This window comes from Devosia sp. (assembly GCF_017307495.1).
Taxonomy (GTDB): domain Bacteria; phylum Pseudomonadota; class Alphaproteobacteria; order Rhizobiales; family Devosiaceae; genus Devosia_A.
This window is the reverse complement of sequence record NZ_JAFKHE010000026.1, coordinates 55062-112494: the sequence shown is the minus strand read 5'-3', so window position 1 is coordinate 112494 and position 57433 is coordinate 55062. Positions and strand designations below refer to the sequence as shown.

51 protein-coding genes (2 of these 51 only partly in view) are annotated in these 57433 nt (G+C 67.5%); 16 read left to right on the top strand and 35 right to left on the bottom strand.

Features of this window, described 5'->3' with window-relative positions:
- From J0I99_RS16940 to J0I99_RS16920, 5 genes are all read right to left on the bottom strand, one after another.
- Positions 1–280, bottom strand: the 5' portion of a protein-coding gene (locus J0I99_RS16940) for a F0F1 ATP synthase subunit A (protein ID WP_291390536.1). Its footprint begins 476 nt before the window's first position; only the first 280 of its 756 coding nucleotides appear in the window; its start codon is at positions 278–280; its stop codon lies beyond the left edge, outside the window.
- 25 nt (positions 281–305) lie between these two features.
- Positions 306–695 carry an AtpZ/AtpI family protein gene (locus J0I99_RS16935; RefSeq protein ID WP_291398719.1) on the bottom strand — a complete coding sequence of 130 codons (390 nt, stop codon included), beginning with the start codon at positions 693–695 and terminating at the stop codon, positions 306–308.
- Between the two features lie 334 nt (positions 696–1029).
- Entirely contained in the window at positions 1030–4488 is a 3459-nt protein-coding gene (locus tag J0I99_RS16930) for an AAA family ATPase (RefSeq protein WP_291398718.1), read from the bottom strand.
- A 24-nt stretch (positions 4489–4512) separates the two neighbouring features.
- Positions 4513–5172: a thioredoxin domain-containing protein gene (locus J0I99_RS16925; protein ID WP_291390532.1), complete on the bottom strand. Its 660-nt coding sequence runs from the start codon at positions 5170–5172 to the stop codon at positions 4513–4515.
- Between the two features lie 167 nt (positions 5173–5339).
- Entirely contained in the window at positions 5340–5873 is a 534-nt protein-coding gene (locus J0I99_RS16920) for a DUF721 domain-containing protein (protein WP_291398717.1), read from the bottom strand.
- Positions 5874–5967: 94 nt separating this feature from the next.
- Between J0I99_RS16920 and J0I99_RS16915 the strand changes: the two genes are divergently transcribed.
- On the top strand, positions 5968–7005 hold the full coding sequence (locus J0I99_RS16915) for an A/G-specific adenine glycosylase (protein WP_291398716.1): 1038 nt from the start codon (positions 5968–5970) through the stop codon (positions 7003–7005).
- 68 nt (positions 7006–7073) lie between these two features.
- Here the strand turns inward: J0I99_RS16915 and J0I99_RS16910 are convergent, their stop codons facing one another.
- The 3 genes from J0I99_RS16910 to J0I99_RS16900 all read right to left on the bottom strand — a co-directional run bounded on the left by J0I99_RS16910 (position 7074) and on the right by J0I99_RS16900 (position 10434).
- A complete protein-coding gene (locus J0I99_RS16910; protein ID WP_291398715.1) occupies positions 7074–8204 on the bottom strand; it encodes a site-specific DNA-methyltransferase in 1131 nt (376 codons plus the stop codon).
- Between the two features lie 253 nt (positions 8205–8457).
- A complete protein-coding gene (locus J0I99_RS16905; protein ID WP_291394229.1) occupies positions 8458–9147 on the bottom strand; it encodes a ribonuclease HII in 690 nt (229 codons plus the stop codon).
- A 141-nt stretch (positions 9148–9288) separates the two neighbouring features.
- On the bottom strand, positions 9289–10434 hold the full coding sequence (locus tag J0I99_RS16900; protein WP_291398714.1) for a PA0069 family radical SAM protein: 1146 nt from the start codon (positions 10432–10434) through the stop codon (positions 9289–9291).
- A 256-nt stretch (positions 10435–10690) separates the two neighbouring features.
- Here J0I99_RS16900 and J0I99_RS16895 point away from each other — a divergent pair, with 256 nt between their 5' ends.
- Positions 10691–11389 carry a VIT family protein gene (locus J0I99_RS16895; protein WP_291394227.1) on the top strand — a complete coding sequence of 233 codons (699 nt, stop codon included), beginning with the start codon at positions 10691–10693 and terminating at the stop codon, positions 11387–11389.
- Here J0I99_RS16895 and glyS read toward each other — a convergent pair.
- From glyS to J0I99_RS16860, 7 genes are all read right to left on the bottom strand, one after another.
- Positions 11386–13410 (bottom strand): glycine--tRNA ligase subunit beta, encoded by a 2025-nt coding sequence (gene glyS / locus J0I99_RS16890; RefSeq protein WP_291398713.1) that lies wholly within the window; start codon positions 13408–13410, stop codon positions 11386–11388. The genes J0I99_RS16895 and glyS overlap by 4 nt on opposite strands.
- A 711-nt stretch (positions 13411–14121) precedes the next feature.
- Positions 14122–16032: a DUF2207 domain-containing protein gene (locus tag J0I99_RS16885; protein WP_291398712.1), complete on the bottom strand. Its 1911-nt coding sequence runs from the start codon at positions 16030–16032 to the stop codon at positions 14122–14124.
- A 153-nt stretch (positions 16033–16185) separates the two neighbouring features.
- Positions 16186–16743: a LemA family protein gene (locus J0I99_RS16880; RefSeq protein ID WP_291398711.1), complete on the bottom strand. Its 558-nt coding sequence runs from the start codon at positions 16741–16743 to the stop codon at positions 16186–16188.
- A gap of 176 nt (positions 16744–16919) precedes the next feature.
- A complete protein-coding gene (locus tag J0I99_RS16875) occupies positions 16920–17114 on the bottom strand; it encodes a hypothetical protein (RefSeq protein ID WP_291398710.1) in 195 nt (64 codons plus the stop codon).
- 7 nt (positions 17115–17121) lie between these two features.
- Positions 17122–17658, bottom strand: coding sequence for a molybdenum cofactor biosynthesis protein B (gene moaB, locus J0I99_RS16870; RefSeq protein WP_291393951.1), 537 nt, complete (start codon positions 17656–17658; stop codon positions 17122–17124).
- Positions 17659–17662: 4 nt separating this feature from the next.
- Entirely contained in the window at positions 17663–19057 is a 1395-nt protein-coding gene (locus J0I99_RS16865; RefSeq protein ID WP_291398709.1) for an MFS transporter, read from the bottom strand.
- 233 nt (positions 19058–19290) lie between these two features.
- Complete coding sequence (locus J0I99_RS16860; protein WP_291398708.1) at positions 19291–20097, bottom strand: uracil-DNA glycosylase; 807 nt, start codon at positions 20095–20097, stop codon at positions 19291–19293.
- A gap of 10 nt (positions 20098–20107) precedes the next feature.
- Between J0I99_RS16860 and J0I99_RS16855 the strand changes: the two genes are divergently transcribed.
- The 3 genes from J0I99_RS16855 to J0I99_RS16845 all read left to right on the top strand — a co-directional run bounded on the left by J0I99_RS16855 (position 20108) and on the right by J0I99_RS16845 (position 24536).
- Complete coding sequence (locus J0I99_RS16855; RefSeq protein WP_291398707.1) at positions 20108–21805, top strand: electron transfer flavoprotein-ubiquinone oxidoreductase; 1698 nt, start codon at positions 20108–20110, stop codon at positions 21803–21805.
- A gap of 104 nt (positions 21806–21909) precedes the next feature.
- Positions 21910–23652 carry a tetratricopeptide repeat protein gene (locus J0I99_RS16850; protein ID WP_291398706.1) on the top strand — a complete coding sequence of 581 codons (1743 nt, stop codon included), beginning with the start codon at positions 21910–21912 and terminating at the stop codon, positions 23650–23652.
- Positions 23652–24536, top strand: coding sequence for a 4-(cytidine 5'-diphospho)-2-C-methyl-D-erythritol kinase (locus J0I99_RS16845; protein WP_291398705.1), 885 nt, complete (start codon positions 23652–23654; stop codon positions 24534–24536). The genes J0I99_RS16850 and J0I99_RS16845 overlap by 1 nt, the downstream gene beginning before the upstream one ends.
- Before the next feature lie 16 nt (positions 24537–24552).
- Here J0I99_RS16845 and J0I99_RS16840 read toward each other — a convergent pair whose 3' ends face one another.
- Positions 24553–25572, bottom strand: coding sequence for a polyprenyl synthetase family protein (locus tag J0I99_RS16840; protein WP_291398704.1), 1020 nt, complete (start codon positions 25570–25572; stop codon positions 24553–24555).
- A 69-nt stretch (positions 25573–25641) separates the two neighbouring features.
- On the opposite strand from J0I99_RS16840, the gene J0I99_RS16835 reads away from it, so the two are divergent.
- From J0I99_RS16835 to J0I99_RS16805, 7 genes are all read left to right on the top strand, one after another.
- Complete coding sequence (locus J0I99_RS16835; protein WP_291398703.1) at positions 25642–26424, top strand: methyltransferase; 783 nt, start codon at positions 25642–25644, stop codon at positions 26422–26424.
- A gap of 54 nt (positions 26425–26478) precedes the next feature.
- Entirely contained in the window at positions 26479–27303 is an 825-nt protein-coding gene (locus J0I99_RS16830) for a S49 family peptidase (protein ID WP_291398702.1), read from the top strand.
- 3 nt (positions 27304–27306) lie between these two features.
- The gene (locus J0I99_RS16825; RefSeq protein ID WP_291393450.1) at positions 27307–27516 is read left to right on the top strand and encodes a hypothetical protein; all 210 of its coding nucleotides are present in this window, start codon (positions 27307–27309) and stop codon (positions 27514–27516) included.
- Between the two features lie 136 nt (positions 27517–27652).
- Positions 27653–27889, top strand: coding sequence for a hypothetical protein (locus J0I99_RS16820; RefSeq protein WP_291393448.1), 237 nt, complete (start codon positions 27653–27655; stop codon positions 27887–27889).
- An 88-nt stretch (positions 27890–27977) separates the two neighbouring features.
- Entirely contained in the window at positions 27978–28970 is a 993-nt protein-coding gene (locus J0I99_RS16815) for a LuxR family transcriptional regulator (protein WP_291398701.1), read from the top strand.
- 78 nt (positions 28971–29048) lie between these two features.
- Complete coding sequence (locus J0I99_RS16810) at positions 29049–29975, top strand: glycine--tRNA ligase subunit alpha (protein ID WP_291398700.1); 927 nt, start codon at positions 29049–29051, stop codon at positions 29973–29975.
- A gap of 2 nt (positions 29976–29977) precedes the next feature.
- On the top strand, positions 29978–31978 hold the full coding sequence (locus J0I99_RS16805; RefSeq protein WP_291398699.1) for a tetratricopeptide repeat protein: 2001 nt from the start codon (positions 29978–29980) through the stop codon (positions 31976–31978).
- 253 nt (positions 31979–32231) lie between these two features.
- Here J0I99_RS16805 and J0I99_RS16800 read toward each other — a convergent pair whose 3' ends face one another.
- From J0I99_RS16800 to ispH, 5 genes are all read right to left on the bottom strand, one after another.
- Entirely contained in the window at positions 32232–33008 is a 777-nt protein-coding gene (locus J0I99_RS16800; RefSeq protein ID WP_291398698.1) for a hypothetical protein, read from the bottom strand.
- 132 nt (positions 33009–33140) lie between these two features.
- Positions 33141–33467, bottom strand: a complete 327-nt coding sequence (locus J0I99_RS16795; protein ID WP_291398697.1) for a hypothetical protein — start codon at positions 33465–33467, stop codon at positions 33141–33143.
- A 60-nt stretch (positions 33468–33527) separates the two neighbouring features.
- Positions 33528–33998, bottom strand: coding sequence for a ribonuclease HI (gene rnhA, locus J0I99_RS16790; protein WP_291398696.1), 471 nt, complete (start codon positions 33996–33998; stop codon positions 33528–33530).
- On the bottom strand, positions 33995–34522 hold the full coding sequence (locus J0I99_RS16785) for a GNAT family N-acetyltransferase (RefSeq protein ID WP_291398695.1): 528 nt from the start codon (positions 34520–34522) through the stop codon (positions 33995–33997). Before J0I99_RS16785 ends, rnhA begins: the two co-directional genes overlap by 4 nt.
- Positions 34519–35493, bottom strand: coding sequence for a 4-hydroxy-3-methylbut-2-enyl diphosphate reductase (gene ispH, locus J0I99_RS16780; protein ID WP_291398694.1), 975 nt, complete (start codon positions 35491–35493; stop codon positions 34519–34521). Before ispH ends, J0I99_RS16785 begins: the two co-directional genes overlap by 4 nt.
- Positions 35494–35649: 156 nt before the next feature.
- Here ispH and J0I99_RS16775 point away from each other — a divergent pair, with 156 nt between their 5' ends.
- Positions 35650–37890, top strand: a complete 2241-nt coding sequence (locus J0I99_RS16775; RefSeq protein ID WP_291398693.1) for a putative PEP-binding protein — start codon at positions 35650–35652, stop codon at positions 37888–37890.
- A 355-nt stretch (positions 37891–38245) separates the two neighbouring features.
- Positions 38246–39274, top strand: a complete 1029-nt coding sequence (locus tag J0I99_RS16770) for a cell wall hydrolase (RefSeq protein ID WP_291398692.1) — start codon at positions 38246–38248, stop codon at positions 39272–39274.
- 263 nt (positions 39275–39537) lie between these two features.
- Here J0I99_RS16770 and J0I99_RS16765 read toward each other — a convergent pair whose 3' ends face one another.
- The 6 genes from J0I99_RS16765 to J0I99_RS16740 form a co-directional block, all read right to left on the bottom strand.
- On the bottom strand, positions 39538–40140 hold the full coding sequence (locus tag J0I99_RS16765) for an NAD(P)H-dependent oxidoreductase (protein WP_291393429.1): 603 nt from the start codon (positions 40138–40140) through the stop codon (positions 39538–39540).
- Positions 40137–41546, bottom strand: coding sequence for an FAD-binding oxidoreductase (locus tag J0I99_RS16760; protein WP_291398691.1), 1410 nt, complete (start codon positions 41544–41546; stop codon positions 40137–40139). The genes J0I99_RS16765 and J0I99_RS16760 overlap by 4 nt, the downstream gene beginning before the upstream one ends.
- 3 nt (positions 41547–41549) lie before the next feature.
- Positions 41550–42866: a cytosine deaminase gene (locus J0I99_RS16755; RefSeq protein ID WP_291398690.1), complete on the bottom strand. Its 1317-nt coding sequence runs from the start codon at positions 42864–42866 to the stop codon at positions 41550–41552.
- A 179-nt stretch (positions 42867–43045) separates the two neighbouring features.
- Positions 43046–43918 carry an ABC transporter permease gene (locus tag J0I99_RS16750; RefSeq protein WP_291398689.1) on the bottom strand — a complete coding sequence of 291 codons (873 nt, stop codon included), beginning with the start codon at positions 43916–43918 and terminating at the stop codon, positions 43046–43048.
- A complete protein-coding gene (locus tag J0I99_RS16745; RefSeq protein WP_291393458.1) occupies positions 43918–44682 on the bottom strand; it encodes an ABC transporter ATP-binding protein in 765 nt (254 codons plus the stop codon). Before J0I99_RS16745 ends, J0I99_RS16750 begins: the two co-directional genes overlap by 1 nt.
- Positions 44683–44812: 130 nt before the next feature.
- The gene (locus tag J0I99_RS16740) at positions 44813–45817 is read right to left on the bottom strand and encodes an ABC transporter substrate-binding protein (RefSeq protein WP_291398688.1); all 1005 of its coding nucleotides are present in this window, start codon (positions 45815–45817) and stop codon (positions 44813–44815) included.
- A gap of 229 nt (positions 45818–46046) precedes the next feature.
- Here J0I99_RS16740 and J0I99_RS16735 point away from each other — a divergent pair, with 229 nt between their 5' ends.
- Positions 46047–46436 (top strand): Rid family hydrolase, encoded by a 390-nt coding sequence (locus tag J0I99_RS16735; protein WP_291398687.1) that lies wholly within the window; start codon positions 46047–46049, stop codon positions 46434–46436.
- 17 nt (positions 46437–46453) lie between these two features.
- On the top strand, positions 46454–47248 hold the full coding sequence (locus J0I99_RS16730) for a creatininase family protein (protein WP_291393925.1): 795 nt from the start codon (positions 46454–46456) through the stop codon (positions 47246–47248).
- Positions 47249–47452: 204 nt separating this feature from the next.
- Here the strand turns inward: J0I99_RS16730 and J0I99_RS16725 are convergent, their stop codons facing one another.
- The 8 genes from J0I99_RS16725 to J0I99_RS16690 form a co-directional block, all read right to left on the bottom strand.
- Entirely contained in the window at positions 47453–49120 is a 1668-nt protein-coding gene (locus tag J0I99_RS16725) for a urocanate hydratase (RefSeq protein ID WP_291398686.1), read from the bottom strand.
- 221 nt (positions 49121–49341) lie between these two features.
- Positions 49342–50469, bottom strand: coding sequence for a DUF917 family protein (locus tag J0I99_RS16720; RefSeq protein ID WP_291398685.1), 1128 nt, complete (start codon positions 50467–50469; stop codon positions 49342–49344).
- 163 nt (positions 50470–50632) lie between these two features.
- Positions 50633–51871 (bottom strand): Zn-dependent hydrolase, encoded by a 1239-nt coding sequence (locus J0I99_RS16715; RefSeq protein WP_291398684.1) that lies wholly within the window; start codon positions 51869–51871, stop codon positions 50633–50635.
- A gap of 172 nt (positions 51872–52043) precedes the next feature.
- A complete protein-coding gene (locus tag J0I99_RS16710) occupies positions 52044–53387 on the bottom strand; it encodes a dihydroorotase family protein (protein WP_291398683.1) in 1344 nt (447 codons plus the stop codon).
- A 59-nt stretch (positions 53388–53446) separates the two neighbouring features.
- Positions 53447–54193: an ABC transporter permease gene (locus J0I99_RS16705; protein WP_291398682.1), complete on the bottom strand. Its 747-nt coding sequence runs from the start codon at positions 54191–54193 to the stop codon at positions 53447–53449.
- Positions 54190–55128: an ABC transporter ATP-binding protein gene (locus tag J0I99_RS16700; RefSeq protein ID WP_291398681.1), complete on the bottom strand. Its 939-nt coding sequence runs from the start codon at positions 55126–55128 to the stop codon at positions 54190–54192. Before J0I99_RS16700 ends, J0I99_RS16705 begins: the two co-directional genes overlap by 4 nt.
- Positions 55121–56308, bottom strand: coding sequence for an ABC transporter permease (locus J0I99_RS16695; protein ID WP_291398680.1), 1188 nt, complete (start codon positions 56306–56308; stop codon positions 55121–55123). The genes J0I99_RS16700 and J0I99_RS16695 overlap by 8 nt, the downstream gene beginning before the upstream one ends.
- 233 nt (positions 56309–56541) lie before the next feature.
- Positions 56542–57433, bottom strand: partial view of an ABC transporter substrate-binding protein gene (locus J0I99_RS16690; protein WP_291398679.1) — the 3' portion only. It continues 17 nt past the right edge of the window; only the last 892 of its 909 coding nucleotides appear in the window; its start codon lies off the right edge, out of view; the stop codon is at positions 56542–56544.

The window sequence follows — 57433 nt, the reverse complement described above, 5'->3', positions numbered from 1 at the left end:
ACAGCGAGAACACGAACGGGAAGAACTTCATGCCGGCCTTGCCGGCCGAGTCCGACACCATCTTGGCGACGAACTCGTAGAGCATCTCGGACACGAGCTGCACGCGGTTGGGAACCAGCGCGCGCTTCTGCGTCGAGAGGATGAGGTAGGCGGCGATGAGGCCGACCGTCAGCACCATGAACAGTGCCGAGTTGGTGAAGGAGATGCCGCCGTCACCGAAGGAAACGATATCGGTGATCTGGAACTGGTGGATCGGGTCGACTTTATTCGGATCGGCCAACTGCTGTTCCTTCAGGCTAGCGCCTTCACTCGTCTTCTGCGTCGTCCGGAACGCGCATGGCGTCCGTGGGCGGCGGCGCCGCCCGGTTCATTTCAGCAGTGGAGCGCACCACATTGAGCACGCCCGCCGCAAAGCCGACCAGCAGCATCACCAGCAACAGCCAGGGACTGGTCTTCAGCCACAGGTCGAGCAGGTAACCAAGACCTGCGCCAACCAGGATGGCCGCAATGAATTCCGAGCCAAGCCGCAGGCCGCGGCTCAATCCGGACATGTCCCGGTTGGTCGCAGCAATATCCGCGTCACCCGGCACATCCGCCTCGACCTGCGCCCGCTTGATGCGCGCCGCCAGGTCGGACGTAAGGGGTCCCGGTTTTCCATCACTCGAAGGACGCTTGGTACCGCGTGACTCTGTCATCCCGCTCTCCCTTGCGCCTCCGGACCGTAGCTGAAACTGGAGCCCCTGAAGTCGCGGGCAACATAGTGGCGCCCCCGAATGGTGTCAAGGCTGTGATAAGCGCCATAAGTCGTTGAAATAACATACAGTTTCCGGGCGGCGAACAGGTGTGACATTGAGTCATTCGACTCTGGCCGTGGCGATTGGGGCGAGTGTGGGGCAGTGACCGGGGCGCGGCGCGATCCCAAGGCAAGCCCCTCCCTCCCCCTTGAGGGGAGGGAATGAGGGAGGGGGTGGTTCGGCGGATCACTGATGGACCCCCACCCCCCACCCCTCCCCTCAAGGGGGAGGGGAGCTAGCTCGCCTGCCGCACGGCTTCCTCTGCGCCCTTCAGGTCGACCGATACCAGCTGGCTGACGCCCCGCTCGGCCATGGTGACGCCGAACAGCCGGTCGACGCGGGCCATGGTGATGGGATTGTGGGTGATGACGAGGAAGCGCGTCTCGGTGCGCTGGCGCATGGTGTCGAGCAGGTTGCAGAAGCGCTCGACATTGGCGTCGTCGAGCGGGGCGTCGACCTCGTCGAGCACGCAGATCGGCGCCGGGTTGGTGAGGAACACCGCGAAGATGAGGCTCATCGCGGTGAGGGCCTGCTCGCCGCCGGACAGCAGCGTCATGGTCGAGGGCTTCTTGCCGGGCGGGCGCGCGATGATCTCGAGACCCGCCTCGAGCGGATCCTCGCTTTCGACGAATTGCAGTTCCGCCGTGCCGCCGCCGAACAGCGAGGTGAACAGCTCCTGGAAGTAGGCGTTGACCTTCTCGAACGCCTCGTTGAGCCGCTGCCGGCCCTCGCGGTTGAGGCTCTGGATGCCGGCACGGAGCTTGGCGATGGCCGCGATCAGGTCGTCGCGATCCTTGACCATGAGGTCGAGCTTCTCCCGAACCTCCTCGGCTTCCTTCTCGGCCCCGAGGTTGACGCCACCCAGCCGCTCGCGCTCGGCCTTCAGCCGCTCGACCTGGGCTTCGACCTGGCTTTCCTGCGGCAGGGCGTGTTCCGGTCGGATGCCGGCCAGTTCGGCGGTGCGCGACGCCTCGATGTTGAGCGTTTCATGCACCTGCCGCTCGATCTGATGGCGCTGTGCGATGAGGCCCTTGATGCGCTCCTCGACACGCGCCAGCTCGGCACGGAAGCCGGACAGGGCGTCGTGGGCGAGGCGCTGGGCGCGGTCGGCCTCGCGATGACGATTCTCGCCGACGCTGAGCGCATCGGTGGTCGCCTTGTGCGCCTCGCGCGCGGCGTCGATCTGCCGGTCGAGCGCGAAGCGGCGCTCGGCAAAATCCTCGGGCGAAGCCTGGAGCGCCGCGATCTGGTCGCGGACTTCGCCGGAGCGGGTGTCGAGGGTGGCGAGCTGGGCCGCGGCGCTGTCGCGGCGACGGGTCCAGGCAGCGACGTCGGCGGCGAGCTGGCCGAGGCGCGACGCGCGCATGCGGGCGGCAGTCTCGAAGCCGCCGAGCTTGAGCCTGGCATCGTCGGCCTTGCCGCGCAGTTCGGCGAGCTGCGCCTGGCGGGTGGAATAGAGGCCTGCCGCCTCCGATTCGTCGGCAGATTCGGCGACCAACCGCCCGGCCTCGGTGACCGCGGCGACGGCTTCGGCGCGGCCGGCCTCGAGGCGGGTGCGGGTCTCTTCGAGCGCGGCCTGGCGCGTCGTCAGGTCGCCGATGGCGCGCTGCGCCTTGTCGAGCTCGGCCTGCGTGGTGGCGATGTCGCGCTGCGCCGCGCGCCAGGCCTCGCGCTTGCTTCGCTCGTCATTGCGCGCGGCGGTGAGTGCTTCGGTAAGGGCGGTGGCGTCGGCTCGGCGGCTGTTGCGGCGATTGCGGGCCTCGGCGATCTCCGTCTCGAGCTCGGCGAGACGGTTGCGCTGCGCCAGCTTCTCGGCGGCGGCGGTGGGAGCATCCGCCGCGGCGACGAAACCGTCCCAGCGCCAGAGCGCGCCCTGTTTGCTGACCAGCCGCTGGCCCGGCTTCAGCTCGCCCATCAGGCGGGCGCCATCGGCAGCATCGACGATGCCAACCTGGGCGAGGCGCCGGGCGAGCAGCGGGCTGCCCGCGACGAACTCGGACAACGGCGTCGCGCCAGCGGGCAGGGCGGGGTCGTCGCCGGCGGCGGCGCCGGCCCAGTGGAGCGGCGCACCGGCGTCCGACGAGGCATCGAGATCGTCACCGAGCGCGGCGCCGAGGGCGGTTTCGTAGCCCGGTGACACTTTCAGCTGGTCGACGATCGCCGGCCACTTGCTGGCGCCGCCATGGTTGAGGATGCGCGTCAGCGTCTGCGCTTCGGCCTCGAGCCGGTTGAGCGCCGCTTCGATCTGCTGCACCTCGGGCCGGATGGCATCGGCTGCGGCCTGTGCGGCGCTGGCGGCGGCCTCGGCCGCCACGGCATCCGCCTCGGCCGAACCGGCACGCGCCTGCGCCTGTTCGAGCGCCGCGCGCCTGGCGGCAAGCGTGGCATCGGAGGCGAGCGTACGAGACAGCTGTTCGGCCTCGCGCACGACATCGGCGACCTGCGCCTCAAGCCGCTGCGCGCGGGTGCGGGCCTCGCTCACGCCGCGTTCGGCGGCCGCGCGGCGAGCGCGGAGCTGGGCCAGGGCCTCGGCGGCGGCGCGGGCCGCGAGGTCGGCCGTCGCGACTTCGGCCTGCATGGCCTCGGCGGCGACGCGGGCGGCCTCGAGCGCCTGCTGTTCACCGGCGGCTTCGGCCTCGAGCTGGGTGCGCTCGGCAGCGGCGGACTTCAGCGCTTCGTCACTCTCGCCGACGAGGGCGCGTTCGCGCACGGCATCCTGCTCGATCTGCTTCAGCCGCTCGTTGAGTTCGGTCAGGCGGGAGGCGGCGCGCCGAGCCTCGTTATCGAGCTGCTCGGCCAGGATGGTGAGCCGCTGCAACGCTGCCCCGGCCGCCGCTTCGGATTCGCGCAGCGGTGCCAGCGCCTTGTCGGCGAGGAATACGAGCTTCTGCGCCTCGAGCTCGGTGTGCTGTGCCTCGGCCAACTCGCGCACCAGCTTGGCCTGTGCCGCCTCTGCGTCCTTCTCGTTGAAGCGCGCGGCGATCCAGCGGATGTGGAACAGCGTCGCCTCGGCCTTTCGGATGTCGCCCGACAGCGCCCGGTAGCGCACGGCGAGCCGGGCCTGCCGCTTCAGCGTTTCGAGCTGCTGCTCGACCTGCGCGATGATGTCGTCGACGCGCTCGAGGTTCTGCTCGGCGGCGCGCAGGCGCAACTCGGCCTCGTGACGGCGGGAGTGGAGGCCGGAAATGCCGGCAGCCTCTTCGAGTAGGGCGCGGCGCTGCTGCGGCTTGGCCGCGATCAGCTCGCCGATCTGGCCCTGGCGGACGAGGGCGGGCGAATGCGCGCCGGTCGAGGCATCGGCGAACAGCAGCTGCACGTCACGGGCGCGGACTTCCTTGCCGTTGACGCGATAGACCGAGCCTTCCTCGCGCTCGATGCGGCGGGTGACCTCGAGCACGTCGGCATGATTGAGCGGGGCCGGCGCGGTGCGATCGGAATTGTCGAGGACGAGGGTGACTTCGGCGGTGTTGCGGCCCGGCCGGCTGCCCGAGCCGGAAAAGATCACGTCGTCCATGCCCGAGGCGCGCATTGCCTTGTACGAGCTTTCGCCCATCACCCAGCGCAGCGCTTCGACAAGGTTGGACTTGCCGCAGCCATTGGGCCCGACAACGCCAGAAAGACCGGGCTCCAGGTGGAGCTCGGTCGCATCGCAGAAGGACTTGAAGCCGGTGAGCTTGAGGCGCGTGAACTTCATCGCGCGCCCCACGGGGCGCGACGCTTAGGCGAGTAGCGGATCGATTTCGGCCTTGAGAGCCTCAAGCGAAGTCTCCCCCGACAGCATCTTGCCGTTGATGTAGAAGGTCGGCGTACCCTGCAGCTTGAACTCGTCGAGAGCCTGCTTCTGCACCGCTTCCAGACCGGCGTAGAGGTCCTGATTCGTCAAGGCAGCGTCGTAGCTTTCCTTGGTGAAACCGAGCTGCTGGGCGATTGCGAAGATCGCGTCGTTCGGCGTGTTCGACGCCGCCCAGGTGTCCTGGGTCTTGAAGAAGGTTTCGACCACATCGTGGTACTTCGCCTCGCCGGCCGCCTCGGCCAGCATGAACACCACCGCATCGAGCACGTTGCGGATGAACGGGCGCGGGATGTACTGGATCTTGTTGGTGTCGATGTATTCCGCCTTGAGCTGCGGATAGACGTCGAGCGCGAAAGCCTTGCAGTGCGGGCAGGTCGGCGACAGGTACTCGATCAGCGTCACCTTGGACTGGGGATTGCCCAGCGCGTGGTCCTTGTAGTTGCCCGCCGGCGCCATCAGCTTGGCAGCGTCGAACTGCTGCGCCAGCGCGCCGGTGGCGCCAAACAGCAGCGACAGGCTCGTGCCCGACGCGGCGGCGAGCACGGCGGCGCCCGAGCCGATGAGAATGTTGCGACGGTTGGCCACGAGTTATCTCCATTTTTCGTTGCAGCCCGTATATCGCGCCGAACTTACGGGGGGCAAGTTCAACGGGCGATGAACAGTTCGAGAGGTGGCGGATTGGACGATGGGTCCCCTCAACCCCTCGCTGCGCGAGGTATCTGTCGCTCAAGGGGAGCGGAGCAGTGCGACGCCTACCGCATCTTCTTCCGCGCCATCGCCTGTCCCAGCTCGCGCAGCGCCTCGCGCACCCCGGGATCCTCCACGCGTTCGACCACGCGGCCGATACGGGCGCGCGTGACATCGGGAAGGGCCGGGACGGTTTCCGGCGCGGCCGCCTCGATGGCAAAGGGTGTGGCGCTGAGGCGCACCTGGCCGACGAGGAGATAACCGAAATAGCGGTTGATGGCGGACGCGACCCGCTGCCCTTCGTGCTGCAACGCGAGAGCGTGGCCGGGGTGGCAGCTCAGATGCAGTATGGCACCCTCGGCGCCCTTCTCGCCGCGCGGCCAGCTCAGCTTGTCCGGGCGGGTGACCTTGTCGTAGGGCGCTGGCGCCATGGCGGCCCAGTTGGCGACGATGTCGCGACTGGCAAAGCCGCGCTTCTTGAGGGCGGGATCCAGCGCGCGGCCAAGCGCCTCTGCGACGCCGACGGTGCGGTTGAGCCGCTTTGGCGGAGCGTCGTCCTTGCTCTTGTCCTTGGCTGGGGCTTTGGCTTTGTCGGCCACTGGTAACAACTTCCCGCTGCGGCTTGCGCGGCCGGAAACGGCGCGCCATCTGTTGCCCCCTATCATGCCAAATCCTGCTTTCTCGCAAAACCCCGTGCCTCTGGATGCCGCCGCCGTGCTCACCTGGTACGATCGCCATGCGCGCTCGCTGCCGTGGCGGACCAGCCCGGCCGACCGGGCGCGCGGCGTTAGCCCCGATCCCTATCGGGTGTGGCTCAGCGAGATCATGCTGCAGCAGACCACCGTTGCGGCGGTAGGGCGGTATTACGCCCGCTTCCTGCATCTCTGGCCGACCGTCGGTCACCTGGCCGCGGCGCCGCTCGAAGCAGTGCTCGTCGAATGGGCAGGCCTTGGCTACTACGCTAGGGCGCGGAACCTCCATGCCTGTGCGGTTGCCGTGGTCGAGCGGTTCGGTGGTCGCTTCCCGACCTCGTCGGAGGAGTTGCTGACGCTGCCGGGCGTGGGGCGATACACGGCTGCGGCGATTTCATCGATCACCGCCGACGAACGCATCGCGGTCGTGGACGGCAATGTCGATCGCGTGGTGGCGCGCTATTTGGCGCTCGACGTGCCTGTGCGCGAGGCCAAGGACCTGGTGCGCGAGTCGGTGCAACAAGCGGTGCCGGCGCGGGCGGGGGATTTTGCCCAGGCGCTGATGGACCTTGGCGCGACCATCTGCGCGCCGCGCAACGCTGCCTGCATCCTCTGCCCGCTCGAGCCCGGCTGCCGTGGCGCGAAGCTCGAACCGCTGGCCTATCCGGTCAAGGCCGAGAAGGCGGAGCGCCCCACCCGCTACGGCCACGCCTTCGTCATGCGCGATGCCGATGGCGACGTGTACCTGAGGACGCGGGCCGACAAGGGCCTGCTGGCCAAGATGACCGAGACGCCGGTGTCGGAGTGGACTTCGGACCGGCGCCCGGTTGTCCCGCCGCTGTCGTCCGACTGGCAGCATCGCGGCCAGGTGGTGCACGTGTTCACCCATTTCCGGCTGGAGCTCGAGGTGTGGACGGCAGTAGTCGCCGAGACCGGGACGCTGGCGGACGGCTGGTGGGCCGACCCGCGCGAACTCGACGCCGAGGCGCTGCCCAGCGTGTTCCGCAAGGTGCTGGTGGCGGCTGGGGTGGACGAATGAGCAAAAACAGGCCGCCGGCACGTTTCGGTGCCGGCGGCGATGCTAGCCTGGTTGATTGGAGGTCAGGATCAGGCTGAAAGGCGGCCCATCTCGGCGCGCACCTGGGCGCGGAAATCGTCGATGGGCGCGAGGCGGCTACCCTGGCGGGCGTGCCAGAAAGTCCAGCCGTTGCAGGCTTCGGCGCCCTGGACGAGCGCGCCGACGCGGTGGATGGAGCCCATGTGCTGGCCGGAGACAAGCGACCCGTCGGCCCGCACCAGAGCGCTGAAGCGCTGGCGCTCGTCGTAGAGTTCGGTGCCCGGCGCGATCAGCCCCATCTCGACCAGCGAGCCGAAGGCGACGCGCGGCGCCTGCCGCTTGGGCACGGCGGTCTCGATGGCGCCGGCGCTGAGCGGCCGGATCGCCGCGATGCGCTTCAGCGCGCCGGCGATGTAGGTATCCTCGCGCTCGATGCCGATGAAGTGCCGGCCGAGCTTCTTGGCCACGGCGCCGGTGGTGCCGGTGCCGAAGAAGGGGTCGAGCACCACGTCGCCCGGCTTGGTCGTTGCGGAAATGACGCGGTAGAGCAGGGCTTCCGGCTTCTGCGTGGGGTGGAGCTTTTCGTCGTCCTCGCCCTTGAGGCGCTCGGCGCCGGTGCAGATCGGGAACAGCCAGTCCGAGCGCATCTGCACGTCGTCGTTGGCGAGCTTGAGCTGCTCGTAGTTGAAGGTGACGCGGGACTCCTTGTCCCTGGCGGCCCAGATCAGCGTCTCGTGCGCATTGGTGAACCGGGTGCCGCGGAAGTTCGGCATCGGGTTGGCCTTGCGCCAGATGATGTCGTTGAGCATCCAGAAATCGAGATCCTGGAGCGCCGCGCCGACGCGGAAGATGTTGTGGTACGAGCCAATGACCCAGATCGCGCCATCGGGCTTCAGGATGCGCCGCGCCGCCTTGAGCCAGGCGCGGGTGAAGATGTCATAATGGGCGAAGCTGTCGAACTTGTCCCAGGCGTCGTCGACGCCATCGACCCGCGACTGGTCGGGACGCGTCAGCCCCTGCTCCAACTGGAGGTTGTAGGGGGGATCGGCAAAAATCAGGTCAACCGAGCCGGCCGGCAAGGCATTCATGTGTTTGATGCAATCGCCCACAAGGATGGTGTCGATGGGGAGCAAGCTCCCCTCCGCATCGGCGGTGGCCGCCGTACGCGCGGTACGCAACATTACTCGAACCCTGACGCAGTACTAACGGGATCGGTTGTAAGGCGTTAGGGTTAAAAGGGATTTAAGCGTCGAGGTTAGCAAGACGTTAAACCCTCGGATAGGGGCAGGGGCAGCGATCCCACCCCGCCTACCAGTTGTGACCCCTGCGAAAGCAGGGACCCGACGCTCCACCGGAGTCGGTTGAAGTCTGGGTCCCGGCTTTCGCCGGGATGACGTCGAGTGGGAGGTGGGCCTGGGAAGACTTGCTGCCGAGCTAGGCAGCAGCGACCTCAATGGGGACGACGATGCCGGCATCCTTGAGGCGCTGCGCCTCGATGCACGGGGCGAAATCCATCCGGTGGTGGCGGCCCGGTCCGTGCTCGGTCAAGGCGGCAAGGTGCATCGGAGCGGCGTAGCCCTTGTGGCTGTCGAAACCAAAATGCGGCTCCTCGCAATGCATGATCTGGCACATGCGATCGCGAGTCACCTTGGCGACGATCGAGGCCGCCGCGATGGAGACGGACTTGCCGTCGCCACCGATAATCGCCTGTCCGGCGCAGGGCAGGTTCTTGGGCACCATGTGGCCATCGACGAGCACGTGGTCGGCTTTGACCGTCAGCCCACGCACCGCCTGGCCCATGCCCCAGAGCGACGCCTGCAGGATGTTCATGCGCGCGATCACCGAGGGCGGCATCACGGTGATGGAGACGATGGCCTTGGCCATGATCTCCTCATAGAGCTCCTCGCGCTCGGCGGCGGTGAGTTGCTTGGAATCGTTAAGGCCCGACGGCACGCGCCGATGGTTCAGCACCACGGCCGAAACGACCACGGGTCCGGCCAGCGGGCCGCGACCGGCCTCATCCACGCCGCAGACAATGGTTGCGCCGCGCTTGATCGCAGCCCGCTCGAACTTGAGCGTCGGCAGGGCGGGGACGATGGGCGGCGTCTGCGATTCGGTAGGCATGGCCCCTAGCATCGACACCAACGCTGGCGAGGCAAGGGCGAAGTGTGGGCCCTGGAACAACTCGGCGTGCAGTCCAATTGTCACCCCCAACTCGCCGGGGGGACACAGGAAGGGGACGAAATCGCGCCGCCTCCAAGCAGATCAGAACAGGCTCATCTGCCCGTCGTCCACGCTCGGGTGCTGGAACAGGTCGGTCCGGAGCGCCGGGATGGTCTTGTTCAGTCCGTACCGCTCCTTCGCGCGCTCCAGCCGCTGGCGCAGCAGCGTGGCATAGGGCCCGTCGCCGACGAAGCGGGTGTGGAAGTTGGGGTCGTTGTCCTTGCCGCCGCGCGCGTCGCGGATGAGGCCCATGACATGGCTGACCCGATCGGGGAAATGCCGCAGCAGCCACTCGCGGAAGATGTCGCGCACCTCGAGCGGCAGGCGCACCAGGATGGCGCTCGCGTCGCGGGCGCCCTGCGCGGCGGCGGCATCTAGGATGCGCTCGAGTTCCATGTCGTTGATCGCCGGGATCATCGGCGCGGCCATCACGGTGGTCGGCACACCGGCCTCCGACAGCAGGCGCACCGCCTCGAGCCGCTTCTCTGGCGTCGAGGCGCGTGGCTCCATCTTGCGCGACAGCTTGTGGTCCATGCTGGTGATCGACAGCGCCACGCGCACGAGGTTGAGCTCGGCCAGCGGCTTGAGGATATCGAGGTCGCGCACCACGAGGGCCGACTTGGTGGTGATGGTCACCGGATGCCTGGTCTCGAGCAGCAGCTCGAGGATGCCGCGCGTCAACCGGTGCTTGCGCTCTGCCGGCTGGTACGGATCGGTATTGGTGCCCATGGCGATCGGCCTGGGCTTGTAGCGCTTGTCGCTGAGCTCGCGCCGCAACTGCTCCACCGCGTTGGTCTTGACGTAGATGTCGCGCTCGAACTCCAGCCCCGGCGAGTGCCCGAGATAGGCGTGCGTCGGCCGCGCGAAGCAGTACGAGCAGCCGTGCTCACAGCCGCGATAGGCGTTGATCGAGCGGTCGAAACCGATGTCGGGGCTCTCGTTGCGCGTGATGATGGTGCGGGCGCGCTCGACATGCTCGATGGTTTCGAACGGCTTCAGGTCTTCCACCATGCCCCAGCCGTCGTCGACGGCCTCGCGGCTCTCCCGGTCGAATCGGCTGCCCTTGTTGGTTTGTGCGCCGCGGCCGCGATTGAGCGCCGGATCGACGAAGCGCCGCGCGATCAGGTCGGCATCGCGCGTGCCGCTGAGCCTTTCCAGCTGTTCGAAGTTCGGCGCAGTAACCCGCATGGTCATCTCCAGCGATCCGGTCGACGACTCGCCCACCGGCCAACGTTCCATCATGACTACCAGCTGCACGTGAACAGAACAAGAACAAACGAGCGGGGATAAGTCCGGGTCCAGGAGTCGAGGCGGCTGCTCGCGCGGTGCTCGCGAGCCGTTCACCCCACTTGATTCAGCGCTGCCCGGCGGCGAGAGTGTCACCCGTGAGTTGCCGGGCCGCCCTCGCGGCCGGAAGGCGAGTCTCGCAGGAGTGGACGGGTTCATGAGCAGGTTGCCGCATACCGAACGACACGCGATGGACCGTATCGGCTGGCTGCGCGCCGCGGTGCTGGGGGCCAATGACGGTATCGTCTCGACCTCGAGCCTGATCGTCGGCATTGCCGCGACGAGCGCGGGGCACGGCGCCGTGCTGACCGCGGGCGTTGCCGGACTGGTTGCCGGGGCGTTGTCCATGGCGGCGGGCGAGTATGTCTCGGTGAGTTCGCAGGCGGACACCGAGCGCGCCGACCTGGCGCGCGAGCGCCGCGAACTGGCCGAGCAGCCCGACAGCGAACTCGAGGAACTCACGAAGATCTACGAAGATCGCGGGCTCAGTCCGGCGCTGGCGCGCCAGGTCGCGCTGGAGCTGACCGCAGGCGATGCGCTCGCCGCCCATGCGCGCGACGAACTTGGGATCGTCGAGCACCTCGCGGCCAATCCGTTGCAGGCGGCCGTCACCTCGGCGATCACCTTCTCGGTGGGCGCGGCGGTGCCGCTGCTGGCAGTGCTGCTGACGCCGCCCGGCGCAGTGCTGGTCACAACCATCGTCGTGACCCTGCTGGCGCTTGCCGCGGTCGGCGCGTTGAGCGGGCTGACCGGAGGCGCCGGCACTGTCAGGCCGGCGCTGCGAGTCCTGGTCTGGGGCGCCATCGCCATGGCCGTGACCTTCGGCGTCGGCACCCTGTTCGGGGCCGTCGTCTAGCCCGCGACCTTCGAGAAATCCGCCACGAGCCGCATCGTGTCGCGCAGCTTGGCAAGCAGGTTGAGCCGGTTGGCGCGCACCGCCGGGTCGGCGTCGTTGACGAGGACGGCGTCGAAGAAGGCGTCGACCGGCTGGCGCAGCGTCGCCAGCGCCGCGATGGCGCCCTGGTAGTCGTTGCCGGCGACCTTGGCGGCCACGGCGGCATCGGCCTGCATGATGGCGTCGGCTAGGGCGATCTCGGCGTCGAGCTTGAGCTGCTCCTCGACCACCGGAGCGTCGTACTTCCGGCCGTCCTTCTTTTCCTCGGCGGCGAGGATGTTGGCGGCGCGGCGATAGCCGGCGAGGAGGTTCACGCCATCCTCCGAGCCGAGAAGCTTGCCCAGCGCATCGACGCGGCGGGTAATCTCGAGGATGTCGTTGCTGTCCTTGGAAATGACGGCGTCGACGAGGTCGTGGCGCGCCCCGGCATCGCGCAGCGAAACCTTCAGGCGATCGTGGAAGAAGCTGAGGAGGTCCGGCTCGACCTCGAGCGGGAAGGTCAGCTGGTTGTCCACGATGATGCGGATCACGCCGAGCGCGGCGCGGCGCAGGGCGAAGGGGTCGCGCGAGCCGGTGGGCTTCTCGTCGATGGCCCAGAAGCCGGTGAGGGTGTCGAGCTTGTCGGCCAGCGCCACGGCAATGGCGACCGGCTCGGCCGGGACGAGGTCGGTCGGGCCGAGCGGCTTGTAGTGGTCCGCGACGGCGTTGGCGATGGCGTTGGGCTCGCCTTGGGCCAGCGCGTAGTAGCGGCCCATGATGCCCTGCAGCTCGGGGAACTCGCCGACCATCCCGGTCGTGAGGTCGGCCTTGGCGAGCATGGCGGCGCGCTTGGCCTGATCGACGCTGGCGCCGACCCTGGGGGCGATCTCGCCGGCGAGATTCACCAGGCGCTCGACGCGCTGGAACTGCGTGCCCAGCCTGGCGTGGAAAACGCTCTCCTCGAGCTTGGGCAGGCCATGCTCGAGCGGCAGCGCCAGGTCCGTCTTGTAGAAGAAGCGGGCATCGGAGAGGCGGGCGCGGATCACGCGCTCGTTGCCGGCGATGATCTGCTTGCCGCCATCCTCGGCGATCTGGTTCGATGTGATGATGAAATTGGGCGCGAGCTTGCCCGCACCGTCGCGCAGGCAAAAGCACTTCTGGTTGGCGCGGATGGTGGCGATGATCACTTCCTCGGGCACTTCGAGGAAGGCGGGATCGAACGAGCCCATCATGACGACCGGCCACTCGACGAGGCCGGCGACCTCCTCGAGCAGGCCTTCGTCGTGGATGACGGTCAGCCCCTGGGCGAAGGCGAGGTTGTCGGCGTCGGCCTTGATGATTTCCTTGCGGCGATCGATGTCGAGCACGACCTTGGCCTTCTCGAGCGCCTGCACGTAGTCGTCGAAACGGCGCACGCGGATGGCGCCGGGCGCGAGAAAGCGGTGCCCGTAGGTGGTCTGGCCGCTCGTGACGGTGTTCGACTTGAACGGGATGACCGCCGGCTCGTCGTTCTCGGTGCCGAAGGTGGCGGTGATGGCGCGCAGCGGCCGCACCCAGCTCAGCCCGCCATTGCCCCACTGCATCGATTTCGGCCAGTCGAAGCCGGTGATCACCTTGGGCAGGAGGGTCGAGAGGATCTCGGTGGCCTCGGCGCCCTTCCTGTCGATATGGGCGACGTAGAACTCGCCCTTCTTGGGGTCGCTTTCAATCTTCGCCTGCTCGATCGAGGCGAGACCGGCCGCCTTGAGGAAACCGTCGATCGCCTGCTGCGGCGAGCCGACGCGCGGGCCCTTCTTCTCCTCGCGCGTATCGGGCGAGCGAGCCGGCAGGCCGGTGACCGTCAGGGCCAGGCGCCGCGGCGTCACGAAGGCCTTGGCGCTCTCGTAGATGAGGCCGGCGTCGACCAGGGCGTTGGTCACGGCCTTCTTCAGTTCCTCGGCCGCCTTGCGCTGCATGCGCGCCGGGATTTCTTCCGAGAACAGTTCGACAAGCAGTTCAGGCATCTCTGGCACCGGCGATTAGGGCGCGGGAGGACTAGCAAGGGGCGCGGCTGATGTCCATGCGGCAGCACAGGCGACCCGGCCGCCTTGCGGCTTCGGGTTATGATGGGCGGGGCGACCGGCGCGGTTTAGGGCCACGCGGTTAGTCCGCAAATGAAACGGCCGTCGCCGCGCCGGTCGGATCGAGGTCTGAGTGAGACCGATATCGTGAGGGAGCGTGCGCGGCTGGCTCTCTCCACACCCCTGTTACCAGGACGGGACCTGACCAGTCGGCCGGTTGCCCACGATACCGACCTGCCATGGGACGACTCCCATGACCCTCGATATCCAGCCACCATTCGTTCGTCGCGAGCGCCCGCCCGTGGTTGGACCGGGAGAGGATAAGGGGGGTGTGGAGGGGCGGGGACAAGATTCTTTGGGTCAGCAGTTCAGTGCGTGGGCGGCAGGCCCGGTGCGTGCGCCGGACCCAACGCTCGGCTGGTGCGGGTTGAGGCTTGGGTCCCAGCTTTCGCTGGGATGACAGCCAGTGGGGTGGTGGGCTCGGTGCCCACATCAAACGCGGTGTCACCCCGGCGCAGTCCGGGGTCCATCTCTCCGCTGGCGCGGGCTGTCCATGGGGTCCCTGCTTTCGCAGTGATGACAGCTGGGGGCAGGACGTGGTCGTGCTCCAGGAACGGGGTCACCCCGGCGGAGGGCCGGCTCGCGGTGGGGGCTTTACCACCCGCCGCCGCCCCCGCCGCCTCCTCCGCCGCCCGAACCACCACCGCCACCGCCGGAGAAGCCGGAGCCGGAGGAGCTTGAGGGTTGGGCGGCGACCATGGCGGCGCTCATGCCGCTGGCCACGGACGAGACGGTGTTGGAGAAGCCGCCGCTGGAGGTGGACCAGTCGCGGCCCGAGTAGAAGCCGGGCGTGTAGACGCCGCCCGGAGCGTCGGCGACGGCGTTGCGCGACAATTCGCCCTCGAAGTGCTGCGACCACGGCTTCTCGACGCCCAGCGCGATGGCATAGGGCAGGATGCGCTCGAAGCGCTCGACCGTCATCGGCGGCTCGCCGACCATGTTCAGCCGGTTTTTCTCGGCTGTATCCATGTACATCTTGAAGCCATCCAGCTGGTCCATGACCTTGCGGCCCTGCACGGTCGGCGCCCGCATCAGCACGGCGAAGATGACGTTGACGACGATGATCGAGGCCGCGCCGATCAGCGGTACGTCGAGCTGGATGTCGCTGAGGAACGAAGTGGCCGCGCCGATCAGGTTGGAACCGAAGATCACCACCCAGACGCCGATGATGATCTTGGCGATGATCGGCGTGGACCAGAAGCCCCGCAGGATGCCGGCGAGGACGCCGACGAAGACGGCGCCGATCGCGGCGAAGACCAGCGTGACCGGGTCGATGAGATCGAACAGCACCATGCCGAGCAGCAGCAGCGCTGAGAGCGCCAAGCCGAAGACGACGTAGCCGAAATTGTTCCTGAAGTAGACCTGCCGGTTCTCGCCTTCGATCGCCGCTACGAACTGGCCGCGCGTCTCGTTGAGCCTGGGGCCGGTGGTGGTGTTCACCGTCACGCTGCCGTTGGCGTTGAAGTAGTTGTAGATCACCCGCTCCGCCGCGCCGAGATCGGCTGGCGGGGCCTTGCCGGTCACCGTGACGGTCAGCGTCTTGCCGGGGTTGTCGATCCTGACGAGGCCCTTGACGCCGAGGTCGAAGATCGAAGCCGTGAACGCAGTCCAGCCGCCCTTGGCCCAGCCCATGCCGTCGACATATTCGGCCAGCGCCGGCGAAAAGCCCTTCGGCGGGTGGAACAGCGGGATGATGGTGCCCTTCTTCGGGTCCCGCCCCACCGAGACCCAGGCCCACAGGTTGTAGAGCAGCACCACGGCGACGGCCAGCCCGGGGCCGACCACGTCGCGATGGTCGCTGATCCAGTAGAGCAAGCGATCGACGCCCTGCGGTTCGGCGAGGATGCCTTTCTGGAACGAGGCGGCGACGCTGAACCCTTCACCGGCGCGCAGCGGGCGCGTGGTGCGGAAGATCGCCATGCTGTCGGAACTGCGGGTGATCTCGACCGCCTGCTCCATCGAGCCGACGGGGCCGGTGTAGCCGACGAGGTCCTTTATCACCGCGCCCGGCGGCAGCGCGATCGAGGCGACGGCCGTATCGATGGGGAAGACCCAGTAGTTGCCGGTGACGTTCCAGAACAGCTCGTCATGGTCGGCGAAGGTCCGTCCCATGCGGCTCATCGAGTAGCGGATGGTGTAGCGGTGCTTGCCGTAGCTGAGGAACACGTCGGCGTCGCCGATGCGGATGCGCTTGAACCCTGCCGCGAGGTTTTCGAGCGAGTAGGGTTCGGTCCGGCCGTCGCGCGTCACCGACGTGACGGTGAGCGTGGAACGCAGCCGCGACCGGTCCGGGTTGATGAGGATCAGCGGGATGTCGCGATAGATGCCGCGCCGGATCTCGTCGCCCTCGGCGTTGACCTCGATGGTCTCGATCACGTCGACGGAGCCGTCGACGTTGAGCGTGATGGCGGAGGCGAAGGAGGTGATGGCCTCGCGGGCGAGGGCGGGGTGAGCAAAGAGGACGGAGAGAATCAGCGCTACTGCAAATAGCAGCGCGTGCTGCACCCCCCTCCCGGCCTTCCCCACAAGGGGGGAGATGAAGTGAAGAGCTTGTGGCTCGATTGTGCCAGGCGAACCGGCAGGCACCTCCCCCCTTGGGAGGGAGGACGGGAGGGGGGTGGCCGCGCGCGCCATGGCTGAGGCTCCCACGCGAGCGTCCTAGAACTTCACCTGCGGCACGGCCCGGTCGGCCTCGTTGTCGAGTTCGAAATACTCGGCCTTCTCGAACTTGAAGGCATTGGCGAGGATGTTGGAAGGAAAGCTCTCCACCGCCGTGTTCAGGTTGCGCACGGCGCCGTTGTAGTAGCGGCGGGCGAGCTGGATCTCGTCCTCGACAGTCTGCAGCGCTGACTGGAACTCGAGGAAGGTGGTGTTGGCCTTGAGGTCGGGATAGGCCTCGGCGATGGCGAGCAGCTTGCCCAGCGCACCGGACAGCGCGCCTTCGAGTTGGCTGCGCTCGGCCGGGCCGGCATTGGCGCCGGCGGTAGCGGCAGCGCGGGCCCGGGTCACGGCCTCGAGCGTCTCGCGCTCGTGGCCCATGTAGCCCTTCACCGTCTCCATCAGGTTGGGAATCATGTCGGTGCGGCGCTTGAGCTGCACATCGATGCCGGACCAGCCCTCCTCCTTGAGCTGACGCTTGGAGACAAGGTCGTTGTAGACGAGGATCGCATAGCCGGCGGCGGCGATGACGATGGCTAGGATGATCAGGCCGGTCATGGGAGCCCTCCGCTGCGCCGGGTTACCGCAAAGAGTGTCACCACGGCTCCGGCGCTTCAACTGAATTGCGCCGCCTGAACCGGTAATGAACGTGTTTTTGGAAGAGCTTCCGGCGGGCGGTTCAGGCGCAGAATGAACCGATAATCGGCAAATATGAAGAAGTAACTGAAAACGAGTTACGTCTTCGGTTCCTCGGATTCATCAATGCCGGACAGCGGGTCGCGCTTATGCTTGCCGCGTCGCTTGTAGGCCTTGGGGTCTGCCTCGACCCTGGGCTGGAACTGCCCGCCCAGCAGGGACCTGGCCGCGAGATTGCGCGGCGCCACCTGCTTGCGCGTCAGCTTCACGGTCAGCTTCTCGTTTTTCGCCATGGCGGCCTCAGCGCTCGGCGAGGCGGGGCATCAGCTCGACGAAGTTGCAGGGCTTGTGCCGGTTGTCCAACTGGGCGCGCAGGATCCCCTCCCAGCCGTCGCGACAGGCGCCCCGCGAACCGGGCAGGCAGAAGACGAACGTCTCGCCGATCAGCCCGCCGGTGGCGCGCGACTGCAGGGTCGAGGTGCCGACGGTGGTGGCGGAATACTGGTGGAAGAGCACCGAGAATCCGTCGATGCGCTTCTGGAACAACGGCTCCAGCGCCTCGGGTGTGACGTCCCGGCCGGTAAAGCCGGTGCCGCCGGTGGTGATGATGGCGTCGACCGCGGGGTTCACCACCCACTCCATCACCCTGGCGCGGATCTGGTGGATGTCGTCGCGCACGACGGCGCGTTCGAAGCAGGTGTGGCCGTCGCCTTCCAGCAGCGACTTGAGCAGGGCGCCGCCGGTATCGGTTTCGAGCGTGCGCGTGTCGGACACGGCAAGGACCGCGATCGACAACGGCGTGAACGGCCTGGCGAGGTCAAGTTCGCTCTTGAACATGCGGTTACTCCGGCCTGGGCTTGTCCGACCTGTCGGTCTCGCCGGGAGCGTCGGGCTTGGGATGATCGGGGGCGAGGACGACCGGTTCGATCGGGTCGGGCACGATCACCTCGGCCTCGCCGGTTGGGGCAGGATGGACCCTGGCAGGCGGCACGAGGTTGTCTTCGGACGCTTCGATGCGTGGGTCGAGCTCGACCGTGCCCGGCGAGATCGGCTTTTCGGCATTCATTGCGCGGAACCGGACCCGCCCGTGGGCGTCGCGCACCGGCCGCACCTTCATGCGCAGGAAGGCGGTCACGGCGAGCGCGCCGTGGAAGGTGGCCGTGACGATGAACAGGCCCACCGGGGCAATGGCGTTCATCACCCAGCTGGCGACGATCGGACCGATGGCGAGGCCGATGCCGAGGATCAGCAGCATGCCGCCGGCGACGCGCCCGAACTCGCCCTCCTTGGCGAAGTCGTTCGCATGCGCCACGGCAATGGCATAGAGCGGATAGGCGCCGAGGCCGTAGAAGCCGAACAGGACGAACATCGCGATCCCGCTGGCCGGATTGATCAGCACGGTCAGCAACCCGACGACCGCGGCGAACCCGCTGAGGCCGACGATCACCAGCCGACGGTCGATCCGGTCGCTCAGCCGCCCGAACGGGGTCTGGGCGATGGCCCCGACAATGGCCGTGACCGAGAACAGGTAGGCGATGGTCGCCGGTTCGAGCTTCTGTGCGAAGCCATAGACAGGCGCCAGCGTACCGAATGTGCCGTTGGACATGCCGCAGGCGAAGGCCGCGATCACCGCCAGCGGCGACGTCCTGTAGAGCAGGACGACGTCGAGTCGCGCCGACGAGATCGGCCGGGGCTGCGGCGTCGAGGTCAGCGCCGTCGGCAGCAACGCGCAGATGAAGGCGATCGCGCCGACGACGAAGGGGACGTAGCCGAAGGTACCGGTGACCGACATGGCCAGCTGCCCGACGGTCGAAGCCGCCATGTTGATGGTCGAGTAGACCGAAAAGATCGTGCCGCGGCTCTTGTTGTCGGCGACTTCGTTGAGCCAGCTCTCGACGATCATCGCCGCGCCGGCGAAGCAGTAGCCGGAGGCGGCGCGCAGCACGATCCAGCCGATGTCCTGGACCCAAAGCAGGTTCAGCAGAATCGTGATGGTGCCGATTGCCGCCATGATCGAATAGGCGCGGATATGGCCGACGCGCTTGACGAGCAGCGGCACAGTGATCGAGCCGGCCACGAATCCGACCGACCAGCCGGTGCCGATCAGGCCCAGCGCGGCGAGCGAAAATCCCTCTTCGGCGCCGCGCACGGACAGCAACAGGCCCTGCAGCCCGCCGCCGAACATGAGCAGGGCCGATCCGATGAACAGGGCATAGATCTTGAGGGCTGACGACATGGCGCTTTCCGCGGTCTTGGGCCCGAGGCGCTTGCCCTTCGAACCGGACCAAATTCGGGCAGCACAATCAAGCGCCAAGAATATTCCTGGGTCGATAGTCTTAAGTCGTAGTTGAGGCGGGGTCGGGCGACTGACGCCGAGGCGACCTGGTTCTCTGCTCTCGCAGGGATGACATGGAGGCCCGCTACGCCGCTCGACCTTGATGGGGCGGCGGCGTCAGCCTAGGTCGACCCCTAGCCCTCCATCGCCTGCTTTAGGCCCAGCATGTCGCGCCAGGCGAGGGCCTTGCTCGCCGGGGTGCGCAGCAGGTAGGCCGGGTGCAGCGTGGCGAGGGCGCGGGTGCGATGGCTGTTGACGGTGAGGTCGCGCCACTGGCCGCGCATCCTGGTGATGCCGTTCTGGGTCTGGAACAGCGCCTTGGTCGGCACGTTGCCGAGCGTCACGAGGAATTTCGGGGCCACCAACTCGACCTGCCGCAGCAGGAAGGGAGCGCACAGCGCCAGTTCCTCCGGAGAGGGCTCGCGATTGCCGGGCGGACGCCAGGGCACCATGTTGGCGATGTAGACCTTGGTGCGGTCGAGCCCGATGGCGCCCAGCATGCGGTCGAGCAGCTGCCCGGCACGGCCGACGAACGGTTTGCCCTGCAGGTCCTCCTGCTCGCCCGGGCCTTCCCCCACCAGCATGATCTCGGCTTCCGGATTGCCGTCGGCGAAGACCAGTTGCGTCGCGCGTTTTTTCAGCGTGCAGCCTTCGTACGCCTCCATCGCGGCGCGCAACGCTTCGAGCGTCGGCGCGGCCGTGGCGATCGCCGTCGTCTCGGAAGGATCGGCCGAGAGCGACAGGGCGATTGGCGCCGCGACGGGCGCCGCTGACGGGGCCGAGATCGGCGCGGCGGCCGCGGGGCGGGACCGTGACGGCGTCACCGAAGCGGCAAAGCGATCGACCGGCTCCTCGACGACGGCGAAATCGACCCCGACGGCACGATACCAGTCGAGCGCCGCGCGGGCTTCGGCCTCATTTAGCGGTCGATTTTCGGACATGGGTTCTGTTATGTCACAGCCCGCCTTGCCCCGCCACAGCGATTGGATCGAGACCTTGGCCGACGCCGGAAGCCGAGAGATCATCGAAACCGACGTGCTCATCGTCGGGGCCGGTCCCGCGGGGCTCAGCGCCGCCATCCGGCTCAAGCAGGTGGCTCCGAACCTCGGCGTGACGGTGGTGGAAAAGTCGGCCGAACTGGGCGGTCACATCATTTCCGGCGCGGTAATGAACCCGGTGGGGCTCGATGCGCTGCTGCCCGACTGGCGCGACCTCGGCGCCCCGGTCGGTCCGAAGGTCACGCGCGACACCTTCCACTTCCTCACCGGCACGGCTGATCTCCAGCTGCCCGGACAGATGATACCGCCACAGATGAAGACGCCCGATGCGGTGATCGTAAGCCTGGGCGACCTGGTGAAATGGCTTGGCGAGCAGGCGCAGGGACTGGGCGTCGACATCTTTCCGATGACGGCGGCCGTGGATGTGCTGACCGGCGAGAACGGGCAGGTCGAGGGTATCATCACCGGCGACCTCGGCGTCGGCGCCGATGGCGAGCCCAAGTCCACCTATGCGGCGGGCATCGGCCTCAAGGCGAAATACACACTGATCGGCGAGGGCGCGCGGGGCTCCCTGGCCAAGGCGCTGATCCAGCGGTTCGGCCTCGCTGATGGCCACGACCCGCAGTTCTACGGCCTCGGGATCAAGGAGGTCTGGGAGATCGCACCCGACCGGCACGAGCCGGGCCGCGTCGACCACTACCTGGGCTTCCCGCTCGACGACGCCACCTCGGGCGGCGGCTTTGCCTATCATGCCGAAGGCAACAGGCTTTACCTCGGCCTCGCCGTCCACCTCTCCTATTCCGATCCGACGTTGTCGCCCTTCGGCGAGTTCCAGCGCTTCAAGCAGCATCCGGCGATTGCGCGGCTGCTCGAGGGCGGCCGGCGCGTGAGCTACGGCGCCCGGGCCATGACCTCGGGCGGGCTGCAGTCGATCCCCGATCTCGCCTTTCCGGGCGGCGCGCTGATCGGCTGCGCGGCCGGGTTCATGAACGTGCCGGCGCTCAAGGCCATCCACAATGCCATCCGTTCCGGCATGGCCACGGCGGAACGCGTCGCTGCGGCGATTGCCGAGGGCAGGGCGCATGACACGCTCGAGGGGCTCGACGAGTCGGTGCTGGCCACCGGGATCGGCGCGGAACTCGGGCCGGTGCGCAACGTCAAGCCGCTCTGGTCGCGCTTCGGCACCCTGGCCGGCGTACTGCTCGGCGGTTTCGACATGTGGTGCGAGGCGCTGCTGCGCGTCTCGCCGTTCGGCACGCTTCGCCACGGCAAGGCCGATTCCGAGACGCTGAAGCCGATCCAGGAGGCTACGCCGCGCGCCTATGCGCGCCCCGACGGGGTGACGACCTTCGATCGCGCCGCCTCGGTCTATCTCGCCAATCTCAGCCACGACGAGGACCAGCCGGTCCACCTGCGCCTCGCCGATCCCTCGGTGCCGGTGCGCGAGAACCTCCCGCGCTACGGCGAGCCGGCCCCGCTCTATTGCCCCGCAGGCGTATACGAGATGGTCGAAGAGGGGGGAGCGCCGGTCTTTCGCATTCACGCGGCCAACTGCGTCCACTGCAAGACGTGCGACATCAAGGACCCGGCCCGGAACATCACCTGGGTTCCGCCGGAGGGCGGGTCGGGTCCCAATTACTCGGGCATGTGAGGCCGTCACTTCATCGTGCCTGCCCCTTGCGGCGCAGTCCTAAAATCGACCATCTTTCCGCGGTTACTCGCAGTCTACCTGTCCCCCCGGAGTTATCGAGCCTCGTGACCCACAAAGCCCGCCTCGTGTCTGGTGTCCTGTTCGCCGCCATGCTTGCCGCGAGCAGCGCGATGGCCCTCGAATCCGGCGCCATGCTGCCGCTGATGAGCGACAGCGTCACCGGGAGCTATCTTGCCGGCCGCCAGGCCCTGACCGACCTGCGGACCGAAGATGCCGCGCGCTACTTCCGCGCCGCCGCCGCCGGAGACTGGGACAATCCGGTGATCATCGAGCGCAGCTTCGTCGCCGATACCGCCAACGGCCAGATCGCCGAGGCGGCGCGTGTCGCCAAGCACCTGCTGGAACTCAGCGCGCCCAATGACCTTGCGAGCCTCGTGATTGGCGCGCAGGCGGTGAAGGAGCGCCGCTATGGTGCGGCCGCGCGCGAGCTGGAATCGGTCGGCGGCGACACCTTCGCCGGCATCACCGGCGGCATCCTGCGCGCCTGGGCCCTGATCGGCGACGGCAAGCGCGACGAGGCCGACAAGGTGCTCGACGAGCTGGGGCAGGGCGGACTCGAGGATTTCCTCGTCTTCCACCGCGCCGTGATGGCCGATGTCGAAGGCCGCAGCGCCGAAGCCCTGGTGCTCGCCAAGAAGGCCTACGAGGCGGATCCACAGGTCGCCCGGATCGTGGAGGCCTATACCCGCATGCTCGGCAATGCCGGCCGTTTCGACGAGGCCGAGAAGGTCATCGCCGATTTCGCGGCGCAGGGTCTCGACCATCCCCTGATCGATGCGGTCAAGGCCAAGATCGACCTCAAGCAGCGGCCGGGTGTGTTCGCGGCGGACATCCAGGCCGGCGCGGCCGAGATGTTCCATTCGGTGGGCGTGGCGCTCGCCCGCGAGGGCAGTCCCGATATCGCGGCGGCGTTCCTGCAGATGGGGATGTATCTCGATCCCCGCTCCGACGTCATCGACCTGGTCTATGGCCAGTTGCTCGACGGCGCCAGCCAGCACGATGCCGCCAACCGGATCTACGATGCCATTCCGGCAGATTCGCCGATGAAGCCCATGGCGGTGGTACGCGTCGCCGAAAATCTCGACGCGCTGGGCAGCCGGGACGAGGCCTTGCGGCGGCTCGGCAATATCGTGCAGCAGAACCCGCGCGACCTCGATGCGCTTTCGGTGCTGGGCGACATGCAGCGCGCCGCCGAGAAATACGCCGAGGCTGCAGCCACCTACACCAAGGCGCTGGATGTGGCGGGCGGCGACGCGCCCGGCGACTGGCGTTTCTACTATGTCCGCGGCATTTCCTATGAGCGCAACAAGGAGTGGAGCAAGGCCGAGGCCGACTTCAAGCGTGCACTCCAGCTCAATCCCGACCAGCCCCAGGTGCTGAACTACCTGGGCTACAGCTGGGTGGACCAGGGCGTGAACCTCATACCGGCGCTCGACATGATCCAGAAGGCAGTCGCCGCTGCACCCAACGACGGCTACATCATCGACAGCCTCGGCTGGGCCTATTATCGGCTCGGCCGCTTCGACGAGGCCGTGCAGCAGCTCGAGCTCGCCGTGCAGCTGCGCTCGACCGATCCCGAGATCAACGACCACCTGGGTGATGCCTACTGGCGGGCCGGGCGCACGCTCGAGGCGAAGTTCCAGTGGAACATCGCCGCCTCGGTCGACAAGGAGGGCAACGTCAAGGCGCGGGTCGCCAAGAAGCTGGCCGAGGGGCTGGACGCCGTCGAGGCGGCGCCCGAGAGGGGCCCGGTGGCCGAGGGCGCAACCGCTCCCACCGCCAACTGATGGCGGCACCGACCGAGGCCGCCCTCACGGAGGCGGCCCCCGCCAAGGTCAACCTGGCGCTGCATGTCGTCGGCAGGCGCGTCGATGGCTACCATGAGCTCGAGAGCCTCGTGGCCTTCGTCGATATTGCCGACGAACTGGTGGCGCGTCCGGCCAGAACCGACCGGCTGACCGTCATCGGCCCGTTCGCGGCGGCAGCCGGCAGCTCGGACTCCAACCTGGTGATGCGGGCCGTCCGCGCCTTCCGTGCACGCTGGCCGGATCGCCTGCCGACCGGGCTCGACATCACGCTGACCAAGAACCTGCCGGTGGCGGCCGGCATCGGGGGTGGCTCCGCCGACGCGGCGGCGATGCTGCGCCTGCTGGCGCGCCTCGGCGATGGCGACTTTCCGCTGGCCGAGCTGCGTGCCATCGCGCTCACCCTGGGCGCCGACGTGCCGATGTGCCTGCTGTCGCGACCGGCGGAAGTCCGGGGCGTCGGCGAGATTATCCACCCGCTGCGCGACTTTCCCCCGACCCACCTGGTGCTGGTCAATCCGCTGGTGCCGGTCGCTACCGCCGAGGTGTTCCGCCGCCTCGAGCGCCGCCACAACCCGCCGATGCCGGCCCTGCCGCAGCCGCTGACCCGGCCGGCGCAACTGGGGCTGTGGCTGGCGGAGACACGCAACGACCTCGAGCCGGCCGCGGTTGCGCTCGTGCCGGCAATCGGCGAGCTGCTGGCCGACATGCGGCTCCTCGACGGCTGCGCGCTGGCCCGCATGTCGGGTTCGGGCGGGACGGTGTTCGGGCTGTTCGGCTCGGCCGCCCAAGCGCATCAGGCGGCGCATGAGCTACGCGCCCGCCATCCCCAGTACTGGGTGGCCGCCGCGCCGGCCATCGGCTGAGCGGCCGCCCGCGAGCTCAGTAGGCGCGGCTGGCCGTGAACTCGGCGACGCCGGCGAGGATGTCCTTCATCTCGCTGGCGGGGAGCGAGCGCAGCGCATCGGTGGCCTGGCGCACGTGGGTCTCGGCCCGAACGATGGTCCGGCCCAGCGTGTCGTAGCGCTCGAAGATGGCGACGACCTGCCCGAGCTGGTCGGGGCCGGTATCGATGCGGCCCAGGGCCGAGACAATCGTTTCGCGCTCGGCGGGGGTCGCCTGCTTGAGCGCCAGGATGACCGGCAGCGTCATCTTGCCTTCGCGCAGGTCGTCGCCGGTGTTCTTGCCCAATGTTCCAGCCTCGCCGCGATAGTCGAGCACGTCGTCGACCAGCTGGAAGGCAAAGCCGAGCTCGCGGCCGTAGTTCCTCAGAGCCCGCCGGCCGGCTGCGTCGGCGCCGCCCGCCATCGCGCCCACTTCGGTTGCCGCTTCGAACAGGGTGGCGGTCTTGGCGCCGATCACTTCGTCGTAGTCGGACGAGCTGGTGGTGAGGTCGCGCGTCTTGGCCAGCTGCAGCACCTCGCCCTCGGCGATGATCGAGGCCGCCTTCGAGATCACCCGCAGCGCCTCGACATTGCCGGTGTCGACCATCATCATGAAGGCCTGCCCGAGCAGGAAGTCGCCGACCAGCACGCTGGCCTGGTTGCCCCACTTCATCCGCGCGGCCGCGCGTCCGCGCCGCATGTTGCTCTCGTCGACGACATCGTCGTGCAGCAGCGTGGCGTTGTGCATGAACTCGACCGCCGCGGCGAAATTGACTTCGCTGCCGGTGCTCCGGCCGAACAGCATCGAGGCCGCGATGGTCAGCATGGGCCTGAGCCGCTTGCCGCCGGAATCGATCAGGTAGCGCGCCACCTCCGGCACCAACTCGACATGCGAGCTGGCCTTGTCGAGGATCATCGCATTGACGCGCTCCATGCCGGGGCGGGTCGCATCGAGCAGCCGATCCAATGCGTTGGCGCTGCTGGTCGCCTCGTTTGCCGCTGCCGCCGAAAGAGCCATGAAATCCCCGGTTTGAGGTCCGCCCGCGGCGCCCTATAGTCGGGCCGAACGAACCGTCGCGATGGTGCGATGTCCCTAGACCACGCCACCGATCTTGTAAAACAACAAACGCTGACGCGCGACGCCTTTTTGGGCGGCCGGCTGACCGTGGCGCAGCCCGAGCGCGGCTTCCGGGCCGGTCTCGACTCGGTCCTGCTCGGGGCGGCGGTACGCACCCGCGCGCTGCGCCTGCTCGACCTTGGAGCCGGCGTCGGCACCGCCGCTCTGGTCGCGCTGGCCGATCGACCGGAGTTGTCCGCCACCCTGGTCGAGGCCGATCCGGTGATGCTGGCGATCGCCGCCGGCAACGTGGCCGACAACGGCCTGGCGATGCGGACCAGGCTCGTCGGCCTCGACCTGACCGCGCCGGGTCGGGTTCGCGCCGCCGCCGGACTTGCCGCCGATCACTTCGACAGCGTCATCGCCAACCCGCCGTTTTTCGATCCCGGGCGCGGCTCTGCGCCGGCCCAGTCCCGTGCCGGGGCGCGGCACATGGGCGAGGCGAAACTCGATACCTGGGCCAAGGTCGCCGCGACGCATGCCGCGCCGGACGGCGAGGTCATCTTCATCCACACCGCCGAGGCGCTGCCGCCGCTGCTGATCGCCTTCACACAGCGCTTCGGCGCGGTGACCGTGCTGCCGCTGCTGCCGCGCGAAGGCCAGCCGGCAAGCCGCGTGGTGGTGCGCGGCATCAAGGGCTCCCGTGCGCCCTTCCGGCTGCTTGCCGGCCGGGCCTTGCACGAGAGCGACGGCCGCGCCTTCCGGCCCGAGTTCGACGCGATCTTCCGTGGCACTGGCCGGCTTGTCTGGTAAAGCCGCGGCGGGCCACATACATCTGCCGGGCAATCGTCAAGCGAGGAACGATCCATGGGGCTGCGGTCCTGGTTGAAGCGCAGGATGGGGCAGGGCGGCCCGCTGATCCCGGTGGTGCGCCTGCATGGCGTCATCGCCGCCGACCAGCGCCCCGGCCGGCTCAACATCGAGATGGCCGCGCCGCTGCTGAAGCGCGCCTTCGCGCTCAAGTCCGCGCCGGCGGTCGCCATCGTCATCAACTCGCCCGGCGGCTCGGCGGTACAGTCGCGGCTGATCTCAAAGCGCATCCGCGACCTCGCCGACGAGACTGGCAAGAAGGTGCTGGTCTTCGTCGAGGACGCGGCCGCCTCGGGTGGCTATTTCATCGCCACCGCCGGCGACGAGATCATCGCCGACCCATCCTCGATCGTAGGTTCGATCGGCGTGATCTTTGCCGGCTTCGGCTTCGTCGAGGCGCTCAAGAAGGTCGGCGTCGATCGTCGCGTCCATACCTCGGGCCGCAACAAGTCGACCATGGATCCCTTCCTCCCCGAAAAGGCGGAAGATGTCGCGCGCATCAAGGCGATGGAGGCCGACGTGCACCAGGTGTTCATCGACTGGGTGAAGGGCCGGCGCGGCGATCGCCTAAAGGGCGGCGACGACTTGCTGTTCACCGGTGAGTTCTGGAGCGGCGTGAAGGGCCTCGAACTCGGCCTCGTCGACGGCCTTGGCGACATGCACGAGGTGCTGCGCACCCGCTACGGCGACAAGCTCGAACTGGTGGCGATCGCACCCAGGCGCGGGCTGCTGGCCATGCCGCGGCTGGGCTTTGCCGCGCTTGCCGGCGACATCGCCGCGCAGGTCGAGGACCGCGCCACGTGGTCGCGCCTGGGGCTCTGATCGATGACCGCGCTGATTATTCGCCTGCTGATCTTCGTTGCGATCTTCGTCGCCATCGCCTGGGGCGTGCGCAGGATCTGGCGCGACTGGCATGGCGCCTTCAAGGCCGAGGACAAGCTGCGCCACGAGCGTGACCTGCGCGAGCGCGCCCAGCCGGGCGTCGTCACGCTGAAGCGCGACAAGGACGGCAAGTTCAGGCCGCCGGGGGATTGAGTATCCAGGCGCTGTTGAAGTACGCGCGAGTAGAGCGCGTGTCCCCCGATGGCATGACATCGGCCTGTCCTTCGATTGACTGACAATGCAGCGCGCCTGGCGGTGCCAGACTGTCCCGCAATGCTGGGAGGCAGTCATGCGCGATGTCGCTTTGGATTACCCTTACCGGTCCACCCCTGTCGAACGGCGCCGCGCGCGCAGGCTCTACCTGCTGCTGCGCTACCTCAGGCGGCGGCGCGCACGGCGCCGGCTGATTCGCCAGGTCCTCAACGAGACACGCGATCCGCGCGTACTCGCCGACGTGGGCGTGGCACCGCCCGGTCGCAGCGTGCTCGAGCGCTGGCCGACCGCACTGATGGTTCTGCATCACTAGCCGGGCGAACCGTTGACCGGCTCGGGCGTGCCACCTACGCTTCGCGTACGGTTCCAGCGCCGGATCGCCTGTCGGGAGGGAGCGGTCGGTGGGCAACGAGGACGACATCGCGGCGATCACCGCCTTGATCCACCGCAACCGCATTGCGATCTGGATGCGGGATTTCGAAACGTGGTCGAGCTGCTTCGTGCACGAGCCCTATCTGGTGCGGTGGGGCTGGTGGGCGCTCGGGGGAGTATTCGTCCGGCACGGCTGGGCCGATATCTCGGCGCGTCTGCGCCGCGAAATGGCAGAACGCCCCGAGCCGCAGCCTCGGATGGCCCATGAAACGCAGGTGGCAAAGCTCAATCTCCGCATCCACGGCGACATGGCCTGGGCCACTTTCGAGCAGCACTATCCCGGAGGCCCCGTCTGGGGCAGCAAGCGCGGTCCCAGCCTTGCCTACGAGGCGCGGGTTTTCGAGCGTCATGGGGGCGAATGGAAGATCGCGGTGCTCTTCCTCCTCGATGGCGGCTACCCGGATGACGGCGTGCTGAGGCTAAGGCTCGATGCTGAAGGACGCGTGCTTTCCACCGGACCCGAACTCGAGCAGGTGCTTCAGGATGACGACCTGACCATCCGCAACGGCCGGCTGCGCGTGCGCGACAGTCGGACGGACAGCAAGCTCCAGGCGGCCATCCGCTGGGCCGCAGGACAGGATTCCACCTACATGCCCTTCACCGGTGCCGTGCCGGTCGTGATGGACGCGGGCGAAGGCCTCGCCACCAAGGTCTGGTGGGTGTCATGCGAGGCTGGGCAGTTGCACTTCGCCCTCGGCGACGCCCGTTCCACCGAGTCCCGGCTGCAGACGGCGGCGTTGATCTACGGGCTGTCTCCGGCGCAGCACCGCGTGGCGGCGCTGGTCGCTGACGGGCTAAGCCTCAGCGAAGTCGCAGGGCGACTGAAGATAACCCCGAACACGGCGCGCACCCATCTCCAGCGCATCTTCGACAAGACCGGCGTTCATAGCCAGTCGGCGCTGGTGCGCGTACTGCTCAGCGCCATCGCGCCCGTGCACACGCAGCATTTCGGCTCGCTCTGACCGTCCGTCACGGAGGTTGACCGTCCTCGTGGCGCCAACTACGTTCCGCCCGCCAATCGAGCCTGGACTTGAACGCCGATGAACCCCGCCTTGCCCGCCCACATGGACCCGCGGAACTCGTTCCAGGGCCTGATCCTGACGCTGCAGCGCTATTGGGCGGAGCAGGGTTGCGTGATCCTGCAGCCCTACGACATGCAGATGGGCGCGGGCACGTTCCATACCGCGACGACGCTGCGTGCGCTTGGCCCCAGGCCATGGAAGGCCGCCTATGTGCAGCCGTCGCGCCGTCCCAAGGATGGGCGCTATGGCGAGAACCCGAACCGGCTGCAGCACTACTACCAGTTCCAGGTGATCCTGAAGCCATCGCCCGACAACATCCAGGACCTCTACCTGCAATCGCTCGATGAGATCGGACTCAACCGCAAGCTGCACGACATCCGCTTCGTCGAGGACGACTGGGAGAGCCCGACGCTGGGCGCCTGGGGCCTGGGCTGGGAATGCTGGTGCGACGGCATGGAAGTGAGCCAGTTCACCTACTTCCAGCAGGTCGCCGGCTTCGAGACAATGCCGGTGCCGGGCGAGATCACCTACGGGCTCGAGCGGCTGGCCATGTATGTGCAGGGCGTCGAGAACGTCTATGACCTCAACTTCAACGGCCGCGAGGGCGAGGACAAGGTCACCTATGGCGACGTGTTCCTGCAGAACGAGCAGGAGTTCTCGAAGTACAATTTCGAGGCCGCCAATACCGAGATGCTGTTCCGCCACTTCAAGGATGCCGAGGACGAGTGCCGCGCCATTCTCAGGAAGGGGGCGGAGGGCAGTCGCCAGACCATGGCCGTGCCGGCCTATGAGCAGGTCGTGAAGGCCAGCCACACTTTCAACCTGCTCGACGCGCGTGGCGTGATCTCGGTGCAGGAGCGCCAGAGCTACATCCTGCGCATTCGCGACCTCGCCAAGGAGTGCGGCGCCGCCTGGCTGCAGACCGAAGGCGGCGGGGCGGCCTAGGATTGTCGGCTTCCGACAGTATCCGCCCCCTCCTTGAGCAGGCCCTCGCGCTCCTGCAGAAGGGCAGCGCTGCGGATGCCTACGAGCTCCTCGCCCAGGCGCTGGCGCAGGCGCCCACGGATTTCGATGCCCTGAACCTCGCCGGGGTGGCCGCAACACGTAGCGGCCGGGCTGAAGTGGCCGTGGACCTGCTGGAGCGCGCAACTGCCGAGCGGCCAACGCATTTTGGTGCTCAGAACAACCTGGGTATCGCCCTACGCGCCGCGGGGCACGCCGGCCTCGCCGCCGAGGCGTACCGCCGCGCCATTGCTCTTGAGCCGCGGTATGCAGCAGCCCGCACCAACCTGGGCGCGGCCTTGTGTGACCTTCATCAGTACGACGAGGCGGTGGAGAGCTTCGACGCATCCCTGGTGGCAAGACCAGACCATGCCGAGACCCTGGTTCTGAAGGCGAGGGCGCTGCGTCGCTTGCACAGGCATTCGGAGGCGCTGGATGCTGCGGACCAAGCTCTCGTCGTGTCCCCCGCGTCCGCGGAAGTTCATGTCACCAGGGGCGATGTCCTGCGCAGCCTCGGCCAGCATGGCGCAGCGTTAGCCATGTACCGCCGGGCCCTTGAACTTGCACCCCGCGACGCGACCATTCCCGGCCTCATCGCCTACTACCAGTTGCGGCTTTGCGACTGGACCGGCCTAGTGGAACGGCGCAAGGCCCTGCTGGAGCGGGCGCGTGCAGGCGAGGCCGCGCTGATCCCCTTCGCCGGCCTGTTGCTGTTCAACGACGCCCAAGCGCAATTAACGCTTGCTCGAGCGACCAGCAGCCGTTTCCTTTCCGCTCCCCCGGCAGTTCAGTCACCCCGTCGCGGCGACAAACTGCATATCGGCTACTTCTGCGCCGATCTGCGAAACCATCCTACGGTCCACCTGATTGCAGAGTTGTTCGACTTCCATGATCGGGATCGTTTCGAAATCACGGCGTTCGCATTTCCCGTCGGCAAGGTGGACCAATACACCGAGCAGGTGCGCGCGAGCGTGGACAGTTACGTCGACATTGGAGAGATGTCCGATGCGGACGCAGCCCAGCTTGCACGCGACATGTCGCTGGACATCGCGATCGACCTGATGGGACATACCAAAGGCGCCCGCACAGGCATCTTTTCCCGCCGGGCAGCGCCCATCCAGGTTAACTACCTTGCCTATCCGGGTACGATGGGCGCGTCGTTCATCGACTACCTAATCGCCGATCGCACAATCATTCCTCCTGACGCGACTTCCGCCTACTCGGAGAGGATCGTCTGGATGCCGGACTACTATGCGCCGCGGGATACGCGGATCGAGGTGCCCACTGGTCGTATCGGACGCAGCGACGAGAGCCTGCCCGACGACGCAATTGTCTACTGCTCGTTCAACCAGACGTCCAAGATCATGCCCGAGACGTTCGGCGACTGGATGTCGATCCTGAGCCAGGTCGAGCGCGGGGTCCTATGGCTCCTCGACGGAGGCGAGGGCGCTGTAGAAAACTTGCGGCGCGCGGCGGCGGAAGCCGGCGTCGATCCTGACCGCCTGATCTTTGCGCAGCGTCGATCCCTGGCAGAGCATCTGGAGCGCCTCCGCCTCGCCGACCTTTGCCTCGATACCCTGCCCTATAACGCGCACACGACCGCGAGCGACGCGCTGTACGTGGGCGTGCCGATCCTCACCATGCCGGGAGAGACGTTTGCCAGCAGGGTGTGTGCCAGCATCGTCACTGCGGCCGGCATGCCCGAGCTGGTCGCGATCGACCGGGTCGACTACATCCGGCGTGCCGCGGCTCTTGGGAGCGATCCTGCGCAGTTGTCCACCCTGCGCGAGCGGCTTGCCAGGCAACTTGCCGGGGCCCGGCTGTTTGACATGAAACGCTACGCCCGCGCGTTCGAGGCTGCGCTCTCCGCGATGCACGACCGGTACCTGCATGGGTTGGCCCCGGATCATATCGCCGTGAACGATGACATGTTGTCCCAACGCTGACGGAGATCCGTCGTTTGCGATGAATGGTCTGGTCAGCGGTCAAGCGCAACAGGGTTCGGCCGGAGCTCTCCGCCATGCTGCCTGTTGAGGCGTCCTCACGCTGCCGGTCTTTGCCTTGTTCAGGGGTGCGCCGGACGAGCCCAGTATCCAACCGCCAAACGTTGCCTGCTGGCCGCGCTGTGAAAACTAGGCTGGTGGAGCTGATGATGCACGCAGTCATCGCCCGCCGCCGCCAGGGCGACGGGCCGAAGGCTCAGGCCGTGGCCGAGGCTGCCGGGATGGCACGGCCCTCGACATAGTGGCCATAGAGCGTGGTCAGGATGCTGACGCCGACGAGCATCTTCACCCAGCCGGTGGCAAGCGTCCAAAGCAGCGCCAGGAAGCCGCCGATCGGACCGCCCAGGGTCAGCACCACGGCCGGGATGTCGATGACGAAGGCAGCGACGGCCGACAGGACGGCGAGGATGATGATCGGGACGTTGGCGTTCCTGGTCGACTCCCAGGCCTGCCCCAGCGTGATCGGCTTGCCGATGGCAATCGCGGGCAGGATGGGAGCCAGCCGGTAGCACACGATCAGCAGGGCCGCGAGGCCGACAATGCCGGTGATCGCGGCGCCCACGACGCCGAGCAGCGGGACGGCGATGACGCCGATCACGGCCGACACCACGAACGACAGCACGATGCCGATCAAGCCGATGAGCAGCGAATAGCCGAGGTAGGAGAGCATGCGGCCCTGGTTGAACTCGGGAAACTGCCCGGCGGGCATCTCGAGCAGCAGGATGTAGCGATGCCAGGCTACCGCGATCCAGACGAAGGCGACGATGGCGAGGATGGTCGTGATCAGCGTCAGCGGGGCGGCCGCAAACATGGCGGCGGAGAGCTGTTCCGGCTGAGACGACACCGGGAAGAACAGGCCGATGATCAGGCTCGGTGCGGCATAGATGAGGTAGAGCAGGCCGGTGATCTTCAGGGCATTACGCCAGTCGGCGAGCACCAGCCGCACGGAATGAACAAACAGATCGACGCCCACGGATATTCCCCAAGTTGTTCGTTGTACGGGTAAAAACAGCGTGCGAGGCTAGCGGAGACGCAAGAGTCGGGAAAGCTTTGGCGCGCGAAATAGTGTGTATGTCGAGCGAGCGCGATCCGCGTCGCGGCCGCTTCAGCTGCAGGTCACGCCCTGGCCTGCCGGTCCCGTGAACTTGAACACTGTCTTGCAGGCGTCGTCCGTCCCGAACACGCCCGTCAACTGCATTTGCCTGAGCGGCCCGGAGAGCGGGTTCACGTCCGTGCCCGCCGAGGCGACCTGGCCGCTGGCACTGACCCCGTTCGTGTCCTTGAACGAATAGTCGCCGGCGACGAACAGGGTCAGTTCGCCGAGCGGCGCGCCGTCCGCGACCGTGCATGCATACACGCCCGGCGGCGGGAACTGCGCCAGAGCGGGGGTGGCGAACAGTGCGATGGCAGTGGCGAGCAAGGAACTGCGCATGCAGAGATTGTCGGGCCGCCGGAAGCCGGGCGCAAGCTCGGGGCAGTCACAAGCCGCTGATCAGACCGGCGGGACCAGTTCGTCCTTGCGGCCCTTGCGCTTGAACGGGGCCATGCCCTCGTTGGCCAGTTGGTCGGCGCGCTCGTTCATCTCGTCGCCATTGTGGCCCTTGACCCAGTGCCAGTTGATCTTGTGGCGCTGCGTTGCGGCATCCAGTGCCTGCCAGAGCTCGACGTTCTTGACCGGCTTCTTGTCCGCGGTGCGCCAGCCGTTCTTCTTCCAGCCGTGTATCCACTTCGTCAGCCCGTCCTTGACGTAGTTGCTGTCGGTGTGGAGTTCGACTTCGCAGGGACGCTTGAGCGCCGTCAGCGCCTCGATGGCGGCGGTCAGCTCCATCTGGTTGTTGGTGGTGAGCGGTGCGCCGCCCTTGAGCTCCTTGACCGTGGCGCCATGCTGCAGCACTGCGCCCCAGCCGCCCGGGCCGGGATTGCCGGAACACGCACCGTCAGTGTGGATGACGACCGCGCTCACGCCGCCACGGGCCGATCGTAGCGGTACCACTCACAATAGTGGCCGTGGTCGTTGTCGCCGGTATGGGTATAGACGCCACCCAGCTTGCGGAGCACCTTCAGCGAGTTCTCGTTGCGCACGTCGGCGATGCCGATGAAGTGGGCCCGGTCCGTGGCGCGCCAGTACCAGTCGCGCAGTGCGCTCGCCGCCTCGAACACGTAGCCGTTGCCCCAGAACTCGGGGTAGAGCGAATAGCCGATCTCGGGCGTGTCGTCGGGGCCGTAGACGCCGAAGCCACAACGGCCGACGAGCGCGCCGTCCGACTTGCGGGTGACGCGCAGCTTGCCCATCTGCTGGCGCTCGAACAGTTCGATCCAGTGGGCGAGGGCGTTGGCCATCTCCTCCTTCGTCCACGGCCTGCCATGTTCGGTGAGGTAACGGGCCACGGTCGGGTCGCCATGCAGGCGATAGAGGTCGTCGATCTGGTCGGGCCGCCAGCCGGAAAGCACCAGCCGCTCGGTTTCGAGAAGGGTCAGGTCGGTCATGCGGCCGGCGTGGCTCCGCTAGGCACGCGCAATTCGCGCGGCAGGTTGAAGACGATCCGCTCACGCTGCTCGCCGCTGGCGGAAACGGAGATGTCGAAGCGGCGGGCGAAAGCCTCGATCACTTCGTCGACCAGCGCCTCGGGAGCCGAGGCGCCGGCCGTGATACCGAGGCTGCGGATGCCCTCGAACCGGCTCCAGTCGATCTTGTCGGCGCGCTCGACCAGCGAGGCGTTGGCGCAGCCCGACCGACGCGCCACCTCGACCAGGCGGACGGAATTGGACGATTCGGGCGCACCGACAACGATCATCGCATCGACGGACGGCGCGACGCGCTTCACCGCTTCCTGCCGGTTGGTGGTGGCATAGCAGATGTCCTCCTTGTGCGGCAGGCTGATGGCCGGGAAGCGCCGGCGCAGCACCTCGACAATGGCGGAGGTATCGTCGACGCTGAGCGTGGTCTGCGTCACATAGGCAAGCTTTTCAGGATTGCGCGGCGTGAAGGACTCAGCGTCCGCGACGGTCTGGATCAGGGTAATGGCCCCGTCGGGCAACTGGCCCATGGTGCCGATGACCTCGACATGGCCGGCATGGCCGATGAGCACGATCTCCCGGCCTTCGGTGAAGTGCCGGTTCGCCTCGATATGAACCTTGCTCACCAGCGGGCAGGTGGCGTCGAGGAAGAACATGTTGCGGGCGCGGGCGCCTTCCGGCACCGACTTGGGCACGCCATGCGCCGAAAACACCACCGGCGCCTCGGTGTCCGGGATCTCCTCGAGCTCTTCGACGAAGACCGCGCCCTTCTGCCTCAGCCCGTCGACCACGTACTTGTTGTGCACGATCGCGTGCCGCACATAGACCGGCGCGCCATAGCGCTCCAGCGCCAGCTCGACGATCTGGATGGCGCGATCGACGCCAGCGCAGAATCCGCGCGGCGCGCACAGCGTTATGTCCAAGTGCGGCCTTGTTTCCATACGAGAGCAGATGCTTTCAACGCCGGTGCAAGTCAAGTGCGGCGGCCGGGCGCGGGCCTGCGGCCAAACGATCGCAACGCGCCCGTTGCAGCGCAATGCACTGAGCGGCAATATGATTCGTGATCTTGGTTGGAAGGTGTCCCGGTGACCCTCGCTATGGAAATGTTCGCAATCGCGCCCGCGACGGGCAAGGCGAACCTTTCCGTCGGGCAGGAGACGTTGCTGGTGGGCAAGGCGCTGTGGCTGCGACGGGCCTTCGCGTCGGGGCTCGCGGTGGCGCCGACCATCGTCATCAGCCGGGCCGCGTGGAACGCGCTGCAGGAGGAACGCAAGGGCGGCGACGACCGGCTGCGCATCCACTGGGTGGCGACGTTGTTCAGGTTGGTCGGTCGCGACGGCCGGCCGCCACCACTGGTGGTACGCACCTCGAGTGCGGCGCATGTCCCAGGACTGATGCCGGCGCGACCGGGGCTGAGCCCACCCTCGAGCGAAACCGAGTCGGTCGATCCCGGCAGGCCGCTCGCCCGCGCGATCGCGGATGCCTTCGCCTCCTATGCCGCCTTCGACCCGCGCCCCGAACGGCAGATCGTCATCGTCCAGGCCATGGCCAACGGCCACATTCGCCAATTCCTGACTCGAGACGCGCAAACCGGCGCGCTCGGCCCGGCCCAGGCCAACGGCTCGCCATTCGGCCCCCTGCCTGCGTCGGCCGCGCGGTTCGTCGAGACGCTCGACAGCGCGGCGGGCCAGCACCTTTCCTGCACCGTCTCGATCGAAGGCGAGACCATCCGCCTGCTCTCCGCCCGCGTCACGCCGGCTTCCGCCGCCGCCGAACTCGAGGCGGCCGTCGATCGCGTCGCCAGGAAGCACTGGTCGGAGCGCGAGGCCGTGACCCATATCGAGCCGGCGCGGCTGCAGCAGATGCTGCATCCGCGCCTGCGCTCGCCGGAAACCGCCACGATCCTGGCCACAGGGCTGGGCGTCTCGCCCGGCGCGGCCAGCGGCGTCATCGTCTTCAACGCCGAGGATGCGGCGCGCATGAAGGCGCGCGGACGGCACTGCATCCTCGTCGTCACCGAGACGGGGCCGACGGACATCGAGGGGATGAAGGCGGCAACCGGCATCCTCACCGCGCGCGGCGGCATGACCAGCCATGCCGGCGTGGTCGCGCGCATCACCGGCAAGCCCTGCGTCGCGGGCGTGCGCACCCTCAGCGTCAACCAGGCCGAACTGACCTGCAAGATCGGCACGCGCGAGTTTCGCCAGGGCGACCGCATTACCATCGACGGCACCGACGGCTCGGTCTATCTCGGCGCCCTGCCGCTGGCCCAGCCCCATATCGGCGGCGCCATGGGCAAGCTCCTCGGCTGGTCGGATGCGTCGCGCCAAGTCAGCGTCCGGGCCAATGCCGAGACGGTCGAGGCGGTGGCGACCGCCAAGAGCTTCGGCGCCGAAGGTATCGGGCTGGCGCGTTCCGAGCACATGTTCTTCTCACGCGAGCGCCTCGTCGCACTGCGCCGGCTCATCCTGTCAGAGGATGCCGATGACCGTGCCCAGGCGCTGACCGGACTCGTCGAGTACCAGACGGTCGATTACTCCGAGATATTCACCGCCATGAGGGGCCTGCCGGTGACGGTGCGCCTGTTCGATCCACCGCTGCATGAGTTCCTGCCGCGCAGCGACGAGGACATCGAGGAGACGGCGCAGTCGCTCGGGCTCGAGGTGCGGGCGCTGAAGCTGCGGCTCGATCGTATCGCCGAGACCAATCCGATGCTCGGCCACCGCGGCGTGCGCCTCGCCATTACTTATCCCGAAATCCTCAAGATGCAGATCGAGGCGCTGTGCGCCGGCGTGCGCGAGGCCTCGACCCGGCAGTCCGAACCGGTGACGCTGGAGGTGATGGTGCCGTTCGTCTCGACGGTCTCCGAAGTGGTTGAGGTCAAGCGCCAGACCTATGCCATCGTCGAGCAGGCCAAGCTCCCGCCTGCCGCGCGCGAGCGCTTCAGCTTCGGCACCATGATCGAGCTGCCGCGGGCCTGCCTGAGGGCAGGGGAGATCGCCGAGCATGTCGACTTCTTCTCCTTCGGCACCAACGACCTGACGCAGACCACCTACGGCATTTCGCGCGACGACGCGCCGGCGTTCCTGTCGGCCTACCAGCGCAAGGGCCTGTACGACTTCGATCCGTTCGTCACGCTCGACCAGAAGGGCGTGGGCGAGATGATCACCATGGCGATCGAACGCGGCCGGCGAGCCAACCCGAGCCTCAAGATCGGCATCTGCGGGGAGCATGCGGGTGACCCGGAGTCGCTGTCGTTCTTCGCTCGGCTGGCGATCGATTATGTGAGTTGCAGTCCATACCGCGTGCCGGTCGCGCGGCTGACGCTGGCGCAGTAGGGCGACCGGCCGCCACCCGTGTCGGTCAGTGCAACGTGTCATCCCCGCGAAAGCGGGGATCTCCGTTCCTGGCAGGCACCTCAGAACAGAGGTTCCCGCTTTCGCGGGAATGACCCTGTGGTTGTGGAAAAGGCCGGGGCCACTCCGCTCAGCATTAAGTCAATCTCATTGCCCCAATTCGTCCCGACATCGCCCCGACCCGGCCATGTCCGGCCCCTTCCCGCGCCAAGATCGGGCTGTTTACCAGCGGCTAACCCTAAACCCGCATTATCTCGACGTCCGGCATTTGCGTCACAGTTTAATTGAAGTGCCGGCGCGTCGTGTTGCGTACCCGCGTGGATAGTAAAGCGTACTGATGGCCCACTACCGGACCACCCCCGTGCACCGGGCTCGCCATGAGCTCGCCGTGCTGAAGGCCTGTGCGGGCTTCGCGCTCGCGGCTTTCGCCATTGCCGGCCTGACCGGCGCCGCCCACGCGCCGGACCTCGGCTCGCGCGAGGCCTACGAGGCTACTCTCACCAAACCAACGATCACCCGGTCTGGTTCCGACGTCATCATCACCGGATCGATCGACAACATCTTCCTGTCCGAGAGCTTCGTCGGCACCAATCGGGCGCTGAAGCAGGACCGCGACCGTCCTGAAGTGGCGCTGGCCGAGGTCACGCGCAGCTTCGAGGGTATCCGCGCCCAGATCGCTGCGCTCCGCAACAAGGACAAGCCGGCCGGTGTTGCTCCCGTTGCGACGGCGGCCGCCGAGCTCTCCGTCACCACGACCCCACCCTCGATGCCGGTCGCCGTCGCCTCGATCGATCCGGCGCTGACGACGCCTGCGCTCGACGCCATCGAGGGCCTGGCCGGCAGCGGCGTGCCCACCCCGCTCACCATGTCGGACAAGCTCGCCTATGCGCGCGCCGACCTGCCGGCCACGGTGTTCGACGGTCCGTTGATGGACAAGAAGGGCAAGAAGGTCTCCGACAAGGAGCTCTGGTGCATGGCCACCGCCATCTATTTCGAGGCGCGCGGCGAGAGCTATCGCGGCCAGGTCGCGGTGGGGCAGGTGGTGATGAACCGCGTCGCCCACCGGCTCTATCCCGATACGATCTGCGGCGTGGTGTTCCAGAACCAGAACAAGCGCAACGCCTGCCAATTCTCCTTTGCCTGCGACGGGATACCGGAGCGCGTAACCGAGCAGAAGTCCTGGGACCAGGCCATGCAGATCGCCAAGGACGTGATCGCCGGCAAGGAGTACCTGACCGAGGTCGGCTACGCGACCCACTACCATGCCACCTACGTCTATCCGCACTGGGCGCCGCGCATGAAGAAGGTCACCAAGATCGGCATGCACGTCTTCTACCAGTTCAAGCGCGGCTGGAAGTTCGGCTGATCAGCGCAGGGATACTGACCGTCGGATCCGGCGATTCTGAACGGCTCATTGACGGGGGATGAACGGCCCCTGAAACCACCACGCACTCGATGTCATCCCCGCGAAAGCGGGGATCTTCGTTTTTGGCGGCCGTCGCGAACAGAGGTTCCCGCTTTCGCGGGAATGACCCGGTGGGGGTGGCGATAGTCTTGCGCTCGTGGCCGCCCCCTCCACCGGCTTCGCCGGTCCCCCTCCCCCGCCCCGCGGGGGAGGACAAGGAGGGATCAGAACTTCGCCATCTTGCGCTTCACCTTGTCGATGAAGCCGGTGAGGCCGGCCTCGCTCTGGTTGTTCATGTCGTAGAGCGCGAGGTAGGTCGGGGGCAGCAGCGTGCCGAACGTGGCCCAGGCCCAGCGCATGGCGAGGCGGCGGGGCGGGTCGCCCATGATCCAGGTCCGAAAACGGTCGCCGCCGTAGGTGGTGACGTAGGCGACCTTCCTGATGTTCTTCATTCCCGGCACCAGCTTGCCCTTGTCGGGGGCATCGCCGCCCTCGAGCACGAAGCTGACGCCGGGCAGGAAGATGCGGTCGAAGAACCCCTTGAGGATGGCAGGATAGCCGTAGTTCCACACCGGGTGGACAAACACGATCTTGTCGCAGGCGCGCAGCCGGTCGACATAGGGCTTGGTCAGCGGCGTCAGGTTCCCCGGCACGTCGTGATACTCCAGCCGCTCGGCGCGGCTCATCACGGCCTGGAAGTCCTCGTCGTAGAGGTTCAGGGCGTCGACCTCGTCGCCCTTGCCCCTGAGAGCCTCGCAGACGGCATTGAACAGCGCGCGGTTATAGCTGGTCTCGACCGGGTGGGCGTGAACGACGAGAACCTTCATTCCGCCGCGCCACCCAGGGTGTAGAGGCCGGTGAACAGCCAGGTGCGTCCCGACTCGAAGTCGAAATCCGGATCATCCCAGGCCACCATCTTGCCCGGGTTGAGGATGCCCTTGGGATCGGCTTCCTTCTTGAAGGCGAGCTGCGCCCGGTCGGTCCGCTTCATGCCGCCCTCCTCGAGCGTGTAGCGATGCGGGTTGAAGACGAGGCAGCCGTTCTCCTCGTGCAGCCGGATGATCTCCTCGAGGCGCTCCTCGGAGCTGTAGCGCACCACCGGCAGGCCGGAGAACACGACACGACCATCGAAGCGGGTCATCTCGATATGCATCGGCATCTCGTCGCCGAACGTGTCGATGGCCCACTTCACATGCGCCAGGTCCGGATACTGGGTCTGGAGGTAGGTGATGGTCGGGTCGATCTTCAGGCCGCGCAGCGTGGTGTGGTTCCACGCGAGCTCGTAGATCGGCGGGAGCTTGGCCCTTTCCTCCGACGTCAGCGTGTCAGCCCGATACAGCAGGTCGCCTTCGTGGAAGCCGACGAAATCGACCATGGCCGGAACCGCCGCGGGCGCCACCATCAGCAGCACGACCGACTGCTCGCGGTTGCGGATGTAGGGGCGGTGGCGATTGAAGTAGTCGTAGGCCATGGGTGCGGCGACCGGCGAGATTTCCTTGCACAGCAGCCCGTCCTGCAGCGCCACCTGCTCGGCGAAGGCACAGGCCTCGAGGATCGAGTCGAAGCCGACCATCATGTCGACCCAGTCGTAATGCGCGGTCAGCGGCATCTCGGCTTCGACGATGATGCCGTTGGTGCCGTAGGCATGCGCGACCTTGAGGATGTCCGGGCCCTTGAGGTCGAGGACGCGCGGCTCGGCCTCGCAGGTGACGACCTTGAGCCCGAGGATGTTGCCGAAATTGCGCAGCCCGCCCCAGCGGATGGAGCCCACGCCGCCCGACCCGCCGGCGATGAAGCCGCCCAGCGAGGCCATGCGGTAGGTCGAGGGGTGGAAGCGCAGCTCTCCGTTGACGGCGTGGATCGTCTGCTCGTCGAGCTGCTCGAGCACGATGCCGGCCTCGGCGCGGACCCGGTCCTGCTCGATCCTGATCACCTTGTCGAGGTTCATCAGGTTCAGTATCGCGCCGCCCGAGAGCGGCATGGCCTGGCCGTAATTGCCGGTGCCGGCGCCGCGCGGGGTCACCGGCACTTCGTACCTGAACGCCTCGCGCAGCACGGTGACCACTTCGTCGATGCTGCGCGGCGAGACGACGATCTGGGCGGTCACGCCCTCGAGCTGCTGCTTCAGCCGCGGCGAGTACCAGTAATGGTCGCGGCTCTTCTGCTGCACGATGCGGGGGTTGTCTTCGACCGGAATGTCGCCGATCGCGGCGCGGAAGCCAGTGATGTCCATCAGTTACTCCATCAGGTCGTCGAGTTCGCGATAGTCGGGAAGCGTGGTGTCGATGGCGCGGCCCGACCTGAGGACGATCCTGTCCATCTGCGGCCGCGCGTTGAGTTCCGTCCAGGTGCGGGCGCGGAACAGCACGAGGTCGGCCGGCGCCCCGGGCTCAATCACCGCCCTGTACCTGAAGCCGGCATGCGCGGCGGGCGCCGAGCCGACGGCGCGCACCCAGTCCCAGGCCTGGTCCTGCGGATGGTCGAAATGGAGGATGCGCGCGCCTTCGCGCAGCACTTCCACCCCGTCGAGGTCGCCATAGGCATAGAACGGGTCGCGCGTATTGTCCGACGCGATGGCCACCACGGCGCCGGCGGCCTTGAACTCGTTGAGCAGGGTGACGCCGCGCCGGCGGGGCGTGCGCACGTCGCCGTTCCCGTTCTCGCGGTCCTGCAGGTAGATGTTGCACATCGGCAGCGACACGATGGCGATGCCGGCCTCGACCGCCTTGTCGATCGTGGTCCGGACCGTGCGCTCGTCCTGCACGGTGAGCACGCAGCAGTGCCCCGCCATGACCTTGCCCTTATAGCCGGTCTCGAGCACGGCTTCGGCGAGGTGGAGCAGGGCGTGCGCGGCGGGATCGTCGGTCTCGTCGGTGTGCAGGTCGAGGTCGAGCCCGAGCTCGCCGGCCTTCTCGACCACGCGCAGCATCGCCTCCTTCGAGCGATCGTAGGCGGCGACGGAGCCGCCCAGGATGCCGCCCGAGGCCTTCACCTGCCGCGCCACGGCATCGAGTTCGGCCGGGTTCACAAGCGTGTCGGGGCCGACGATGGAGACGGCCTGCAGCTCGATCCGGTCGGCCCATCGCTCCCGCATCTGTTCGAACAGGGCCCAGCTGATCTCGTGCTGCGGCGGGGCGCTGTCGAGATGCGTGCGGATGGCGGCGGTGCCATGCGCGAAGGCGCAGCGCAGCGCGAAATCGAAGCGCCGCTCGATGTCGGAGGCAGCCCAGAGCCGTTCGCGATCGTTGGCGACGGCGAGCAGGGCGCCCAGCCAGGTGCCGTCCGGATTCTCCTTGCGCGGCCAGATCTGGCCCTTGTCGAGATGGGTGTGGATATCGACGAAGGCCGGCAGCACCAGCCCCTGGTCCATGTCGTGCGATGCGCCGGCAACGGGCGCGGAACCGGTGGGACGGGTGGCGGCGATGCGGCCATCGACGATCTCGATGTCGACCGCCTCGAGCGCGCCGTCGCCGATCCTGCCCATGGCGGCCGCCGGCACGCGGGCATTGCGCAGCGTGACGCTGCCGGTGGAGAGGGCGGGTGTGCCGTGCATTTAGGGGTGCCTACCGTTGGCGCGGTGGCCGAAACCCCTCATCCGGCGCTGCGCGCCACCTTCTCCCCGACGGGGAGAAGAACAGGGCGCCGGCCGCGCTGTCGGCGTTCCTCTCCCCGTCGGGGAGAGGGTGGATCGCGCGAAGCGCGAGACGGGTGAGGGGTGAGCCACGGCGCCCATCAGTTCTCCCGTTTGATCGCGCTCTCGTGCCAGCGGTGCAGGCCGAGCCAGGCGATGAAGGAGGTAAGGCCGAAGATGGCGATGCCGGTGCCGGTGAGGAGCAGCAGGGCTGCGAACAGGCGCGGAATGTTGAGCCGGTACTGCGATTCGAGCAGCCGGAAGGCGAGGCCGGAGCCCTGGCCGGCGGTGCCGGCGGCAAACTCGGCGACCACTGCCGCGATCAGCGCCAGCCCGCCGGCGATCCTGAGCCCCGCCATGAAGTAGGGCAGCGAGGCCGGCAGCTTGAGATAGAGCAGCGTCTGCCAGCGCGAGGCGCCGTAGAGATCGTAGAGGTTGAGCAGGTTGTGATCGACGCTCTTCAGCCCCGCCACCATGTTGCTCAGGATCGGGAAGAAGGCGACGAGGAACGCGATGATCAGCAGCACCGCCTGCGTGTCGGGCACATAGATCAGCAGCAGCGGGGCAATGGCGATGACCGGTGTCACCTGCAGGATGACAGCGTAGGGGAACAGCGCCAGCTCGATCCATTTGCTCTGGACGAGGATGATGGCCATGGCCACACCGCCGACCAGCGCGAGGATCAGTGCGGTGAAGGTGATGCGCAGCGTCACCAGCAGGGCCGGAAGAAGCGTCGGCCAGTCGTTCCACAGCGACAGTACGACGTCATAGGGCGCGGGCAGGATGTATTTCGGGATGTTGTTCAGCACCACCGCCAGGTGCCAGGCGATGACGGCCGCCACCAGCATCGATACCGGCACGACGATGCGCAGCACCTTCTCGGTGCCGGACGTGCGCGGCCGCAGGATCGCGACGGCGCTGTCGGTGCCGGCTTCGTCGGCGCTGCCGGGTCCGTTGTGAACGATCTCGCTCATCAGTGCGTCCCCCCGCCGGCGTGGATGGCTTCGTGCAGGGCGTGCGACACCTTCTCGGTGGTGGCGCGATACTCCTCGGACGTGCGGTACTCGGAGTCCCGGTCGCCGGTGTGCTGCAGCGACAGGTCGCTGAACACCTGTCCCGGCCGCGCGCGCATCACCACGATGCGGCTCGACAGGTAGGCGCTCTCGAACACCGAGTGGGTGACGAAGATGACGGTGACGCCGGTCTGCTTCCACAGCCGTAGCACGTCGTCGTTGAGCTTCTGGCGCGTGATCTCGTCGAGCGCCGCGAAGGGCTCGTCCATCAGCAGCAGCTTGGGCTTGGTGACGAGCGCCCGGGCGATCGAGACGCGCATCTTCATGCCGCCCGACAGTTCGCGCGGATAGGCGCCGGCGAAGTCGGCGAGCCCGACCGAGGCCAGCGATTCCATGATGCGCGGGCGGGCCGCCGTCTTGTTCATGCCCTCGAGCCGGAGCGGCAGGTGGACGTTGCCGAACACGGTCTGCCACGGCATCAGCGTCGGTTCCTGGAAAACGAAGCCGACATCGCCTTCCGGCAGACCCCTCGAATTGATCTTCGAGGTGGGCCAGGCGATCGATCCGGAACTGGGTGCGCCCAGGCCCGCGATGATGCGCAGGGCCGTGGATTTGCCGCAGCCCGATGGGCCGAGCAGGCTCAGAAACTCGCCGCGACCGACGTCGAGCGACATGTCCTTGAGCGCCAGCGTTCCGTTGGAAAAGACCTTCGAGACGTTCCGCATGGAGACGACCGGCTGGGTCGTGGTCGGCGCGGTCCTCGGCTCGGCGAGGGTGATATCAGTCAAATGCGTAAGCCCACTTTAGGGTCGAACGGCGCGGGCGGAATTGCCCGCGCCGAGGAGGTTGCTTCTGCTACTTCACCAGCTCTTTGCCAAGGCCCTGGCAGACGAGTTCGGTGGTATAGGCCTGCGAAACGTCGATGCCGTCGGCAAACAGGCCGACGGCCTTCATCTGCTCGTAAAAGCCGTTCCAGCGCTCGGCGGTCATGCAGCCGATGCCCTTGTCGACGGCGTCGCCGGACACGACGATCCCGAGTTCCTTCATCTTGGAGACGCCGAACGCGATCTGCTCGTCCGTCATGTCCGGGTTGTCCTTCTTGATCAGCTCGTTGGCGGCGGTGTTGTCACCATAGAGGTAGTGGTACCAGCCGATGATCGAGGCCTCGACGAAGCGCTTGGCCACGTCCTTGTGCGCCTCGTACCAGGGCTTCATCACCTCGATGGTGGTCGAGTAGGGCGCGTAGCCGTTGTCGGCGAGCAGGAATTCCTGCGGCTCCCAGCCGGCCTGCTTCTTGATCTCGAGCGGCTCGGAGGTGACATAGCCCTGCTGGATCGCCATCTTGTCGGCGATGAACGGCGCCGGATTGAAGGTGTAGGGCTCGAACTTCTCGTCCTTGAACTCGGGATAAGCCGACTTCATCCAGGTGAAGTAGGAGATGAAGCCATCCTTGGACAGGATGTACTTGGAGGCGCCGGCGAGGTCGGCGAAGGTCTTGAAGCCGGCATCGGGATGGGCCAGCAGCACCTGCGGATCCTTCTGGAAGATCGAGGCGATGGTCAGCGTCGGGATGCCTTCCTTGACGGCGTCGATGGCAGTGGTCATGCCGCCCATGTAGAAATCGATCTGCCCGCCGATCAGCAGCGAGCGGTTCGCGCCCTGCGGGCCGCCCTGGCGGATGGTGACGTCGAGCCCGTACTTGGCATAGGTGCCGTCGGCCACGGCCTGGTAGAAGCCGCCGTGCTCGGCCTGGGCCAGCCAGTTGGTGCCGTAGCTCACCTTGTCCTGGGCGATGGCGCCGGTGACACCGAGTGCCAGCGTTATCACGCCCGCTCCGATGAGCTTGGTGAAGTCCTTCATCGTCAGTCTCCCTGTTGAGGTCTCCGCCGGGAATTCCCCCGCCGGCCGGTAGGCAAACTCCTGTGCCGCGCGGGCACGCCAGGCCATTGATTCCGCGCCCCCGCGCAAAAGAAAAGCCCAAAAATGCGCCCTTCTGCCAGGATGCCACCCGAATAGGCAGTGCGGTCGAAATCGGGGCTTTCATTTGGACGCGTTTGACGCTTAGCTGAGCATACACATCGGGGGTCCTGTGCATAAGCCGCTTTCGCCATCGTCGATCCACCCGCCCTTCGCGCCCTACAGTCCCGGCATCGAGGTGGCGTCGCGCTCGCGCTTCGTGTTCCTGTCGGGGCAACTGGGCATAGCCAAGGACGGGACCATTCCGCCCGACTGCGCCGGCCAGGCCGCGCTCGCCTTCGCCAACATCGAGGCGATCCTGGCCGAGGCCGCGATGAGCCTGGGGGACATCGTACGCATCAACGCCTTCGTCACCGGCCGGGAGCACCTGCAGCCCTACATGCAGGTGCGCAACAAGCTGTTTGCCGAGCCCTATCCGGCGTCGACGCTGATGATCGTCTCCGGTTTCGCCCGGCCCGAATTCGTGGTCGAGATCGAGGCTATTGCGGCCACGCCCGGCTGATTCTCCAGGGACTTTACATGGCTTACCGCAAGATCTGGTGGAACGACTTCTCCGCCTTCGAATTCCACGGCCTCGATCCGAACAAGACGATCGCAGTCTTCCCGACGGCGGCGGTCGAGCAGCACGGCCCGCATCTGCCGGTGGGTACGGACACGATCATCAACCAGGGGCACCTGGACCTGCTGGTCGAGCGCGCGCCGAGAGACATGGACATCCGCATCCTGCCGGTGCAGGCGATCGGCAAGTCCAACGAGCATATCTGGCAGACCGGCACGCTGAGCCACACGGCAACCAACCTGATCGACGCGTGGACGCAGGTCGGGCTCGAGATCGCCCGCTCGGGCATCCGGAAGGTGGTGTTCGTCAACTCGCACGGCGGGAACGTGTCGATCCTCGACATCGTGGCGCGCGAATTGCGGGTGAAGGCGGGGATGCTGGCGGTCAAGACGGGCTGGAGCCAGTACTGGCCCAAGGACATCTACTCAGACATCGAGAACCGCCACGGCATCCACGGCGGCGACAGCGAGACCTCGGTGGTGATGCACCTGAGGCCCGAACTGGTGAACCGCGACAAGCTGCAGGACTACCCCTCCGTCGCCGCGCGCGACGAGCAGGGCTACAAGTACATGCGCCCGACCGGGGCGACGAGCTACGCCTGGATCGCCAGCGACATCCACCCGCTGGGCGCTGCGGGCGACGCGCATCTCGCCACGGCAGACAAGGGTCGGATCACCGTCGAAACGGCGGTGGATGCGTTCATCGAACTGCTGCGCGAAGTGGAGCGCTATCCGCTGCCCGGGCAGGGCAGCTGACACCGGAGCGGGTGGCTCACCCCCACCCAGCTGCGCTAACTCGCTTCGCTCGCAAGCTCCGCTACCCTCCCCACAAGGGGGAGGGAGAGCCGGCTGCGAATTCTCAGTTCCTTCGCCTCCCTCCCCTTGAGGGGGAGGGTAGCGGAGCTGGTCGCGCTGGCGGCCTAGCGAAGCTGGGTGGAGTGGAGCCAAGTGCTCCAGCCCTTACTTCCCACCCAGGTCAAACCACAAGAGCCCCTTCTTCTCCGCCTCGTCCTTCGACTCCTCGTATCCCGCGTCGGCATAGCGCATCACGCCCAGCCCCGTGTCGTTGGTGAGGGCGAGCGACAGCCGCTCGTCGGCTGCCGCGGTGCCGTCGGCGACCAGGGTCACGCCGGCGGAGGTCATGTAGCCGGCATAGCCGCCGCCGCCCGAGTGGATGACCACGAGGTCGGCCATCGAGGCGGTCAGCAGCATGGCGTCGAGCAGCGGCCAGTCGGCGATGGCGTCGGAGCCGTCCTTCATGTTCTCGGTCATGATGTTGGGATGGGCCATGGCGCCGGCATCGAGATGGTCGCGGCTGAAGGCGATGGGCCCCTTGAGCGTGCCGGCGCGCACCAGGTCGTTGACGCGCAGCGCCAGCGCCGTGCGCTCGCCATGGCCGAGCCAGGCGATGCGGGCGGGCAGGCCCTCGAACGGGATGTGCTGGCGCGCCAGCGAAATCCAGTTGGTGACGATCCGGTTGTCGGGAAACATCTCGAGGACGAGGTCGTCGATGCGGGAAATGTCCTCGGGTTCGCCCGACAGCGCCATCCAGCGGAACGGGCCGATGGCCCGCGCGAACAGGGGCCGGAGGTAGGCTTCGGTGAAGATCGGGATGTCGAAGGCGTTGTCGACGCCGGCCTGTTTCGCCTGCGTGCGGATCAGGTTGCCGTTGTCGAACACCTCGGCGCCGCGCTCCAGAAAGCCGAGCATGGCGCGCACATGGGTTGCGATGGAGGCGCGGCTCGCCGCCATCAGCTGGCCCTGGCCATCGACGCGCAGGCGCTTCACTTCGTCGAGGCTCATGCCGGCGGGGACGTAGCCGTAGACGAGGTCGTGGGCGCTGGTCTGGTCCGTGACGATGTCGGGGATGATGCCGCGGCGCAGAATCTCGGGATAGACGTCGGCGGCGTTGGCGACGAGACCGACCGAGGTCGCGCGCTTCTCACGCACGGCAGCTTCGATCATCGCCAGCGCCGCATCGAGGTCCGGCGCGATGTGCTCGAGATAGCCGATCTCCTTGCGCCGGGCGGCGCGCGCCGGATCGACGTCGACATCGAGGATCGCCGCGCCCGCCATGCGGCCAGCCAGCGGTTGCGCCCCGCCCATGCCACCCATCCCGGCAGTGAGGATGAAGCGCCCGGCCAGCGAGCCGCCGAAGCGCTTCTCGGCGATGCGCATGAAGATCTCGTAGGTGCCCTGGATGACGCCCTGCGACCCAATGTATTGCCACGCCCCGGCGGTAAGCCCGCCCCAGGCGATCAGCCCCTTCTTCTCGAGCTCGTAGAACACCTCGGCTTTTGCCCACTGCCCGACGATGTTGCAGTTGGCCATGATGACGAGCGGCGCCCTGGCGTGGGTCCTGAACAGGCCGATCGGCTTGCCCGACTGGATGACGAGCGTCTGGTCCTCGTCCATCGTCGTCAGCGCTTTGACGATCTGCTCGTGCGCCGCCCAGTTGCGCGCCGCCTTGCCGAGCGCGGCATAGACGATGAGCTTGTCCGGGTCTTCGCCGACGCTCAGCACGTTCTCGAGCAGGCGGAGCAGAGCCTCCTGCCGCCAGCCTTTGGCGCGCAGGACGGGGCCGGAGGGAATGGGGAAATTCGGGTGGCGGGGGTTGGGCTTGGGCATGGGCTGGTTGTAGCGCACGCCATTGGGCGAGACGACCCCCCGGACGACAGAGCGCGGGCTCCACCCCACCCAGCTACGCTAGCCGCGAAACGCGGCAAGCTTCGCTACCCTCCCCATCAAGGGGAGGGAGAGCTGCGGCACCGGCGGCGCTTCTGTCGTCTCCCTCCCCCTTGTGGGGAGGGATCAAGGGTGGGGGTGGCCAAGTGAACCAGCGTCCGAGCCTACTCCCACCCCTTCGCCTTCTTCTTTTTCTTCTTCACCCCGTCCAGCGCGTATTTCGCCAGTTCGATCCCCATCGCCTTCTCGACCGACGGATAGACCGCCGGATCGAGCACCGACGACGACAGCGGGATGACCTTCTTGGGGACGTGGAGGATGAAGATGAACATGCCTTCGCGCAGCTGGCCGGCCGAGAGCGGGGTGCCGGCGGCGTCGAGGGTGGCGATCACGTCGGGGAAGGTGGCGAGCCGGTTGCCGCCCGCATCGTCAATCGCCATGTATTCGTTCATGGTGTGGATGGTGAGCGCCGTGTCGCCCTCGCCGACGATGAAGCGGCCGATGTCGAAGGCTTCCTTGGTGTAGACGAGATCCTTCTTCGTCACCGCGCCCTTGGCCAGGATGGTGCCGCCGGTGGTCTTGACGATGGCGTCGATGACCGCCGAGCCGCCCTTCTTCTCGGCTGCGATGATCGCTTCGCCGAGCGCCAGCGCCAGCGAGATTCCGCCCAACGCCGCGTTGCGGCGCACATACTTGGCGCGCAGCGGGTTGCGGCACGAGGCGATGAAGCCGCCGGACTGGTCGGCGGCGGTGCGCAGGATCGGCGAGATCTTCGCCGTCGCGCCCTTCACCACCAGCTCGATATAGCGGTTCTCGGCCCGGTTGCCGCCAACGGCGGTCTGGATCATCTTTTTCGGGCTGCCGGCCATGCCGATCGAGCCCATGTCGCCGGTCGGGTGCGCGCGGATGTCACCGACGGCGTCGACCACCTTGGTGCCGAGGATCGCGCCCGGCAGCCAGGCGTTGAGCGTCGAGCTCTTGCCGTTCTGGCCGATGATCAGGCCGCTCAGCTTGTCGCCCAGCGCCTTCTCCAGCAGCTTGACGGCCTTGACGTAGTCGACGCCGCGCATCTCCCACGGCGTGGTCGAGGCGGGGGCACCGATGGCGGCGGCGGTCGCCACCCAGTCGCTTGGGTCCAGCTCTTCGATATCCACCAGTTCGGGCTTGCCGATGGAGGTCGCGGCATAGCCCAGCATGCGGCCATGGTCGGCCCAGCCACCGCCCCCGGCGGCATAGACGGAACCGCCCTTCACGGCCGGTTCCACGTCTTTCTCGGTCAGTATGCGACCCACGGCACTACTCCTGTTCGGGGCCCAAACCCCTCACCCGTCCCGGCTTCGCCGGTCCACCCTCTCCCCGACGGGGAGAGGAATACCCCGACTGCGCAGTCGGCGCTCTGTTCTTCTCCCCGTCGGGGAGAAGGTGGCGCGCAGCCCGGATGAGGGGTGGCCAGCACTACAGCCTCCGATCCAGCCGCTGCACCGCCTCCAGCAGCACGGCGGCGCCGAGGGCCACGTCTGCCGTCTCGGCGAATTCCTCCGGCGTGTGGCTGCGGCCGCCGAGGCAGGGGATGAAGATCATCGCCGCCCGAGTGATCCGCGCCATCCAGGCCGTGTCGTGTCCGGCGCCCGAGGCCATGCGGCGGTGGCGCGCGCCCACGGCCACGGCTGCCGCGTCGAGCGTATTCAGCACGAACTCGTCGCAAGGCGTTGGCAAATTGTCGGAAATGGTAACTGGCGGCTCTATGGCGACGCCGGTCTCGGCGGTGACGGCAGCCGCCAAGGCGGCGAGTTCGGTCACGAACGTTTCCATGTCGGCCCGGCGCTCGGCCCGTGCATCGACGAGCAGGCGGGCGCGCGACGGAACGACGTTGGCAGCGCCCGGCTCGATCGAGAATTCGCCCACCGTAGCGGCAAAGTGGAACTGGCCCCGGCTGAGCCTGGTGCCCAGTTCTTCGATGCCGATCACCAGGCGGGCGGCGGCAGTCAGCGCGTCCTGCCGGGAGCCCATCGGCGTAGTGCCGGCATGGTCGGCACGACCGTCGACGATGATCTCGATGCGGGTGATGCCGGCAATGGCGGTGACGACGCCGATGTCGAGCTTGCCGTCCTCGAGCACCGGGCCCTGCTCGATATGCAGCTCGAGGAAGGCGGCGATGTCCTCGCGCTTCTCGGTCTTGCCGGGATTGCCGCCGACTTCGGCGATGCCTTCGCGAAGCGTCATCTCGTCCGCGCTACGCTCGAGCCAGGCGTCCGGCCGTACCCCGGCCATGCCGCGGCTGCCGACGCAGGAGACGCCGAAGATCGACACCTCCTCGGCGAGGAAATCGACGATCTCGAGGTCGTGTCGGAGCGTGATGCCCTGGTCGTTCAGGGCGCGGGCGACTTCGAGCGCCGCCGAGACGCCGGCAATGCCGTCGAAGCGGCCGCCGTCGGGGACGGTATCGGTGTGCGAGCCCAGCATGATGGTCTTGCCGCCGATGCTGCCGCGGCGCCGGCCGATGAGGTTGCCCGAGGCATCGATGCGGGTTTCGAGGCCGGCCTGCTCGAAGCGGCGGACGAGCCACTCGCGGCCGCGCAGGAACATCGGGGTGAAGGCACGGCGGGTATAGGGGTGATCGGGCTCGGTGATCTCGGCGAGGGCGGAGATGTCCTCGGCGATGCGGGCGGCCTGGGTGGGGAGGTTGCGGGTCATGGCGCGGCCTGTGCGTGGAGTACCCCCACCCTTGATCCCTCCCCACAAGGGGGAGGGAGACGCTCAACGAGAGCGCGGTTCCATCGTCTCCCTCCCCCTTGTGGGGAGGGTAGCGAAGCTGGCGCCATTGGCGCGTAGCGAAGCTGGATGGCGGTGCCCAGGTGCACCGCGTTCACGGCCGAACCCACCGGCCACCTCCCGGCTCGGCCACCGTCGTCCCGTCGAAGACCTGCTGGCCGCGGAGCCAAGTGCCCGCCACCGTCCACGGCAGCTCGATTCCGTTGTACGGGCTCCAGCCGACCACGTTGTGGCCGGAGCGGGCGGCGTCGTAGATTTGCGGGCGGTTCACCAGCACGGTGATGTCGGCGTCCTTGCCGGCTTCGAGCGCGCCCTTGTCCTTGAGGCGGAAGTGCTTCGCCGGATTGGCGGCCATCAGGCGAGCCGCCCAGGTGAGGGGGATGTTGCGCTCGAGCGCGCCTTTCACGAACAGCGGCACCATGGCTTCGAGGCCGGGGACGCCGGAGGCATTGGCGAGCATGTCGGGATTGGTCTTGCGGTCTTCGGACCAGCTGGCGTGGTCGGTGGAGACGATCGTCACATTTCCCGCGGCGACCTGCTGCCAGAGCTTTTCGACTTCGGCACGCGGGCGGATGGGCGGGTTGATCTTGGCCTTGCCGCCGAGGCGGCGGACGTCGCTTTCCTCATCGAGGGTGAGGTAGTGGATGCAGCATTCGATGCTGGCGCCGAAGCCGCGGGCTCGGTAGTCGGCCGCGATATCGTAACCCCGGCTGAGCGAGCAGTGGACAACATGCGCGTCGCACCCGGTCTGCGCCCCGGTTTCGTAGATTTGCAGCGTCGCCAGCAACTCGGTCAGCGGCGGGCGACTCATGCCGTGGGCGCGCCAGTCGGTGATGCCGGAGGCCTTCACTTTCGCCATTGCGGCGCGCACGCTCTCGTCGTCCTCGTTGTGGACGCCACCAGTCAGCCCCGTCTTTGCCACCTCGATGAACGCTTCCTGAAGGAGCGGCGGCGAGATGCGGGGGAAGCGCACCGGATCGGTGCCGAAGGTCGAGAACTTGAACGCGGCGACGCCGGCTGCCGCCTGCTCGGCGATGCGGCTCGCGCCCTCGGCCGGATCGATCGTGCCGTAGAGCGCGAAGTCGACGCGGGCCTGCGGGGAGGCGTGCTCGACCTTCTGGCGCACGGCCGCGGCGGAGTTGACGACGTTGCCCTCGTCATAGGGCATGTCGACGATCGTGGTGACGCCGCCGGCAGCGGCCGAGCGGGTCGACCAGATGAAGTCTTCCTGGTGCTTCTGGCTCAGCGAATGCACCTGGGCGTCGATGGCGCCGGGCAGGATCAGCGCGTTGCCGAAATCGTGCCGCTCATGCGCATGCGGAGCGGCGCCCTCGCCGACATGCACGACCTTGCCGTCGCGCACGGCGACATAGCCGCCCTCGATGACCAGCGCGGGGAGGACGACGGTTCCGGCGATGACGAGATCGAAATCGGACATGGTTCAGATTACTCCAAGGGCACGGCGTTCCCACCGACACAGCGTGTGAGTGACCAGGGTCATGTGCCCGTCCTCTGCCCGGTTCGCCGCATCAGCATGCGCTCGACGGCCGAGAGGCCATCATAGATCAGCACGGCGATGGTGCCGACTACCAGTCCGCCCTGCGCAACGAAGGCGATGTTGTTGGAGAGCAGGCCCGCGATGATGACCTCGCCCAGCGTCCACGCGGCGACGGTGGAGCCGATGGTGGCCGTGGCGACGGAGATTACCACCGAGAGGCGGATGCCGGCGAGGATGACGGGCGTGGCGAGCGGCAGTTCGACCTGGATCAGCCGCTGCCGGTCGGTCATGCCGACGCCGCGCGCCGCCTCGGTCACTGCCGGGGGCAGGGTGGTGAGGCCGGTGAGGGCGTTCTCGAAGATGGGGAGCAGCCCGTAGAGGAACAGCGCCACCAGCGTCGGCTGCCAGCCGAAGCCCAGCACCGGCACGGCCAGCGCCAGCACGGCGACGGGCGGGAAGGTCTGGCCGATATTGGCGAGCGAGCGGCTCAAGGGCAGGAACTCGGCGCCGAAAGGCCGCGTCACGAGGATAGCAAGTCCGACCGCGAGCATGGTCGCCAGCAGTGTCGCGACGGCGACGATGGCGAGGTGGCTGAGCGTCAGCACCAGCAGCGTGTTCTGCGTGTAGATGGCGGGCTGACCGTTTTTGGTCAGGGGCTGGAAGACCCAGGCAAAGCTCTGCGGCGTGACCACGAACGCCACCAGCAGCGCGAGGACGACCAGCCGGACGATCAGCCCCGGCTTCATTGCGGGCGCTCGGCCCGGTGGGCGATGTCGTCGCGGCGGATGCGGCCGAGGCTGGCGCCGGTCGCGTCGACCACCGGAAGGATGTCGCGCCCGGTCCACAGCATCTCGGCGTAGGCGTCGCGCAGGGTGGCGTCGGGCGAGATGGGGGCGCCCTGGGCCGGGCCGGGTTCGACCAGTTCGCGCACCCGGGTGAGCGACAGCAGCCGGAACGGCCGCTCGCCGGTGCCGATCAGTTCGGCGACGAAAGGCGTGGCCGGCCGGGCGATGATCTCGGCCGGCGGCGCGTATTGCAGCAGCTGGCCCTTGTCCATCACGGCGATCCTGTCGCCGAGGTGGATGGCCTCCTCCATGTCGTGCGTGACCAGCACGATGGTGGTGCCGAAGCGCTTCTGGATGGCGAGCAGGTCCGACTGCGCCTTGGCGCGGATGATCGGGTCGAGCGCGCCGAACGGCTCGTCCATCAGCAGCAGCTTCGGCTCGGCGGCGAGGGCGCGGGCGACCCCGACGCGCTGCTGCTGGCCGCCCGAGAGCTCGCTCGGCATGCGGTCGCGGAACTCGCCCGGCGGCAGCTGGAACAGTTCGAGCAACTCATCGACGCGCCGGTCGATTCGCGCCCTGTCCCAGCCGAGCAGGGACGGGACGGTGGCGATGTTCTGGCCGACCGTGCGGTGCGGGAACAGGCCGTGGCCCTGAATGGCGTAGCCGATGCGGCGGCGTAGCTCGAAGGCGGGCAGGGCGCGGGTGTCCTCGCCGTCGATGCGGACGCTGCCCGAGGTGGGTTCGATCAGCCGGTTGATCATGCGGAGCAGCGTGGTCTTGCCGGAACCGGAGGTACCGACGACCACCGCGATCTCCCCGTCGGCGACGGTGAGGCTCACGTGATCGACGACCGTCAGCGCGAGATAGTCCTTGGTGAGGGCTTCGATCTCAATCACGCGGGATCTCCCTTGGCGAGACCAGTTCGACTGCGGCGTCGAGCACGACGGCGGCGGCGAAGGCGAGGGCGACGGTGGGGACGGCGCCGAGCAGGACCAGGTCCATCGCCGTCTGCGTCACGCCCTGGAACACGAAGACGCCGAAGCCGCCGCCGCCGATCAGGGCGGCGATGGTGGCAAGCCCGATGTTCTGCACCAGCACGATGCGGATGCCGGTCAGGATGACCGGGAAGGCGAGGGGGAACTGCACCTGCACGAGCCGTTGCCAGTCGGTCATGCCCATGCCCCGCGCCGCATCGTCGGCGGCGGGCGGCACGCCCTGGAGGCCGACCACGGTGTTGGCGACCACCGGCAGCAGCGAATAGGCGAACAGCGCCACCATCGCCGGCGCCGCGCCGACACCAGCGACGCCGAGCAGGGCGGCGCCCGGAACATTGGCTGCGACCCAGGCCAGAGGCGCGATCAGGAGGCCGAACAAGGCGATGGAGGGGATGGTCTGGATGGCGTTGAGGACATTCAGCACCGGGGCGCGCAGGGCGTCCGAGCGGTAGCACAGGATGCCGATGGGGATGCCGGCCACCGTCGCCGCAACAAGCGAACCGAGCGCCAGTTCGAGGTGCGTCTGCGCCTCGCGCCAGAAGGTCTCGCCGCGGTTGAAGTACTCGCGCAGGATGGAGAGGTCGTTGAGCGTGCCGGAGGCGAGCAGGATGGCGAAGAACGCGGCCACCGCGGCGAGCACGGCGATCCGTCTCCAAGGCTTGAGCTTCAGCCGCGTGATGGCATCGGCGGCGAGCAACGCGAAGGCGAAGACCAGGAGCCAGAAGCCGCCGCCGGGCGAGACACGCGCAATCCTGTCGCCGGGCGGCGTCAGGTAGGTGCCGGCCTGGCCGACGGCGACGAACAGCAATGCGACGACGACGAGGCTGGTGGCGAGGCGCCAGAGGGTCGGGACCTTGGTGATCGCGATGGCCATGCCGGCGAGGAGGACGAGCACGAGCAGGGTCGCTTCCCAGCCGGGCAGCGCGGCGAAGATGCCCTTTGCCTCGCCCAGGACAATGCGGTTGGCCCGGAACGCGGCGAACGGCATGAACGCGGCGACGGCCGCGACGGCGGCGATCAGCACGCCGAGCTTGTCGACGGCGAGGGGGAGGCGGGGGGACGCGGTTTCCACGGTGGTCATGGGCGGACACCCCTCATCCGGCGCTTCGCGCCACCTTCTCCCCGACGGGGAGAAGAACAAGACGCCGACTGCGCAGTCGGTGTTCCTCTCCCCGTCGGGGAGAGGGTGGATCGGCCGAAGGCCGAGACGGGTGAGGGGTTTGCCCACCGATGGCTTCGAAATCCCAGCATTGCCCAAACATTAGGGGTGGGCAGTGTTCCTGCCCACCCCAAAAATGCTGTGACTGTCGCGGCTTACTTCAGGAAGCCGTTCTGCTTCAGCCAGTCGATGGCGACCTCCTTGGCGGCTTCGCCGCCGACCTGGATGCGGCCGTTCAGCGTCTGCAGGGTGACGAGGTCGAGCTTGTCGAATACCGGCTTCAGCAGGTCCGGGATCTTCGGATTGGCCTGCAGCACCGCCTCGCGGATGATCGGGGCGGGCTCGTACACCGGCTGCACGCCCTTGTCGTCCGCGAGCACCACGAGGCCGGAGGGCGCGATGCCGCCGTCGGTGCCGTAGACCATGGCGGCGTTGACGCCGTTAGTCTGCTGCGCGGCGGCAGCGATGGTCGCGGCGGTGTCACCGCCCGAGAGCGTCACCAACTGGTCGGGCTTCAGGGTGAAGCCGTAGACTTCCTGGAACTTGGGCAGCGCCGCCGGCGACGACACGAATTCGGCGGACGCGGCGAGCTTCACCTGGCCGCCACCTGCCACCCACTTGCCGAAATCGGAGAAGGTGACGAGTTTGTTGGCGTCGGCAACATCCTTGCGGAGCGCCACGGCCCAGGTGTTGTTGGCCGGGGCAGGCGACAGCCAGACGATCTTGTTGGCCTCGTAGTCGAGCTTCTTGACCTCTTCATAGGCCTTGGTCGCGTCGTTCCACAGCGGATCGTCGGCCTTGTTGAAGAAGAAGGCGCCGTTGCCGGTGTACTCGGGATAGATGTCGATCTCGCCCGAGGTGATCGCCTGGCGCACGACCGGCGTGCCGCCGAGCTGGATCTTCTCGGTTACGGCGATGCCGTTGGCCTGCAGCACCTGGCTGATGATGTTGCCCAGCAGCCCGCCCTCGGTATCGATCTTGGAGGAGACGACGACCTGCGCACTGGCCGCGGTCACCGTGAAAGCCAGTGCCGCAACGGCACCGAGC

Bases quoted from the DNA above. Each gene is read 5' to 3' on its own strand.
- ispH (WP_291398694.1), bottom strand. From the start codon at position 35,493: ATGGAAACAAGGCCGCACTTGGACATAACGCTGTGCGCGCCGCGCGGA.
- moaB (WP_291393951.1), bottom strand. From the start codon at position 17,658: ATGTTCAAGAGCGAACTTGACCTCGCCAGGCCGTTCACGCCGTTGTCG.
- J0I99_RS16710 (WP_291398683.1), bottom strand. From the start codon at position 53,387: ATGTCCGATTTCGATCTCGTCATCGCCGGAACCGTCGTCCTCCCCGCG.
- J0I99_RS16695 (WP_291398680.1), bottom strand. From the start codon at position 56,308: ATGACCACCGTGGAAACCGCGTCCCCCCGCCTCCCCCTCGCCGTCGAC.
- J0I99_RS16775 (WP_291398693.1), top strand. From the start codon at position 35,650: ATGGAAATGTTCGCAATCGCGCCCGCGACGGGCAAGGCGAACCTTTCC.
- J0I99_RS16715 (WP_291398684.1), bottom strand. From the start codon at position 51,871: ATGACCCGCAACCTCCCCACCCAGGCCGCCCGCATCGCCGAGGACATC.
- J0I99_RS16830 (WP_291398702.1), top strand. From the start codon at position 26,479: ATGGGGCTGCGGTCCTGGTTGAAGCGCAGGATGGGGCAGGGCGGCCCG.
- J0I99_RS16810 (WP_291398700.1), top strand. From the start codon at position 29,049: ATGAACCCCGCCTTGCCCGCCCACATGGACCCGCGGAACTCGTTCCAG.
- J0I99_RS16935 (WP_291398719.1), bottom strand. From the start codon at position 695: ATGACAGAGTCACGCGGTACCAAGCGTCCTTCGAGTGATGGAAAACCG.
- J0I99_RS16765 (WP_291393429.1), bottom strand. From the start codon at position 40,140: ATGAAGGTTCTCGTCGTTCACGCCCACCCGGTCGAGACCAGCTATAAC.
- J0I99_RS16740 (WP_291398688.1), bottom strand. From the start codon at position 45,817: ATGAAGGACTTCACCAAGCTCATCGGAGCGGGCGTGATAACGCTGGCA.
- J0I99_RS16910 (WP_291398715.1), bottom strand. From the start codon at position 8,204: ATGTTGCGTACCGCGCGTACGGCGGCCACCGCCGATGCGGAGGGGAGC.
- glyS (WP_291398713.1), bottom strand. From the start codon at position 13,410: ATGCCTGAACTGCTTGTCGAACTGTTCTCGGAAGAAATCCCGGCGCGC.
- J0I99_RS16880 (WP_291398711.1), bottom strand. From the start codon at position 16,743: ATGACCGGCCTGATCATCCTAGCCATCGTCATCGCCGCCGCCGGCTAT.
- J0I99_RS16705 (WP_291398682.1), bottom strand. From the start codon at position 54,193: ATGAAGCCGGGGCTGATCGTCCGGCTGGTCGTCCTCGCGCTGCTGGTG.
- J0I99_RS16750 (WP_291398689.1), bottom strand. From the start codon at position 43,918: ATGAGCGAGATCGTTCACAACGGACCCGGCAGCGCCGACGAAGCCGGC.
- J0I99_RS16755 (WP_291398690.1), bottom strand. From the start codon at position 42,866: ATGCACGGCACACCCGCCCTCTCCACCGGCAGCGTCACGCTGCGCAAT.
- J0I99_RS16730 (WP_291393925.1), top strand. From the start codon at position 46,454: ATGGCTTACCGCAAGATCTGGTGGAACGACTTCTCCGCCTTCGAATTC.
- J0I99_RS16835 (WP_291398703.1), top strand. From the start codon at position 25,642: ATGTCCCTAGACCACGCCACCGATCTTGTAAAACAACAAACGCTGACG.
- J0I99_RS16785 (WP_291398695.1), bottom strand. From the start codon at position 34,522: ATGACCGACCTGACCCTTCTCGAAACCGAGCGGCTGGTGCTTTCCGGC.
- J0I99_RS16770 (WP_291398692.1), top strand. From the start codon at position 38,246: ATGGCCCACTACCGGACCACCCCCGTGCACCGGGCTCGCCATGAGCTC.
- J0I99_RS16895 (WP_291394227.1), top strand. From the start codon at position 10,691: ATGAGCAGGTTGCCGCATACCGAACGACACGCGATGGACCGTATCGGC.
- J0I99_RS16760 (WP_291398691.1), bottom strand. From the start codon at position 41,546: ATGGACATCACTGGCTTCCGCGCCGCGATCGGCGACATTCCGGTCGAA.
- J0I99_RS16930 (WP_291398718.1), bottom strand. From the start codon at position 4,488: ATGAAGTTCACGCGCCTCAAGCTCACCGGCTTCAAGTCCTTCTGCGAT.
- J0I99_RS16865 (WP_291398709.1), bottom strand. From the start codon at position 19,057: ATGTCGTCAGCCCTCAAGATCTATGCCCTGTTCATCGGATCGGCCCTG.
- J0I99_RS16795 (WP_291398697.1), bottom strand. From the start codon at position 33,467: ATGCGCAGTTCCTTGCTCGCCACTGCCATCGCACTGTTCGCCACCCCC.
- J0I99_RS16820 (WP_291393448.1), top strand. From the start codon at position 27,653: ATGCGCGATGTCGCTTTGGATTACCCTTACCGGTCCACCCCTGTCGAA.
- J0I99_RS16725 (WP_291398686.1), bottom strand. From the start codon at position 49,120: ATGCCCAAGCCCAACCCCCGCCACCCGAATTTCCCCATTCCCTCCGGC.
- J0I99_RS16855 (WP_291398707.1), top strand. From the start codon at position 20,108: ATGTCACAGCCCGCCTTGCCCCGCCACAGCGATTGGATCGAGACCTTG.
- J0I99_RS16745 (WP_291393458.1), bottom strand. From the start codon at position 44,682: ATGCGGAACGTCTCGAAGGTCTTTTCCAACGGAACGCTGGCGCTCAAG.
- J0I99_RS16840 (WP_291398704.1), bottom strand. From the start codon at position 25,572: ATGGCTCTTTCGGCGGCAGCGGCAAACGAGGCGACCAGCAGCGCCAAC.
- J0I99_RS16900 (WP_291398714.1), bottom strand. From the start codon at position 10,434: ATGCGGGTTACTGCGCCGAACTTCGAACAGCTGGAAAGGCTCAGCGGC.
- J0I99_RS16860 (WP_291398708.1), bottom strand. From the start codon at position 20,097: ATGTCCGAAAATCGACCGCTAAATGAGGCCGAAGCCCGCGCGGCGCTC.
- J0I99_RS16875 (WP_291398710.1), bottom strand. From the start codon at position 17,114: ATGGCGAAAAACGAGAAGCTGACCGTGAAGCTGACGCGCAAGCAGGTG.
- J0I99_RS16845 (WP_291398705.1), top strand. From the start codon at position 23,652: ATGGCGGCACCGACCGAGGCCGCCCTCACGGAGGCGGCCCCCGCCAAG.
- J0I99_RS16825 (WP_291393450.1), top strand. From the start codon at position 27,307: ATGACCGCGCTGATTATTCGCCTGCTGATCTTCGTTGCGATCTTCGTC.
- J0I99_RS16905 (WP_291394229.1), bottom strand. From the start codon at position 9,147: ATGCCTACCGAATCGCAGACGCCGCCCATCGTCCCCGCCCTGCCGACG.